The organism is Colwellia sp. E2M01 (genome assembly GCF_018860585.1).
Classification (GTDB): domain Bacteria; phylum Pseudomonadota; class Gammaproteobacteria; order Enterobacterales; family Alteromonadaceae; genus Colwellia.
Map to the genome: position 1 here is coordinate 1 of NZ_JAHKPR010000082.1, position 47,858 is coordinate 47,858.

Here is a 47,858-nt window from a genome sequence, read left to right on the forward strand (position 1 = left end):
TAAACTGACGCATAACGCCTCACTAAGAGGCAAATAATAGTTGGTTAAAATAAGCGACGGAGGAGCAAAAACCAACTGTTATTTGTCCTTTTAAGTGACTTGTTATGTGTTTTGTTCTAAATATTGAGTAGCTTTTTTTACTGCTACTTTTTTTGCTATATCAATGACTATTGATAACCCTTGCTCTTTGAAGTTATTAGTTATAGTTGCAAGAATATCAGGCTTATTTAAAGAGTTGGCAAAATCATGACCGTCACTAGATAAACGCCAAGGTTTAATATGCACCATATAATTATCCGATATTCCACGGACGCCTAAATTATCATTAGTTAAAGATCCAACTATCAAATCTTTGTCTTGTAAGATCTCCAAATGAAAAACTAATTTATGCTCATTATCCACACGTTGTTTTTTAAAATCATCCCATGTTACAAAAGGAAGATCTGAATCCAAAAACACATCGAGCATTTCTTTTAAATAAACATAGTCGATTCTCATAAATATCCTTACACACCCAACTCAAGAAACACATAACGCCCAAATAATGGGCTAAGTAATGTTGGCTAAAATAGTGAGGAACGAACGGTAGCCAACTGTTACGTGTCCCTGTTGATTTGCTTGTTAGTTGCGTTGTTTATTGAACACACAAAACTGACAAAAACTTACCATGCTTAAGAAATGGTAGGAAGCACTAAAAGCACCGCCGCAATACACACCAAAACGTAAACTTTGAGCCCTAAAAACTAAAGCTAAATAGATAACCTAAACGCGTAAGGCGAAAACTGGGTTTAGCAAAAGGGAAGGGGTAATTGAAAGGCACTTCCATTGCCAAACCAAAGATTGAACCACACACAAAATATCAAGTTGAGCACATAACGCGATAATAAAATTTACCGAATTATTGCGGACAACTAACGCTTTGCTCAGCGGCTAAGTATGGTTGGCTAAAATGCGCGAGGTACGAGCCGCAGCCAACTGTACGTGTCCGATGAAGCAACTTGTTATATGTTTACTGATTAGAAAACACATAACGTTTAAAAAATATAAAAGTTAGTAGAGTGGAATGAGTAGAACTAACAACGAACCACCACTTTGCCACTAACCATGAATTTGAGCCGCTAACACTTTTGTAAATGGATTCACCAAAACACGTTAGGCGAAAACTGTGTAGCCACACATTTAAAACTATTTGGCTGCGCTAAAACTTACCACGAAAAAGAACGAAGCAAGCGCAATATTTTTTACTAAAACACTAAAGCCACAACAAAATATTACTTGAACAAGTGGTGGCATATAACGCCCCAATAAGAGGCAAAAAATAGTTTGCTAAAATGTTGAGGAACGAAAACAGCAAACTGTTTTTTGTCCTGCTTGATTGGCTTGTTATGTGTGTTTTACATGGCAAACACTACACTTTTAAAACCCACAAAAGGTTTTAGCATGGAATGAGTAGAACTTAAAAACAGATCGTCACTCGCCACTAAACCTTGAATTTGAGCCTTAACGCTTTAGCTAATTATTCGCACTAAACAAATTAGGCGAAAACTCTGTAACCAAAAGCATAAACCAATTTTTATGCGCTAAAGTTACCACAACAAAGAAACGACACAAGCACAAACATTTTAAATTAAACGCCAAAGTCCAATAAAATATTATTCGAACAGTGGCGACACATAACGCCCCAATAAGGGGCTAAAAATTGTTGGCTAAAATCAGCGAGGCACGAGCGCGAGCCAACTGTTTTTAGTCCTGCTTGATTGGCTTGTTAGGTTTCAGTTTTATTGCTTTTTCCGCACTAATACAAGGGAAACCACCATAACCAATATATAATTCTGCTTTATTTAATATTTCATCCGAAAGATAAACGTTAGCACTTATTTTCTCGTATGCAGTTTGAAAGTTAACAGGAATTTCAAAATAGGGCTTTTCATAAGTTGAAATTCTTAACCGAGTTGCAGTAAAACTTTTATATTTTTCATCGGCTGTTATTTTTATATGCCACACATTGTTAGATATGTCTGGTCTAACTGAATTTTGGGATATTTCAACTTTAATTATCCCGTCAGGTATTACCTCACGATCATTCGTGCAAGCATAACTAAATGGAGCTACTAATATAAAAATGATTATTACTAATACTCTCAAAATAATCGCCCCTCCATGTTTGAAACCTAACGCCCTGTTAAGAGGCAAAATTTAGTTGGCTAAAATGTTGAGGAACGAAAACAGCCAACTGAATTTTGTCCTGCTTTAACAGCTTGTTAGCTTTCTATTTTTGCCAAATATTTTTTAATATCAAATGTTTCAAATTTGTGTTGAATATTTTGCTCTTCGGCATACTTATCGATGTAGTTTGCACATAATATTAAGTTAACCTGACTAGGTGTAATAATATACTTTAAATCTATAGGAAGTAATATTTCGTACCCTTCGTTACTTCTGTCAATTGTAATATTTGATACATCGGGATCATAAGGGATTGTGCAATAAGCAAGATTATCTTTAGGATTATCAAAGTAAAATAGAAATGATAACCTTTTAATATTCGCTTGATACTCCGATATATTTTTAATCCTACACTTAAAATAAACTATACTGCCTTCAAATTTTTCAATGCTTCCAAAAGTATGGAAAATTGGATTTGAAGTAACGAGCCTATCTTGTTTTTCTAAAGCAAAGCCTTCCGATTGTAACCTATACGTTTTATATGAATAAAAGGCTGCTGTGATAGCGGCTACACCTGCGATAAAAGTAATTAAGTCCATGATTCCACCAGAAAGCTAACGCCCAAATAAGCGGCTAATTGCAGTTGGCTAAAATAGTGAGGCACGAACGACAGCCAACTGTAATTTGTCCGTTTGATTGCCTTGTTAGTTGGTTGATAGTTAAACACATTTTATTCACCAACAACACTGAAATTTAATGGCGTAAGTAAGAACTAAAAAGCACCGCACAACTTGCCGCTAACCGTGAATTTGAGCCTTAACACTTTTGCTAATTGAATTTACAAACCGAGTTAGGCGAAAACTGTTTAGCAAAAAATATTGAACGCGTTAGTGTCAAAAAAGTTAGCCACATAAAAGAACGGAAACAAGCGCAGTTTATGCGAGATAACCACCCTATTTACACAAAATTATTCTTGAACAAGTTGTGCCAACTAACGCCCCGCTAAGAGGCAAAAAAAAGTTTGCTAAAATGTTGAGGAACGAAAACAGCAAACTGTTTTTTGTCCTGCTTGAGCGCCTTGTTAGCTGATTTTAAACCTTGAACTTACAATGTTTTCAATAATATATTGAAGTTCTAATTTTGAGTTCCCTGAATAATAACTTTCAATTTGACCAAATTCGATGAAAGTCCCCAAACAAAAACAACTATTTTCATCATCAAATATAATGCAATTATTCCCCATTATTGCAACAACCCAATTATGTTCATTTGCATAATCATCAGGGCAATCCCATATTTCTGGAATTGATAGTTTTATTAAACGCCAGAAACTTTTAGGTAAACCTTCAAGTAAAAATTCAGAATCATCTATGAGTCTCTGTAATTTTTCATCATCTATCATAGAACTCATTACCTCGATGAAAGTCAGCTAACGCCCAAATAATGGGCAAAAAATTGTTGGCTAAAATGTTGAGGAACGAAAACAGCCAACTGATTTTTGTCCCTGTTTATTTGCTTGTTAGCTAGCAATTATACAAGATTCCGCATTTGGTAATAATTTTTTCGCTTTTATAAAAAGACTTTCAAGCTCATCATTTGACGGCCAAATATCAACAGAATGACCGCTAGTATAAAACAAAGAAATACAATCAGCCTTTTGGATTTTAATAATTTTATTTTTAGGAATAATCAAAGGGGACATATTAAAAACTTTAGAAATGAAACCCATTTTTATCCCTATATTGTCATCTAAATCTATTAGTACTTTATCTGGTGAATTTAACCAATCAGATTTAGCTATATAGTTTATTAGCAACATGATAAAAATACTCATTGCACAAGTAATTAATATTGACACTAAACTCTCCTTGCTAGCTAACGCCACAATAAGCGGCAAATTGTAGTTGGCTAAAATAGTGAGGCACGAACGGCAGCCAACTGTAATTTGTCCGTTTGATTGCCTTGTTAGTTGGTTGATAGTTAAACATATTTTACTCACCAACAACACTGAAATTTAATTGAGCAAGTAAGAACTAAAAAGCACTGCACAACTTGCCACCAACCGTGAATTTGAGCCTTAACACTTTTGCTAATTGAATTTACAAACCGAGTTAGGCGAAAACTGTTTAGCAAAAAATACTAAACGATTTATTCACGAAAAAGTTAGCCACATAAAAGAACTGAGACAAGCGCGATTTATGTTAGTTAACCGCCCTGTTTACACAAAATTATTCTTGAACAAGTTGTGCCAACTAACGCCCTAATAATGGGCAAAAAATTGTTGGCTAAAATGTTGAGGAACGAAAACAGCCAACTGTTTTTTGTCCTTATTAATTAGCTTGTTATGTGTATTTACACAACACCTAATTTACTTAAAACATAGAGTAGACTAAAACCTACCATACAACCTGTTAAACCTAAGATAATCATTTTTCTAACGTATAGTTTATTAGGCGCATACCACTTTTTAAGAAAAAGCTCTGGTATATGCATTATTGAAATTCTACTGGAATAACCAGACTCTTTTAACGTTTGCACATTCACGGAGAAAGGAGCCATTAAAGTACCTACAAATAGGCTAATAAATGATAAAGATAATAGAATAAACAATAAAATTAGCATTTAACTCATAACCCTAGATACACATAACGCTTTGCTAATGGGCAAATAATACGTTTGCTAAACTGCGCGAAGCGCGAGCAAACTGTTATTTGTCCCTGTTGAGCAACTTGTTATATGCAACATTGGTAAAACCAAACTGTGCACGACTTAAAGTTGCCGTAATAATATAACCTGACCGTGAATTTTGAGCTACTCACTAAAGCCAGAATGAAATGAATAGCGTTGCCACCTTTGAAAAAGGTATAAAAGGCAGCGCTGATTCGTGACGCTAATTAACGATTTTAGCGAAAAAACAATAGTGATTTTGCTGTTAAACGTTTTATAAAGTGCCTAAATAAATTACTTTTAAGAAAAAAATCTTGGAAAGCATATAACGCCTCATTCAGAGGCAATAAAATAGCTGGTTAAAATTAGCGAGGCACGAGCAAAAACCAGCTGTTTTTTGTCCTGCTGAAATGACTTGTTATATCGCTATGATAAATGCTGCTCCGCAAAGCCCTGTACAAATAAAAGCATCATTTGAACTTGAGATTTATCATATTCACCATACTCTCCATGAGCTGCTTTATTTCGTATATGCGCCCAACTTGTTACTTGCTTTTGAGTTAATTTAGAATATACGGCTTGTTTTGTTAGTTCTGTATTTAAAGGTTCAATTGTTAACGGCGAACCATTAGGTTTTATTGTAGCTATTCCATTTTTGTCGCATAACTTCCTTAATCCGTCTTCTAATACGGCTCCAATTGTAACCGCAGCAGCATCCTTATAGCCTTCTGCTAATAAGTGCTCTCCAATCTCAAGGAAATCAGCAAATATGTCTGCTTGTAGCAACCCTTTAATGTTTCCAAGCAAATCATTTTCAACATCATGTTTAACAGTTAAAGTAATTCCATGAACCTGAGATATATGACCATACCAATTACTGTGAATTGTATAAAAACTATCTGTCGATATTGCTCTATTGTAATTATCAAAATGCTGACTATTGTCACCATATAGTTTCCGGATCAACTGCCCTATACGAGTTACCCAAGATGAAACACTTGCCAAATCACTTCCGCTTAATGAACTGCTAGCACTAGATGCTAACTGTACAATTTGCTCTCCTAAAGCTACGAGAGAGTTTATTTCATTTTTAATCGTAATATCTAATTGAGTCATCATACTTCCATTTATTGAATTAAGTGCTGAACCTTAAAGCGATATAACGCCTCGCTAAGAGGCAAAAAATAGTTGGTTAAAATAAGCGACGCAGGAGCAAAAACCAACTGTTATTTGTCCTTTTGAGTAACTTGTTATAGCTAAAAACTTGATGATTACCAAATACCTAAAAGCTCTAATGCGTAAATGACACCTATACCAAACATAGGAATGCTGCCAAATTTAAGCATTTGCTTTTTTTTAGCTAATTCCTCCGGTTCCATGCCGTCAGATTTCTTAATTTTTATATAACCATAGCCTTGGCATAAATTGTAAATACAAAGGCTAAAACCTGTAATCATCATTATTAAAGGGAACAAATATGCCTCCGGTATTGGTTTAGCTATAACAGTTTATTAGTAGGAAAAAATCCTCCTATCCACGGCAGGGGATTTTTCTTATTTTTATTTAATATTCACAGAGATTATTACAGAAGAACTTTTAAATCAACAAATTATAATTATCCATTAAACTGGTTGACGAGTGAAAGGAGGAAAAATTCCTGCTTTGTTGTAGAAAGCGTGATCAAGTGGAAACTGTATTTATATACAGTAAAGTTTTTTTGGCGGTAAAATAAAATATATACCTTACTGATAAATCCTACCCTGATGTTTTAACCAATAACCAATACGTTTCCTATTAGGATTGTAGTGTGACAATGCGTTATTCCACCTTTGTTTTGAATATGTTTCGAACGTAACGCGATGGATCAACTATTTACTATTAGTAATAAGTTTTAATTATCCTAATCACTCTAAAACTAATGTCGGCAATTCGCTATCAGAAGATTTAACACTGTCATTTTAAAAAGTCTTTCGGTACTTTTTAACAAATAAAACCTACTGCCGTATTTTTTTCTATCTTTATTTCGTTTCTACACTCATCTACTGTTTTAACAATTATCGTAATTATATTTGTCGCTTAAAAACAGATGCTCATACTTAGCGATGCATTTTTTGCATCACAAGTGTGTAAAATTAACGGTATACATAAATCACGCATGTTGATTTAATGAACCCACTGATATTGATCATTAACTAATTTACAGAATACTTAGCACAACACACTCGCTGAATATAAAACACAGCAGCGTATAAGCTAATAAAAATAACGTATGTAGTACAAGTCGTTAATAATGAAGTGTATCGAATACTACCGAACAGATATCTAGGGTTCCGGTTTAACTAACTTGGTAACAAGTGAATTAAATGTCTGGACCGAGAGTTATCAACCTGGTCACTGTATTGTCAAAATACAGTTTGCATTTGCAAAGGGTTACACGGAGGGATAAAAGCCCGGGAGGTCGTTATTAACCTCTTGTGCTATTTATAATTTACTCCATTTGAAGCTGTATTTTTCAAATGGAAAATGAACCTAACCTGTGTAACTTTTGGAGATGTCCCATGAATAAATTAAAACTACTACTTGTTTTAGCCGCTCTATTTACTTCTCAACAATCTTTTGCTGCAGAAACCAAAGACAAATTCTCTGTTTGTTGGTCTATCTACGTAGGTTGGATGCCTTGGGATTACGGCGATAGCTCTGGCATCATCAAAAAGTGGGCTGATAAATACGATATCGAAATTGATGTTGTACAGTTCAACGATTACATCGAATCAATTAACCAATACACTGCCGGACAATTTGATGCCTGTACCATGACCAATATGGACGCATTAACCATTCCTGCAGCAAGTTTTGTTGATAGCACCGCCTTAATTGTGGGTGACTACTCAAACGGCAACGACGGTATTGTATTAAAAGACAAAAAAACCTTAAAAGATATTAAAGGCCAGCAAGTAAACCTTGTTGAGTTAAGTGTTTCACATTACTTTTTAGCCCGTGCTTTAGAAAGTGTTGGCATGACAGAGCGTGATATTAAAGTAGTTAACACCTCTGACGCTGATATCGTTGCTGCCTATTCAAGTAAAGATGTAACCGCTGTTGTTACTTGGAACCCTGCCCTTTCAGAAATTACTCCACAACCTAGCGCAACTGAAGTTTATGACTCATCAAAAACACCAGGTGAAATTCTAGACCTAATGGTAGCTAATACTGAAACATTAAAAGCCAATCCTAATTTTGGTAAAGCTTTAGTGGGTGCTTGGTATGAAATTATGGAAAAAATGCAAGTAGACAGCAAAATCAGAACTGAAATGGCTGTAGCCTCAGGTACAGACTTAGCCGGTTACGACGCACAGCTTGCGACTACTAAAATGTTTTACACTCCGAAAGATGCAGTAACTTTCACTGCAGATAAGCAACTAGCGAAAACCATGGAATATGTAGCTAAGTTCTCTTTTAAACACGGTTTATTAGGTGAAAGTGCACCGGACTTTGGCTTTATTGGTATAGAAACACCAGCAGGCATTGTGGGTGATAAAAACAACGTTCAACTACGTTTTGACACTTCTTACATGCAAATGGCATTAGACGGCAAGTTATAAGCTTAGCTATATCAACCGTTATCATTTAAGTTGATATCCTCTTAAATGATAACGGCCATTTAACCCAAAGTAGGCATCCACATGAAACGTCTTATGAATATCGAGCCTTCGCCAGCGTTGCGTGGGTTCCTAACACTTTTACCTTTTATCTTGGCGCTATTCGCATATTCTATCGCTTCTGAAGCGCGATTGGCTGAAAACCCACACGATAAATTATTACCAAGTTTTACTCAGATTGTCGATGCGGTTGACCGTTATGCTTTTACCGAAAACAAACGCACCGGTGAATATTTATTATGGCAAGACACGGGTGCAAGTTTATATCGCATAGGTTTAGGTATAACCATTAGTGCCATTATTGGTTTGTTTATTGGCTTATGTAACGGCCTATTACCTATAGTGAGATCAGGATTGTCACCTTTTATTACCATTATTTCACTTATTCCACCGATGGCAATTTTACCCATTCTATTTATCACCTTTGGTTTAGACGAACTAGCTAAAGTAATGTTGATTATTATCGGTACCGCGCCGGTGATTATTCGCGATATGCAATCGCAAGTAATGCAATTACCAAAAGAACAATTAATTAAAGCACAAACCTTAGGCGCTTCAACCTGGTTAGTTACCCTACGTGTTGTGTTACCACAAATAATGCCGCGCCTTTTAGCTTCAGTTCGTTTAACGCTAGGTGCTGCTTGGTTATTCCTTATTGCTGCAGAAGCTATTGCCGCGCAAGAAGGTTTAGGTTACCGCATATTTTTAGTTCGTCGTTATATGTCGATGGACGTTATTTTCCCGTACGTAATTTGGATCACCACACTGGCATTTGCCATGGATTTCAGCTTACGCAAAATATCTGAGGTTTGTTTCCCTTGGTACCATCAAGGAGCGAAATAATGAGCTTTTTAGAAATTAAAAATGTATGGAAATCATACGGCGATGCACAAATTTTAGAGCGTCTTAACTTAACCGTTGAACAAGGTGAATTTGTTTCTATGGTTGGCGCTTCTGGTTGTGGTAAATCAACCTTCTTAAATATGCTACTGGGTAAAGAAAACCAAACCAAAGGCGAAATATTATTAGAAGGTAAACCGCTAATACAAGAGCCTGACGAAGAGCGCGGCATTGTATTTCAACGCTATTCGGTTTTTCCACATTTAACAGTTTTACAAAATGTGATGATTGCTGACGAGTTTTCAGCAGCTAAACTATTAGGTTTTGTTTTTGGTAAGAAAAAAGCCGAGATAAAAGCGAAAGCAGAAGAGTTTATTGCTGCGGTAGGCTTAACTCCAGCCCTCAATAAATACCCACATGAATTATCAGGCGGTATGCAACAGCGTTTAGCCATTGCTCAAGCGTTAATGAAAAAACCAAAAATATTATTACTTGATGAACCTTTTGGCGCGCTTGACCCAGGTATTCGCGCCGATATGCACGTGCTAATTCGTGATATTTGGAAAAAGAATAACTTAACCATTTTCATGGTAACCCACGATATTAAAGAAGGTTTTGAACTGGGTTCAAGAGTTTGGGTATTTGACAAATTACGTCACGATCCACAAGCACCTAATGCTTACGGTGCACAAGTAACTTACGACTTAGACATCGGCTCAGAAGGCAATAAATCTGATTCAAAAATGAAGATTGATGAACTCTCAGCTACAAGCAGTAATCCAATCATGCAAGAGGAACAAGCATAATGATTTTATACAAAGACACATTGCCCGGCGGTAAACACTGGTCAATGCGCATGCGTCGCGGTACCACATTAAAATTGGTTGACGTAACGGGCGGCGCCAATGTTGGCATGCTGTTTTACAACCCAGAAAACTTACTGGAACGTTACAACGCACCCGACACATTAAAATGCCAACACACTTTTAAATTAACCAAAGGTCACTGTTTATATTCAGATATGGGACGCATTTTTTGCTCAATTGTAGACGACAGCTTTGGCTGGCACGACACCCTTTGTGGTAACAGCCATGCTAAATCAATCACTAAACAATTTGGTAAACGTGATTATCAAAACAACCGTAACGACTGGCATCAAAATGGTAACGACGCGTTATTAATTGAAGCAACCAAATACGGTTTAAACAAACAAGATTTAGCCGCAAACCTTAACTTATTTAGCAAAATAACGCCTGATGACGAAGGTAAATTAAGTTATCCCGCAGAGCAATCTAAAGCAGGTGACTTCATTGAACTGCGTTTTGAAATGGACACCTTAGTGTTATTTCATACGTGTCCGCACCCGTTAAACCCGGCAACCGAATATCCGTACAACGACGTTGAATATCAAATTCTTAAATCTGATGAAGTGAGTGATGATGATTTTTGTAAAAACAGTTGTGATGAAAACCAACGTGGTTTTGAAAATAACCGTTTGTATCACCTTGGTTTATAAAGAGTCTTATAAATAGTCTTATAAAACACAGTTAAAAACAGATTAAGAACAGGAGAAAATTCATGATAGTAGAAAGTAAATTTACCGCCGAACAAGCCGTTTCAAGCGATACTGTAGATGCTGGCGATTACTATTTAAAAGTGGTTAAAAAAGGTCAAACCGTTCGTATTTTAGATATTGAAGGTAACCAAGCAGCTGATACCTTATTTTACAGCGCTGAAGATCCAGCAGAGCGTTATAGCGCAACCGACACAGTACGTGAACAAGGCGCAGTGTATTTAACAACGGGCAGCGTATTAATGTCGAATGACTGTAACCCAATGCTAAAAATTGTCGCGGATACCTGTGGTCGACACGACACTGTTGGTGGTGCTTGTGCAACAGAAAGTAACACAGTGCGTTACGCCTTAGAAAAAAAATGTATGCACGCATGTCGCGATAGTTGGTTATTAGCCATTGCTGAAAACCCAGAATTAGGTTTAACCAAACGTGATATTACCCACAACATCAACTTTTTTATGAACGTACCAGTAACTTCTGACGGCGGTTTAAGCTTTGCAGACGGTATTAGTGGTGCAGGTAAGTATGTTGAATTAGAAGCACTAATGGACACCATAATCTTAATTTCTAACTGCCCACAATTAAACAACCCATGTAACGCTTACAACCCTACGCCGGTTGAAGTACTTATCTGGAACTAAGCTATTTGTAAAATGAATATAAGCACATAAATAGCAATATCATTGAGGACGACCTCAGTGTAAAGAAATCAACCTAAGCAAAGTAATTATAACGCTAAGCGATTTCATCTGTTTGAACCGGGACGACCCATTTTAAACATTTAATAAACGAGTAAAAATTATGCCGACTTCTACGATTACCACAACACAATCTACCCAAAAGATGTTTACCAAAGTATTAATTGCTAACCGTGGCGCTATTGCCTGTCGTATTATTCGCACCTTAAAACGCTTAGGCATTGCCAGCGTTGCCGTTTATTCAGAAGCCGATCGCGAATCTCTGCATGTATCACAAGCAGATGAAGCCTACAGTTTAGGCGAAGGTGCAGCCAGCACTACCTATCTTGATCAAGACCAAATTATTGCCATTGCCGAAAAAACAGGCGCGCAAGCTATTCACCCTGGCTATGGTTTTTTAAGTGAAAATGCCGATTTTTCAGAGCGATTAGCGCAAGCAGGCATCACCTTTATTGGCCCACGCCCACAACAAATGATCGGTTTTGGTTTAAAGCATGAAGCGCGTGACTTAGCCGAAGCGGCAGGCGTGCCAAACGTTCCGGGTACTGGCTTATTAGCCGATTTAGACGAAGTTATTACAGCCGCCAATAACATTGGTTTTCCTATTATGCTTAAAAGTACTGCCGGTGGCGGTGGTATTGGTATGCAACGTTGTGACTCACAATCAGAGCTTGAAAAAGCCTTTATCAATGTTAAACATTTAGGCGCACAAAACTTCTCAAACGACGGTGTATTCTTAGAAAAATTTGTCGAAAAAGCCCGTCATATTGAAGTACAAGTTATTGCCAACGGCGCAGGCGAAGTAGTTACTTTAGGCGAACGTGATTGTTCAAGCCAACGCCGTAACCAAAAAGTCGTTGAAGAAACACCCGCACCAAACTTACCTGATGCCACACGCCAAGCCATGTTAGCCACCGCTAAATCATTAATGGCATCAATTAATTACTTAAACGCAGGTACGGTTGAGTTTATTTACGATCACGACAGCGACAAGTTTTACTTTTTAGAAGTAAACACTCGCTTACAAGTAGAACACGGTGTAACTGAACTTTGTTACGGTGTTGATTTAGTAGAGTGGATGTTAAAAGTTGCCGCTAACTATAGCGAAGAAGCTGGAACGCTTACAGGATTAGACCTAAGTGAAATTGCTAATTTAAAACCAAAAGGTCATGCTATTCAAGCCCGTGTCTACGCGGAAAACCCAGTGAAAAACTTCCAACCATCTGCTGGTTTATTAACGCAAGTAGAATGGGCAAATGATAACAACACTGATGACGGTTCAACAGATACTGTCCGTATTGATCATTGGTTAGAATCTGGCTTAACCGTATCACCATTTTTCGATCCTATGCTTGCCAAAGTGATGGTGCATTGTGATGACCGTGCAAGTGCTATTAGCAAGTTAGATAACGTATTAGCTGAATCTAGCTTATACGGCATCACCACGAACATGGATTACGTTCGTCAAATCTTACAGTCAGAGATTTTCCAACAAGGTAAAATGTTTACCCGTAGCTTAAATGACTTTGTTGCTGAATATACAGGCTTTGAAGTATTGAAAGCCGGCACCATGACCTCAGTGCAAGACTACCCTGCCCGTGGCGGTTACTGGAACATAGGTGTGCCGCCATCAGGTCCATTTGATTCGTACTCTTTTTGTATCGCCAATAGTTTACTAAATAATGACGCCGATGCCGCAGGGTTAGAGATCACTATTCAAGGCCCGAGCTTACAATTTTACAGCGACACACAAGTGGTTGTTACAGGGGCAGAAATTGACGTTTGGCTTGACGATGAAGCACAAGCTAATAACCAAATTATTACGATTAAAGCCGGTCAAATTTTAAAAACAGGTAACGTGAAAAAAGATGGTGCCCGTGCGTATATTGCCTTTGCTGGTGGTATTCAATGTCCTGATTATTTAGGCAGTAAAAGTACCTTTACGCTAGGTCAATTTGGTGGTCATTGTGGTCGTGCTTTACGTACCGGTGACTTCTTAAAATTAACTGAGCTCACATTGTCAGAACAAGCTCTACAAACTGCGCCAGCTGAAATACCAGCGCAAGTGATCACGCCAGTCACTGACACTTGGACATTACGCGTAATGTATGGTCCACATGGTGCGCCAGATTTTTTCACACCAAGCGATATTGAAACCATTCAATCGCATCAGTGGAAAATTCATTACAACTCAAGCCGTACCGGTATTCGTTTAATTGGTCCTAAACCAGACTGGGCACGTGAAACGGGTGGTGAAGCAGGTTTGCACCCATCAAACATTCATGACAATGCTTATGCTTTTGGTACTGTCGATTTCACTGGTGATATGCCAGTAATTTTAGGCCCAGACGGCCCAAGTTTAGGCGGTTTTGTTTGTCCTTTTACCGTGATCAGTGCTGACTTATGGAAACTAGGTCAATTAAAAGCCGGTGACACTGTTCAGTTTGAAGTAGTTGATTTACCTAACGCCAACATCATCGAGCAAGCACAACTTAAACAAATTGCTGAGCTTTGTGTTCAAACACCAGAATACCAAACCGCTGATGCTATCACGCCAATTATTGATGAATTAATCACTAACGACGGCGAGCCTGACGTTATCTTCCGTCAAGCGGGTGATAAATTTTTATTAGTTGAATACGGTGAGTTAATTTTAGATTTAACCTTACGTGCCCGCGTGCAAGCGTTATTTGAAGCGGTTGGCAAAGCCAATATTAAAGGTGTTTTAGAATTAACACCGGGTATTCGCTCATTACAAGTGCACTTTGACAGCTTAACGCTACCAGTTGCTGATTTAATCGCGCAGTTAAAAACCATTGATATTGCCCTTGGCGATACCAGCCAATTAAGCTTTGAATCTCGCGTGGTGCATTTACCACTAAGTTGGGACGATGAAGCGTGTCAAAAAGCCATTGAAAAATACATTCAATCAGTACGTAAAGACGCGCCTTGGTGTCCATCAAACTTAGAGTTTATTCGTCGTATTAACGGTTTAGGCGATATTGAAGAGGTGAAGAAAATCGTCTTCGATGCCAATTACTTAGTACTTGGTTTAGGTGATGTTTACTTAGGCGCGCCAGTGGCCACACCGCTTGATCAGTGTCATCGCTTAGTCACCACTAAATACAATCCTGCCCGTACATGGACAGCTGAAAACTCAGTAGGTATTGGTGGTGCATACATGTGTATTTACGGTATGGAAGGCCCAGGTGGTTATCAGTTTGTGGGTCGTACCGTACAAATGTGGAATCGTTACCGTAAAAATGAGGTATTCGCTCAACCGTGGTTATTACGTTTGTTTGATCAAATTAAATTCTACCCAGTAAGTAACGAAGAATTAGCGCAATTTCGTGAAGACTTCCCACTAGGTAACTGGCAACCAAAAATTGAAAAGAGCGTGGTTTCAATGCCAGAGCTTAATGAGCAATGGGCAAAACGTGAAGCCGACATTAAAGCTTTCAACGCCAAGCGTGAAGCGGCTTTTGCGAACGAAATGGCTGACTGGAAAGCCAATGGTCAACTTAATTATCAATTTGAAGAGCAAGACAACGACGACAGTGAAGCCATTGAGTTAGCGCCAAACCAATATTTAGTGGAATCAACCGCTGCAGGTAGCGTGTGGCAAATTAACGTTAAAGAAGGTCAAAGTGTTGCAACAGGTGATTCACTCGTGGTGTTGGAGTCAATGAAAATGGAAATTGACATTACCGCTTTTGAAGATGCAAAAGTGGCAAAAGTGTTAGCGAAAGAAGGACAGCAAGTTGACGCAGGACAAGCGCTATTAGTCATTGAAGTTTAACCACATAAAAGCACCTAGAGCCTAGGCTTTAGGTACTAGGCCAGTAATAAACAGATTAGAAAAATTAAGGAATTAACCATGACCGCAAATATTAAGCAAGACATCAACTTAAGTATTAGCACCTTACAACAAGCTTACGCGTCAGGCGAAACAAGCCCTGAGCAATTAATTAAATCATTACTTATTGAAGCTGAATCCTTAACGGCGGTGTGGATTCACTTATTAACAGAAGCGGAAATAGCGCCGTATTTAGACAACTTAAAAAATATGTCACCTGAAACACACCCACTTTACGGTGTGCCATTTGCCATTAAAGACAATATTGATTTAGCGGGTATTCCAACCACAGCCGCCTGTGCTGAATTTGCTTACACACCAAAAGAGTCGGCATTTGTAGTTAAAGAATTAATTGCCGCAGGTGCAATTCCACTAGGTAAAACCAACTTAGACCAATTTGCTACGGGCTTAGTAGGAACACGCTCTCCTTATGGCGCAACACCAAATAGCTTTAACCCTGAATATATCTCTGGTGGTTCAAGTTCAGGCTCAGCCGTTGCAACAGCAAGCGGTGTAGTGAGCTTTGCATTAGGAACAGATACCGCAGGCTCCGGTCGTGTTCCAGCGTGTTTTAATAACTTAGTGGGTTTAAAACCAAGTAAAGGTTTGTTATCAACATCAGGCGTAGTACCAGCTTGCAGAAGCTTAGATTGTGTGAGTATTTTTGCGTTAACTGCTGATGATGCGAATACCGTATTTCAAGTAGCCGCCAAATACGATGAAGAAGATCGCTACGCTAGAGAAAATATTTCCGCAAACACCAAACCTGTGAAATTAAATGACAAATTTACTTTTGCCATTCCTCTGCCAGAACAACTAGCCTTTTTCGGTTGTGATTCATACGAGCGAGCTTTCCTGCAAGCTGTTACCGCATTAGAAAAATTAGGTGGCACTAAAGTTGAGTTAGACTTCACCCCATTACTTGATGCAGCAAAATTATTATACGAAGGACCTTGGGTAGCAGAGCGCTACATTGCAACACAAGACATTCTTGAAGAACAACCTGAAGTAATGATGGACGTTACTCGCACTATTATCAGCCAAGGCGATAAGCACAGCGCAGTTGACACTTTTTACGCGCTATACCGCTTACAATCATTGAAGAAGCTTGCCGATAAATTAATTGATCAAGTTGATGTATTAGTTACACCAACCGCAGGTCGTCACTTTACCTTAGCTGAAATAGCCGAAGAGCCAATGCTGTATAACTCGCAACTAGGTTATTACACTAACTTCATGAATTTACTCGACTACGCTGCTTTAGCCGTGCCAACAAAGTTCACCTCTAAAGGCTTACCGTTTGGCGTAACCCTATTTAGCGATGCCTTTACCGATCAAAAATTATTAACCTTAGCGAAACGCATTCAAGATAATGCGCAATTGTCTTTAGGTGCTACCGGTTGGACTTTACCAAAAACAGAACTATCGACAGCAAGCGACGCATTTATTGACGTAGTAGTTTGTGGCGCACACCTTTCAGGTATGGCATTAAATTGGCAACTAACCGATAGAAATGCGGTATTAATTGAAAAAACACAATCGGCAGCCAAGTATCAAATGTTCTCTGTAGCAGGTGAAATAGAACGCCCTGCGATGATACGCAACGGTGTATTTGATCAAGAAAAAGGGGGCAGCTTTGAAGTAGAAGTATGGCGTTTACCTATTGAATCGTTCGGTTCATTTGTTGCTGGTATTGCGCAACCATTGGGTATAGGAAAAGTAGAATTGGCTGATGGTCGTTGGTTAACAGGCTTTATTGCTGAAGGTTATGCAGCACAAGGTGAGAATATTTCAAGTTTTGGTAGTTGGCGCAAATATAAGGCTAAGGCTTAAACGAATTAGTTTATAAAAGTTATAGAGCAATACCACTGCATCTTGATTGGTAACAGCTATATTTTAAAAAAACGCCAGACTGAGCACTCAGACTGGCGTTTTTTAATATATACCTAATTAATATACATCTGAATTAATATATACCTGAATTAATATATACCTAAGATGTTTTAACCTATTGAAATAATTTATTAATATTATTTAATCTAATAATTTCTTTTACACTGCTCTTTTTGCACTTCTCTTTTTACACGGCTATTTACTTGCGACTACTATTTTCTTGCGACTAAATGTACAGTGCTAGTTGAACGTTCTAAAAATGCACCTTCGCAATAAGCAAAGTAATATAGCCATAAACGTTTAAACGTATCGTCATATCCAAAGGTGGTCAATTCAGACCAAGAAGAAAGAAAGCTGTCACGCCAATCGCTTAACGTTTTAGCATAATCTAGTCCAATATCGTCAAGGTTTTCTATAACTAAATCCGTATGTTCGGTAATGTTATGGCTTAATATATTTACCGATGGTAAAAATCCGCCTGGAAAAATATATTTTTGAATAAAGTCGACATTATTTTTGTAATAATCAAAGCGTTGGTCGGCAATGGTGATCGCTTGAATAAGTAATTTACCGCCAGGCTTTAACCTGTCGTTACATTGCTTAAAGAAACTTGGTAAAAATTCATAACCAACGGCTTCTATCATTTCTACCGAAACCACTTTATCAAAGCTACCCGTTAGATCGCGATAGTCTTCTTTTAATAAGGTTATTTGCTGACTTAAACCTAATTCTTTAACCCGAGTTTGCGCATACTCATATTGCGCATCAGAGATTGTCGTTGTGGTAACTTTACAACCATAATGTTTCGCTGCGTAAATCGCTAAGCCGCCCCAACCTGTGCCTATTTCTAATAAATGATCTTCACTAGTTAACGACAAGCGTTCACAAATAGTTTTTAACTTATTGAGTTGTGCCTCTGCTAATGTCGCCTCTTCTGTAGGGTATATTGCCGAAGAGTACATCATTTCAGGATCAAGAAAGCGTGTGTACAACTCATTACCTAAGTCGTAGTGAGCGAGAATATTACGTTTAGAGCCTGATTGCGTATTTCTGTTTTTCCAATGACTTAATGCATTTTTTATCTTATTCGACCATGATTTATTAGATTCTAACTTGTCTGTTTGTTGTTGGGCTTTGGCAAAAATTCTAATAACGTTAGTTAGGTTTGGGCTACTCCATTTACCTGCGATAAAAGCTTCTGATACACCAATACTGCCACCTTTTACAAAGTCGGTATAAAGGCTCATATCATGTATATGAATTTTGCCTTTAATACTGTTTTCGCTAACAATTTCAGGAAACAAAAGATGATTACTTCCCTCTACCACTTCAAGTTGACCATAACTGAGTTTTTTAAAAACAGCATGAACAATTGTTCTGCAGCGTTTGTCTAGCCAGTTTGCTGTTTTTAATTCTGTCATTCGTTCAACTTGTTCCATGGTAAACTCCACCTTACTTACTTTTAATTAGCTATTTTTTAATTAACTGGTTTTAAGTCATTAACTTATTTTTTGATAACCAATAAACGGAATACGTTTGATGAACAGCCGTAATGCTTGCCAATAAATACCAACTACAACCTTAATGGTCATAACAGGTAATTGGCACCAAACCGCCAGTAGATTTTTCTGACTGAATGTTTTTCGCTGCATTCTTAAGCTTGCATCAAATAGTTTTTCTAGTTTGCCGTTATCAGTATTTAGCCGTTTATTTTCAATATGTACCATCATTTTGCTGGTATGCTCATTAGGCGGTTTTACTTGCCAAAAATAAGACATATCTAAATCCATAAAGGGTGATACTTGGAAAACTTTTTTATTCACCTTTTCGTTATCATTTAGTAAATCAACTAAGTAATAATGCCGTTCATTCCATGGCGTATTACTTACTTCGGCAAGCATTTGTGTGCAGTTATTATCTTGGTCATAACAAAAGTAAAAATTTGCTGGACTAAAATAAATACCAAAACACCTAACCTGTACCAACATCACAATGCGGTGAACATCATCATGACCTTTTAACGCCATGACTTTATCTTTTATACGTTGCGTTAATCCGTTTGGTTCACCGCGAAGATAATCTTTTTCAACAAAACGTAAAGGATGAAACCATGAGAAGCCAAAAAGCCCTTTTCCTTTATCATTTTCTTTAGCCTTTTCAATATCATGACAATCAAGCGCCAGCATATATAACGAGTAGTCAAAGCTGTGCGACTTTGGACTAAAACGTCGGTGCACGATATTACCGAGATAAATACTGCTATGGCTAAAAGATGTTTTGTTACTCATAAGCTTACTTATTTACTTAAAACACAATCAAAGCGTTTGGCGACTTCAACGGCACTACGTACCCCATCTTCATGAAAACCATTGTGCCAATAAGCGCCAGCAAAGTGGGTGTGATTAATCCCGCAAATACGATCTCTTTGGGTTTGTGCTTTAATCGACTGCGCCGAAAAAATAGGATGGTGATAAGTAAATTCTCGTAAAATGCTAGCGGGATCTATCTCATCTTTTTGATTTAAGGTGACACAAAAAGTATGTTTACTTTGCAGACCTTGCAAAATATTCATGTTGTAAGTAACACTTGCCGCTTTATGTCGGTCTTGGCTTAGCTGGTAATTCCAACTTGCCCAAGCTTTTTGTCTTTTCGGTAATAAGCGTTTATCTGTGTGTAAAACTACCGAGTTTTCGCTGTAAGGCATAGCCGATAAAATAGTATTTTCATCATTACTGGCATCGTTTAATAAAGCTAAGGCTTGGTCAGAATGACAAGCAATAACCACTTCATCAAACTCTTCATATTTAGTTTCCGTATTTGGCTGTGTGTTACCTTCGGTATGGCTAAAGTGCAGTTGCACTTTATTGTTTTCTCGGGTGATGCCACTAATATTCGCCTCTAAATGAATGCGATCTTTAAAAGGTTCACACAACGGCGCCAAATAACTACGCGAACCATTAGGAATAACATACCATTGCGGCCTGTCGGCAATATTTAATAAGCCATGATTATGAAAAAACTGCACGAAGAATCTAAATTCAAAATCACCCATTTGTGCCAGTGAACTTGACCAAATAGCGGCGCCCATTGGCAGAATATAATGTTCCGCAAAATAATCACTGAAGTTATTCTCAGCTAAAAACTGACCGAGGGTTAAACCACTTTGATAGTTTTGTGATTCAAAAATAGCTTTACACTGTTTATTAAAACGTAATATTTCCTTAACCAATAACCAAAATTTTGGACGGAATAAGTTACGTCTTTGCGCGAATAAGGTATTTAGATTATGACCATTATATTCCATACCTGTTTGGCAATTATGTACCGAAAAGCTCATTTCTGTTGCTTGTTTACCAATACCTATTTCATCAAGTAGCGCTAAATAATTAGGGTAGGTTTTGTCATTAAAGACTATAAAACCGGTATCTATAGCAATTTTTTCACCGTCTTTTTCAATATCAACTGTCGCAGTATGTCCGCCAATGCGATTGTCTTTTTCATAAACCGTGACTTTATGCTTTTTAGATAACAAATAAGCGGCGGTTAGCCCTGAAATGCCAGAGCCAATAATGGCGATATTCTTCATGCTATTTGTTTCCTTATACTTTATCTTGTGGCGGATTATTGTGAGTGATCATTTTTTGCCAAATAGGTTTAGGTAGTAATGACAAAAATTTTAATAGGTAGGTTAATCTCTTAGGAAAGTGTAAATACGCTTTACCCTTATCGACACCAGCAATTATCCTTGTTGCGGCTTGCTCGCTAGTAATAAGAAATGGCATGTTAAAATCGTTTTTATCGGTCAATGGTGTTTTGACAAAACCAGGATGAACTAGCGTGACTTTAATATTTTCATTAGCCAAGTCTATGCGTAAGCTATTGGCTAAATAGTCCATGCCTGCCTTTGATGCACCATAAGCTTCACTGCGCGGGAACGGTAAAATAGTGGCGCTTGAGCTAACAAAAACAAGCTGCCCGCCTTTGCTAATATGCGGCATGGTGTATTGTAGTAACCAACCTAGTGAAGCGAGATTAGTATGAATGAGATCAGCAAACAGCTTGCCGTCAAATTGCTTCGCGTTATCAATATATCGACAGTCGCCAGCGTTAAGAATCACAATATCTAGCGGCTCTAATTGCATTAAGTCTTGAAGCGCTTGTTTGATTTCATCACTGTTATTGATATCAAATTGATAGGTTTTATATGCATCAGCAGCTAATAACGCTAATTTATTCGCGTCTCTGCCACAAGCAATAACCCTATCACCACGAGCGACGTATTGGTTAAATAACGACAAACCAATACCTGAAGTAGCACCTGTAATCAGTACGGTTTTAATAGTCATTAATTAGCCGCCTTTACTTTGATCCATTTAATAAATTTACCAATTAAAGGCAATTGCTCGTAAAGCATCGAGCCTAAATCAAGATAGTCTCGGTGATAAATCACTTTGTCATCTGCACCTTTAATATAAGAGCTACCTAATACAGTCACAGCCTCGCCTTTATTGAGCTTGGAGTGTTGATAAGTCATAGTCCAATAAATCGCAGCTTCATCACCTTCGTTAATAATGTTAGTAATAACAAAATCACAACAGCTTAGGTTGGTATAAAGGTTTTCAAAGTAGTTAACTAAATTATTGATACCTTCAACTTTATGCATAGGATCAATAAAGGTGATACTAGGATGATAAATAGTTTCGAGTAAGTTTAAATTTGTCGCTGACAGTGTTTGATAAATATCAACAAAATTAATTAGCCAATCAGGTGATAGCGGATTTAACTGGTCGTTAATGTTGTTATTGGTATTAGTTTGCATAAGTAAATCACCGTGTTCTTATCACTTAATTAGAATGGCTAAGTTATTTATAAAAAGCGAGGGCGTTAAGTCTTGCTGTTTTATGTTCAACAATGGGTTGGACATAAATATTCATCTTATTCTGCGCAATATATTTATGCGGAAAATGAATATGTTTATCAGGAATACTTTTCAGCTCTGGTAAGTACTTACGTATGAACTCACCATTTGGATCAAAACGTTCACTTTGTCTTATCGGATTAAATATTCGAAAGTAGGGTTGCGCGTCACAACCTGTACTTGCAGCCCACTGCCAACCGCCATTATTGGAAGCTAAATCACCATCAATTAAGTGCTGCATAAAATACTTTTCACCCAAGCGCCAATCTATTAATAAATGTTTAGTTAGAAAGCTCGCCACTACCATTCTAAGCCTGTTATGCATCCAACCAGTTTGCTTAAGTTGCAACATGGCTGCGTCTACTAACGGGTAACCTGTTTTGCCTTGACACCAAGCACTGAAAGCTTGCTGATTGTTAGGCCATTTAATGTGTTGATACTTTTCTTTAAAGCAAAAGTGTTTACAAAGCCTTTGCTCATGAAACATAAGGTTTCGATAAAACTCACGCCAGATAAGCTCGTTCAGCCAAGAAAATTCTTTACTGTCTGTAGCAAGTAATAAGTCAGGATTACGATTTAATAATAGTGTTAATACATACCTTGGGCTGATAACGCCTGCGGCTAAATAAGGAGAAATACCCGAGGTGCCTTTTACTGAGGGAATATCGCGTAAGTCTGCATATTGACTTAACTTAACTTGTAAGAAGGTCGATAAAACGTCAGCTTCATATTTTGCCGCTAATGGCCAAGTGCTAGATAAACTGGCAGTTTCTGTGGACTTTTTATTTTGAGATGTAGTTTGAAGAGAAGGCGCAGTTATCTTGCCTAAATAATCAAAGCCCGCATGACGAACCTGTTTTAACCAAGCGTTTTTAAAAGGCGTGAATACTTTAAACATACTACCCGATTGATTGAGCACTTTGCCTTTGGGTACGATAACATCCGCTTCAAAAAGTGTTAACGGAATCCCCTGTGCGACACAATTTTGATCTCGCTGTTGTTCATTAAACTCTAGTTCACTATTTGCGTATACCGTCTCAATATTATGGTGTTGACAATATTGTGCTAAATAAGCGATTTGATCGGTAAAATACGGTGCTTCAATTAACTCCAGTTCAATGTTTATTGCCGCTAGCTCTGCTACCAACGCTTGTGCATGACGCTTAATAAAATCAATTTTAATCGGCGACCAATCATGTAATTGCCACTGTTTTTCAGAGATAAAAAAAACCGCCTTACGGGGCTTTTCTGAAGAACTGTTATTCAAAAAATGATGTAGGGCGGGATTATCATGTGTTCTTAAGTCATTACGAAACCAAAGTAAAATAGACACCTTTAATACGCATAGCGTAGTTTTAATTCGTCAGGGTACGGAGACAAATAGGCTTGTTTAGTTAAGTATTCTTTCGGATAACGCAGCAAGTAATGATTTATCAAAGTTAACGGAACAAATAGTGGAATTAACCCTTCTCTATAAGAGTCAATCTGCTTACAAAGCTCTTGTCTTTCATCACTTTGCAAGTGCTTAGAAAAGTACCCTTGAATATGCGCAAGCGTGTTTGCGTGTTTTTTGCGCGTGGCGATAATTGTCAATGCCGCCATTAATCCAGCAATATATTGCTGCGCCATATCCGCTAGAGGTAAGTCAGCTCTTGCCAATAATTGTCCTAAGTTTTTATAGGCAACAAGATCATGGCTCATCACCGTATATTTGTATTGGCTGTGAAAGGTGGTGAGTTTATGTTTTGTTAGCCCAGAAGCTTCAACTGTTTGCCAGTGTTTGTATGCATAAACTCTCGCTACAAAATTTTCACGAAGAATAGGGTCAATCAAACGACCATTTTCTTCACATGGCAACAATGGGTTTGCCGCCATAATTTCTTGAGCAAATAAACCAACACCCTTAGACGGTAAAGCATTACCTTCGGGGTTAAATACTTTTACCCGCTCCATGCCGCAACTTGGGCTTTTCGCGCAAAAGATATAGCCACTTAAATCTTTTGTCATGCTGGCTACTTTTTTACCGTAAGCTTGCAAGGCTTCGGTAACATCGCCACTGCCATCGGGTCTTGCCACGGTGATCATGTCATTTTTTTTAATTTGACGTATGGTCGGTCTTGGAATAGGTAAACCAATAGCCACTTCAGGGCAAAAGGATTTAAAAACAACGTGGTTAGCTAGCTCAAGGTTACAAAAATCAGATGTTTTACTGCCACCATCATAACGTACTTTTTCACCAATTAAGCAAGCACTTACGCCGATTTTCAGATCTTCTTTTTCAACTGTATAAATCACAAAGTCTCCTTAAAATAGTACGATATTAATAAATATGCCTATTCAGTTAAGCCTATTCAGTTAACACAGGTAAATGCTGAAACGTCTACTTTGAAGCATCTGACCAAGCACCATGACATTTTAACAACTGGGTCCCCGACAACACACTTCAAGGATGACGAACCTGAGCAAGTGCATAGACGAGTTAGTAAATCAGACCACCAATTGGATTCAGTAACTTATTAATACCTTGGGTAAAGTGTAGTGCATCATTGGCAACTGTGTAACATAAACAACCATCTTTAGAAATTGGATGATGCTGAACAGAGCTATCTAACATAATGAAATCACCTTTTACATACTCACCTTTTTCATCATGAAAAGAACCTTCTAATAACAAGGTTAATTCAAAACCTTTGTGTGTATGTTCAGGTACACCACCGCCCGGTGCAATTTGCAATAAACTAGTACGCACTTCATTTTCATTAAGTTGAATACGGGTACGAGAAAGCTTACCAATAGTGGCTTTTTTACCTAATGTCATGCTTGATAATGTCTTAGGTAATACGTAATTTTCATTTTGATAAATAATCGTTTTATCGGCTGCTACTGTTGTTTGTGCTAATTCATCTGACATGGTTATCGCGTCAACCATGTCATCGATAGACAAACTCTCTAATGTCTCTTCATCGGTTAAATCAGTTGAGTAATCTGCTGTTGAGTCATTATCTGTTGTTAAGCTCTGTTCTAGGTCTGCTTGCAAAGAGTCTTCTTCAAAGCTCACTTCAGCCATTTGCTCTGTTAATAGTGCTATCTGCTGTTGGCATTTAGGACACATATCCGCATGAATAGCGATAGCTGCAGATAGAGACGCTGGCAATTGGCCATTCACAAATAACTGTATTAACTCAAATTTAGGGTGATGGGTGATCATGAATTTTCTCCTAGTTGAGCTCTCAGTTTTGCTAATGCTAAACGTAAACGCGATTTGATTGTGCCTAATGGTAAATTAAGATGTGTCGCTAGTTGCTCTTGTGACATTTCACTAAAATAAAAGCCTTTAACGACTTCTTGCTGGGCTTCAGGTAATTCTTCTAATACCGATAGAAGTTGTTTATTTTCAAGATGATCATTAAAGCTTTCTTCTTCACTGCTCATACTTTCAGCCATTGGCCAAATATCATCACTTAGGTTATCTTCTTTATTACCTTGAATTTTACGCAACATATCGAATGTTACATTACGCATAACTGTATAAACCCATGTAGTTGCTGCGCCTTTATCTGAATTAAATAAATGCGCTTTACGCCAAACATTGGTCATTGTTTCTTGCACAACTTCATTAGCTTGCGCTTCATTCGGAAATTTAGTTTTAGCTATGCGGAGAATTTTAGGCGCAAAAAATTTAAACAAGTTAGTAAAGGCTTGTTTATTACGTTGTGTTGCTACGGCATCAAGCCACTGGCAAAGTTCGGGATGATTAATTTTATCTGACATGTATCTAGATTTATCACTTGTCACTTTGCTAAGCAAGTTAGTTTGCATTGCCTTATCACCGACAGCTGTTGAAAATATATAGGTATATACGGCTAACTATTTAATAAAGATCACAAACATTTTAAATAATTTAGACTTTGTCTTGATAGGCCAAACAAGATTAGTTAATTATCGACTCGACAAAGTGTTTCGCGTCTTCAAACGAATGGATAGCAACAAAGCGACTTTTAACAGATAAATTAACGGGTAATAGCTCTAACCATCTTGCGATAACCCAAGGAGTATCTTGCTTATTTTCATCGGTATAAAGCTGACTAAGGTGTTGCTCTTGCGCTAACACGGCATGTAATGATTCTAGTAAATTTTTATGTAAGGAGCTTTGTTTGGTTGCTTCAGTAATTATATTGTTATGCTGCGACCAATGCGGTATTTTGCTGACCTTACCAAAATGCAGATTATCTGCATCTTTATCTAAAGAAAGTATTTCAACCAAGGATTTACATTTTACGTCGATTTCTAATACGCCGTCAGCACCTTGATCAAAGTTAATAATTTCAACCCAACTTCCCCATTTTATTAATGGTTTTTCGCTATCTTGAGTCGTTAACCAAATAACAAAGCCCTGCCCTTGGCTAGCAAGCTTAACCATTTTTAAATAACGTTGTTCAAAAATTCTTAGCCGAGTGATCCCTTCAGGTAATAAAAAAACAGGCAATGGAAAAATCGGTAGTTTTGTCTCAACTGTATTCATTATAATTTCCTCCTATTTTGAGCCGACAGCAAGTTCGCTATGAGCAGCAGTATTCAAACAGCTTGTTTGTGTTGAGCTTTTATCAAAAAATAAAGTTATTTCAGCAACATCTACGCCGAATTTAGACATGGTTGTTTTATTCATCACTCGGTTTTCATCTAATTGATACATCCAGTCATCCATGGCTAAATTATAAGTAGTACCGTCAATAGGTACTGAGAGGGTATATTGCCAATTAAAGGCATAACCATTTTGTTGCCCATACGCGGTACCAATAACATCTTCGGCAGTGCCGCTGTATTTATCGTTAGGTAATTTGGTTAATTGCCACGTTCTATAACTAATTTCACCGTCATGAAAATAAAACACCTCGGCGAGCTCTCCTTGGTTATTGTCCCAAGTGCCAGATAATTCTACACAAAAACGTCGAGTTACTTTATTGGTGTAATCTTGCACCATACCATTGGCAACGAACTCTCCGGTGAAAAATGTTTTAATATCAAAAGCAGGTGTCGTGTTGCTATAGTCTGCGATATTGGCACTGCAACCCGCCAGTGATAACGTCATTAAAGTAAACATTAGCATTTTATAAGAGTTTTTCATGATTACGCCTCACCTAATAGTTGTGATCTTAGCTTTGCTTGACTGGTTTTAGGCGATAGCCAAATATCTAAGAACAGTTGATAAAATTCTGGTTGTTCAACCATACCAATTTGATCGTTATTAAAATAAAAAATAGCAGTATTATTTTCTACTAACATCGCCAAAGAGTCGCCTGCGCTAATGTCTGGCCAAATGGCTTGCAAACGCGGTATAAAAGCTGAATATTGTGCTTTTGGTATATTAAGGTGCTGCCATTGCTCAACAGTACGTTCAATTAAATCTGCCGAACTAATATCTTTTAAATATTCAATTTTGAAAATAAGTTTATTAGCTTTCTCGGTATAGGAATATTCGCCTGTAGGCGTATAAAGTGTGCTGTTGTATATATCCCAAAATAACACTGAAAATTTCGCACTACCGACTTCTTTAACATTTAATTGAGCAAACTCATCCGGTAGTTTTTGCAAATATGTTTGACTCTCGTCTTTACCAAAAACATTAAAAGAGATTAGTCCTAAACAAAGTAAAATACTGATAACAAATTTACTCATGTTGACTTTCCTTCTTAAAAAACACGGTTTTCAAATGAAAAAAAAGCACCATCAAAACAGCCCAAACAACACCTAATAAACAATAGGTAAATAAAAGTGTATGCCCTAACTCAACGGATGAAAGTGATGTACCTGCGATATAGCTCATTGGTGGAAAAATAAAACCAATAGCGAATTGTAAGTATTTTGAACGCGATAAAATTTGTAAACTGTGGGCAACCGTTGCCGCAAAAGCGCTCCATAAAATCATCAGCCATAAAGGAATAATTAATTCATTGGGAAAGATTAAAACACCGGTAAGTTGCCAAATTGAATCAACACAAATGCCTATACAAGTAATGCATAAGATTAATTTAACTTCAGCAATACGTTGTGCTGAATAATACAAATGTGTTCCAAGCCAACAAATGACGAAGGGAATGAATATATTTCCTAGGATAATTAAGCCAAACCAAGAAATATTAAAACCAATAAGATTAAGCAGCATATTAAATAACAATTGATGATTTTGTTATTTATACGTAGTGAAAGAGGATTTGGATTAAAAATTATTAAAGTATTCGCAGAGCTTGTAATAACGCCTGTACAGCGACAATAAAATCGGCACTAAAAAGCGTTACTTATCTTATAAATTGCTCGTAGTAACTGTTAAAACTGAATGAATAATTACATGCTCTCTGTAACCTGATTATATTTAAATCCTTACAACAATATAACCTAAATAGCGACAAACTTTGTCGCTAATCATCAATATGCTATCGATGTATTCAATAACAAAGTGAACAACTTGGTTAATCAATAATAAATCATGAGGTATTACATGAGAGAAAACATTGAAGCAGCAGCAAAGCTTATAAGCGATGCGGATGCTATTTTAATTGGCGCAGGAGCTGGGATGGGGGTCGACTCGGGCTTACCTGATTTTCGAGGTAAACAAGGCTTTTGGAATACCTATCCTCAACTAAAGCACTTAAATAAATCTTTCCAAGAAATGGCAAGTAGTGACTTGTTTTTGGTTGAGCCAGAACTGGTTTGGTGGTTTTATGGACACAGATTTAATTTATATAAAAACACAGCACCCCATGACGGATTTGATATCCTTAAGAGGCTATCCCTATCAAAACCTACTTTCGTGTTCACAAGTAATGTTGATGGCCACTTTCAAAAATCAGGGTTTAATAACAACCAAGTTATTGAACGTCATGGCAGCATAAATCATCTACAGTGTTCTTATAGTTGTTGTGATGATATTTGGAAGATAACAAGGCTTCCTTTTAAAATTAACAACCTAAATATTTCAATTGAGGGACATTACCCGCACTGTCCAAATTGTGGAGGCATAGCTAGACCAAACATAATGATGTTTAATGATCAGTGGTGGGTAAGTGGTAGAGCAAGGCAACAAAATCAAAACTTTTATGACTGGCTTGATACTCATTGGGGAAAAAACATAGTTGCTATTGAAATAGGAGCAGGTACAGAGATTTCTACTGTGCGTACTGCCTGCTTACACAATGCTAAGAATTTAATTCGTATTAACCCCTTTCAGTGCGATATATCAAAAGGACAAATACCATTAAAAATGTCAGCTTTAGATGCACTTATAGAAATAGACAAATTATTATTTTAAGACGTTATTTTGCTCTAGTTAAAAACTTGAGTTAAAAAATAGTCCTTTAATTGTAAACGTGACTTATATACTCAAGAGGTTTAAAACCTTAATAAAACAACGTATGTCATTAAGCGCGAAGATAAAAAGCAATGATCTTTAGGTGTTTCAATAACTAGCAAGTAATATAATATTGTTATGTTAATAAATATTATATTACCAGTTTAGGCTCTTCATGAATTTAAAATTAAATATTCGACATCTTGAACTACTTGAGTTACTCCCCGTTTATCCTAAGTTTTCAACTGTAAAGCAACTGGTTGAAAAGTTGTCAAATCAACATGAATACAAAGATAGTGATGTCAAAAATATTACACGTAACTTACAGCGTGATTTAAAACAGCTTGAGCAATACAGTATTACTGAATCAGGCGATAGCCCTGAAGGGTTAAAGTGGTCTCTTGTCAAAGACTCAATGTATTTAACTGCCCAGCTTTCACCTTCTGATGCTTTATGCTTCGCTATTATTGAACAATTCATTCAACCGATTATGCCTAATGTGTTATCGCCTTATTTAACCCGCACCTTTGAAAAATCTACACGAATATTAAATAAGCTCAGTTACCACAACAAATTAAAAACCTGGTTAGATAAAGTTTATATTGAAAACAAAGGCCAACCCTTAATACCCGCTAAAATAGATAACGAAGTGCGATGTTGTGTATATGACGCACTGTTAACTGAAAATATTTTATTATTGGAGTATAAAAACAAAAGTGGAGAGTTAAGTAACGCCACCGTTCAACCACTAGGTTTAGTTGTTAGAGCCCATATTCAATATTTAATTGTGCAATATCAAGGTTATAGTGATATTAGAATGCTTGCCATGAATCGCATAATATCTTGCAACATGTCGACCGAGAACTTCGATTATCCTACCGACTTTTCCCTTAAGCATTATGTTTTAAACGGCACAACGGGGGTCGCTTTTGCTGACGAGCCTATTGCATTTGAAGGGATATTCTCAGGCTTTGCTGCTGAACTTGTTTTAGAAACGCCAATCACTGAAAACCAAAAAAACACCCCTTACCCAACCGTTGATGGTGATAAGTTGTTAGTAAAAGCGAGCCTAACCATGAACTATGATTTTGAAACATGGTTATTAGGCTTAGCTAATTACGTTGAGGTATTAAAACCACATAGTTTACGAAATGCTATGCAAGAAAGACTTAGTGCCGCTGCAAAACTATATGAAAAAAAACAATAACTAAGGTTTATATGTTATTGAAATGACAGGATTATCAAAGCAATGCTCCTCAATCACGGCCGTGAATAACCAAAGCACATCATGCTTTTCAAGCATATTACTAATAACTAATGACGTTTCATTAAACACTTTAATTGCATCGTTTGCTTTTAAAAAGATAGTCACTACCACCGTACTTGCTTGAAACCAACGCTCATTATTTTCTTTCGATGCGAGTAATAGCTCTTGAGTAAAAAGCTTTGTTTGGTAGAGACCTTTACGCTCAAAAGCTAAACGATAGTCAGCAAAATCAATGCCTATAGGTCCTTGTTTTGTTAGAGGGTCTAGCAACGCTTTAATTGCTAATACCAACGAAGTAGACAAAGAACTAAACTTTTTAAAATAATGGTTAATTAATGGTGTTGAGTCTATATTCGTAAGGTTAGTGTTATTAAAACGTGCATAAAAACCTGCTAATATTTCACTCTCATTTTGTCTTTTATCATTTGAAAAATCTAACTGATAAACAGGTGAAACATCGTCATAAAAATCATTCACATCATAATCAATAGCGTCAATATCAGATAAGCCACTTTGTAATTGAATCAGCACAGTTTTAGATAAGGTTTTTTCAAAGTTGCCTTGCAAGGTGCCTATTTCTCTATCTTCTTTATATGCATCACACTTGACGTAATATTTGGATGACCAATTTAACAACATAATAGGGGCAATTGAAAAAACTATTGTTAATACCCCTAATTGTTTAGCAACCGATAAAAACTGCATTATTTTTCGTTGTGTACTCGGGTAATTCAGGTTACCTACAAGTATAAGTAAATCACAGTTTTGTACTTCTTTTTTTATTAAATCCTTGGTGCTATTTTTCTCAGTAGTTAATTGAGCAGTATCGCAATAGTTAAAATTCCACTCTAGTTCTTTTAATTCTGCAGTAACCGGAAAGCAAGTCGCTTGACTGGTTTTATCTAAAGGGTATACAGAAATATTAATACTTGACATAAGGGCTCACTGTTATTGATTGATATTATGACTATTACACTCTGTGGCGACAAAGTTTGTCGTCACTTTCAAGTAAAGTATTTCTATCAACAAATAACATAAAAATTAGCTGTAACGATGACATTCGAACAAACAAATATTAAAGAGAATCTTACCTTTGAAAAATTTATCGTTGGGGAGTCAAATAAAAAAGCTTATCAAGCTGCCTTAAATTTAACGCTAGAAATCACAAAAAAAGAATGGCTATGGATATCTTCATGCACAGGGTTAGGCAATACCCATTTATTACACGCCATAGGAAATAAGCTAGTAGAACAAGAATCAAACTTGAGCATTAAACAAATTCACACTCATTTCTTTATGTTAAAAGTATTAGAATCACAGCAAAACGATTCATTAAATCAACTAATAGAATATTATAATAATATTGATTGCCTACTACTTGATGGGATGACATGTTCGATCATGCGTAGGCTCTCCGTATCAACACATATAAGAGAAGTACTTTACGCGATATTATTAACACGTAAAAAAGGTGGAAAGTTAACCGTTTTTACTTCTGACTTGCCAAAAGATTCATCGCAACATCAAAGTTCAAGTATTAAACGCTTATTAAATGACTGTAAATCCGTCACCATTTTACAACCTGGTATCACTTTAAAAAAGCAACTAATCCGACACTTTGCATTACAGCACGGTCATGAATTCTCAGATGACATTATCTCTTTTATTAGCGAACAAGAAGCTAGCAATATCCGCGAGCTTGAAGCACAAATCAATTGGATATTTCTTGAAGAAAAGCCAAATGAGATATTAAGCCTAAGCTTAGATTTTATAAAAACCCGTTATCTACGATGGTACGAGCGTTTTTATCGGGGGAAGACACTATGGGTATAAATTATGAAAGTGTATTTAGATGACGAAAGAACCACGCCAAAAGGTTGGTATCGAGTATATTGGCCAGAAGAAGCCATTGCTTTACTTAAACAAAATATTGTGACTGAAATAAGTTTAGATCATGATTTAGGTGATGATAACCATGGTACAGGTTACGATGTACTGCTTTGGATTGAAGAAGCAGCTTATACGCAAGGGTTTATTCCTCCGATCATTTATGTACATTCAGCTAACACCTCAGCAAAACATAAAATGGAATTAGCTATTGCTAACATCAAGCGTATATAAGTGTTTAATGTTTAACAGGGCAGATTTTACGAGACTTTGACATTTTGACTAATAGCCAGCGCCTAGTTTATATTTTCGAAGTAGCATCATTGCCAAGAAAATAACAGGTTGCATATTTGCATAAGTAAGAGATCCAAATAAGTTTAACCTTTAATAAAATTTCACAACTTTCTCCTTGCTAAATTATCTAATTTATATAAATTAGATAATTCATCATAAAAATAGAAGAATCGACTTATGACCGAGCAAGCAATCTTCAACAATATCAAGCACGCATTAAACGAAGCGCCACGCAATCAGTACACCACTGAAATGCACCTGCAAATGATTAAGTACGCTGATAATCTCAAAAATATTACTGCGAAAGAATTTTGTGAAGGCGTTGGCCTTAAACCAAGCTTCGGTACTGAATTTTCCAAAATGCGTAACCTTACTCAGCGATTAAAAGCCGCAGGTTTAAATACTGACCAGCTTTAATACGGCTAACTTAAAAGGATCAACCAAATTTCCCATGGCAATTAAAAAAACAGAACTTTATTCATCATTATGGGCTAGCTGTGACGAGCTTCGAGGCGGTATGGATGCCAGCCAATACAAAGACTACGTACTTACCATGTTATTCATGAAGTACGTCAGCGATAAATACAAAGGCGACCCTTACGGCATGATTGTTGTGCCAAATGGCGCAAGCTATGGCGACATGGTTGCCGCCAAAGGCGATAAAGAAATTGGCGATAAAATGAATAAAATTATCGCAGCCCTTGCCGAAGAGAACGACCTTAAAGGCGTAATTGACGTTGCCGACTTCAACGATGAAGACAAGCTTGGTAAAGGCAAAGAAATGATCGACCGCCTCACTAAGCTAGTGGGTATATTTCAAGGGTTAGATTTATCCGCCAACCGCGCTGGCGGCGACGACTTATTAGGCGATGCATACGAATACCTTATGCGTCATTTTGCTACCGAATCCGGTAAATCAAAAGGTCAGTTCTATACACCATCAGAAGTATCACAAATCCTAGCAAAAGTAGTTGGTATTACCAAAGATACACCACAAGACGCTACTGCCTATGATCCAACATCTGGTTCGGGTTCTTTGTTACTAAAAGCCAGTGACGAAGCGCCTCGTGGTTTATCTATTTACGGTCAAGAAATGGATAACGCGACTAGCGCACTTGCTCGTATGAACATGATATTGCATAACAATACCACAGCAAAAATTTTCAAAGGTAATACACTATCAGAGCCGCAATGGAAAGATGCAGATGGTCAACTAAAAACCTTCGATTTTGCCGTAGCCAACCCGCCATTTTCCAACAAAAACTGGACCAGTGGCTTAAACCCTGAGAACGATTTATATAATAGATTTACATGGGGAATTCCACCTGAAAAAAACGGTGATTACACCTTCTTGCTGCACATTATCAAAAGCTTAAAAAGCACAGGTAAAGGTGCGGTGATCTTGCCACACGGGGTGTTATTCCGTGGCAATGCTGAAGCCAACATTCGTGAAAACCTCATCAAACAAGGTTACATCAAAGGTATTATTGGTTTACCTGCTAACCTCTTCTACGGTACGGGTATTCCAGCTTGTATCATCATCATAGACAAAGAACATGCACAAAAGGCTGTGTCTAAGTTTGAAGAAGGTGATGAAAATTTACCAACGGTTACTGGCCGCCCCATCTTTATGATTGATGCCAGCAAAGGCTTTATTAAAGATGGCAATAAAAACCGCCTGCGCAGCCAAGATATTCACAAAATTGTTGATGTATTTAACAAAAGGTTAGAGTTAGATAGATTTAGCCGATTAGTACCACTTGACGAAATAGCCAAGAACTATTTCAATCTCAACATCCCACGTTATATCGACTCATCTGAGCCAGAAGATTTACACGATTTAAGCGCGCACCTGCAAGGCGGTATTCCTAACCGTGATATCGATGCCCTTGAGCATTACTGGCAAGTATTCCCAAGCATTCGAGCTACATTATTCAAGCCTGATCGTGACGGTTACAGTCACGGTATGATTGAAGCCAGTGCGGTTAAAAGCTGCATTCTTGCTCATCAAGAGTTTAAAGACTTTGCTACTCGTAGTTTATTGCCATTCAAACAATGGATACCAGAGGCAAAACTAAAAGACCTCACTTGCAAAGAAAAAGCAGTAGGTGACAACCCAAAAGACTTTATCTTTAATATTTCAGAAAACTTACTTAATAGTTATGCCAATAGCGATCTACTCAGTAAATACGATATTTACCAAATTCTGATGGATTACTGGGCTGAAATAATGCAAGACGATGTCTATGTATTGATGCAAGACGATTGGCAAGCAGGTAACACTCTACGTGAGTTAATTGCTAAAAAGGGAGAGAAACTTAAAGAAACGCCTGATTTAATCATCAATAAGAAAAAGTACAAAGCTGAACTTATTCCACCAAGCTTAATAGTTGCCCGATATTTTTCTGATGAACAAGACAAGATTGATGCGCTACAAGCTAAGCAAGACGAAGCCACACAGTCTCTTGATAATTATATCGAGGAAAATGGTGGTGAAGATGGTTTATTGGTTGAAGCACTTAATGATAAAGACAAAATCACCAAAGCCAGCGTTGCTGCCAGATTAAAGGAAATTAACGTCATTCCCGCGCAGGCGGAAATCCAGGAAGAGCAAAAAGCTCTTAAACAAGCAACCAAATTGTTTAACGCTGAAACAGCCGCTAAAAAAGCAATCAAAGAAGCGCAAGAGGCTTTGGATTTAACCGTATTTAACCAATACCCAAAACTCACTATTGATGACATCAAAACCCTAATTGTTGATGATAAGTGGTTAGCCACATTACAAGCTAATATTGTGGCAGAAATTGAACGTGTTACCCAACAAATGGCTAACCGTGTTAAAGAGCTAGAAGAACGTTACAGCACGCCATTACCAACATTAACAAAGTCTGTTAATGACTTAAGCGATAAAGTCGCAAGCCATTTAAAAGCAATGGGCTTGGAGTGGTCAGTATGAGTGCTTTAATACAAGCAATACCTGAAGGTTTTAAGCAAACAGACGTTGGTGTTATTCCTGTAGATTGGAAAATAAAAAATATAGGCGATTTTGCAACAGTAAGCTCAGGAGGAACTCCTAATCGTAAAGTAGCTGACTATTGGGATGGAGATATACCTTGGGTTACGACCACATTAATTAAAGGTGGTGACATTAGCTATGCCAATGAGTTTATCACGTCAAAAGGGCTAGATAACTCATCTGCCAGAATGTGCAAAGCTGGGTCTATATTGATGGCAATGTACGGACAAGGTAAGACTCGTGGAAAAGCTGGCGTGTTAACTATTAATGCTTCAATTAATCAAGCCTGTGCAGCTATTGAAGTAAACAAAAAAAATGCCCAAGAGTACGTACTTCACACATTAAACTACATGTATAAAGAAATTAGAGAGCTTAGTAATTCTGGTGGGCAAGAAAACTTAAGCTCAGGAATAATAAAAGGTATAAAAATACCTTTACCGTCAGAGTTAGAACAAACAGCCATTGCCAATGCTTTATCCGATGTTGATGCGCTATTAACGGAATTGGAAAACCTAATCGACAAAAAGCAAGCGATTAAAACCGCCACCATGCAACAACTGCTGACAGGCAAAACCCGTTTACCGCAATTTGCAACTTACACAGAAGGCGATGACGAAGGAAAGAGAAAAGGCACAAAACACAGCGAACTAGGTGAAATTCCTGAAGATTGGGATGTTTGTTTAATTGATGATGTTGTTGACTCACTCTCTAGTGGGGGAACTCCATTTAGAGGTAACCCTAGTTTTTATAAGGGAGTAAATAGATGGATAACCAGTGGTGAACTTAAATATGGTGTTATTAATGACACTATTGAAAAGATTAGTGATGATGCTATTAAAAAGTCGAATTTAAAAGTACACCCTGAAGGCACTTTCCTAATGGCTATAACAGGATTAGAAGCTGCTGGAACGAGAGGCTCTTGCGGTATTGTTGGTAAACCAGCAGCCACAAATCAATCATGCATGGCCATTTACCCCAATAAAAAACTAACGAGTAAATTTTTATTTCATTGGTATGTTTATAACGGTGAAGAATTAGCGCTGACGTATTGCCAAGGAACAAAACAGCTTAGCTATACAGCAGGTTTATTGAAAACTCTACCGATTTTATTGCCGCGAGATACAGGTGAACAAAGCGCTATTGCAACCATTCTCTCGGATATGGATAACGAAATTCAAACCCTTGAACAGCGCCTGAAGAAAACCCGCCAAATCAAACAAGGCATGATGCAACAGCTACTCACAGGCCGCACAAGGTTGCCCTATTAAATAAAAGGAATTAATAATGATTAGAGACAGAAGTTTAATATATCACCTCACCGATTTAGAGAATTTAGCATCAATTCTTCAACATGGTTTGAAACCTAGGTGTGAACTTAGCAATGATGAATTTAATGATATTGCTGACGGTGAAATTTTATACTCACGGGCAAATCATAGTTTAGATAATTTTGTACCTTTTCACTTTTTTGCCAAAAATCCTTTTGATTATGGCGTGCAACGTACTCATCCTGATAAAGATTTTTTGCTGGTTACTGTTCATAGAAATTTCGCTAGAATAAGCGGTTTTCGAATTGTTCCTACACATCCTTTAGCTGAAGAGGGTTATCAAATTTTAGATTATGATGCTGGCTTTTCAGCGATTGATTGGGAATTGATGGAAGAAAGAGATTATGATGATAGAGCGTGTAAAGTAGTCTGTATGGCTGAATGTTTATCACCTAAAGCTGTTCCTCCTCATTTCTTTTTTAGTATTTACGTAAAAGATGAGCGGGTAGAAAAGATAGTTAATGCCATGGTGCTTAAATACAATGCTAGCTGTCGTGTAAATATTAATTCTAAAATGTTTGTTGGTGAGTAATTTGTATAACTATAGTCAAACTCTTAACCCACAAAAAGCGCTGATATGGCGTATTGTGCATCGCAATAATGTTCCGTGGATTTTAGATAACGGCTTACATTGCGGCAATAGCTTTTGTGGCAATAGTCAGGCGCAATCACCTAATTGGGAAGCAATAGGTAGTTCGGAACTGATACAGAAACGAGCAACTCATCCAGTGCCTATTTCACCCTTTGGTTCTTTAAATGACTATGTACCGTTTTACTTTACCCCTTTCTCGCCCATGTTACTCAATATTAAGTCGGGGCGAGGTGTTATACAGAGGGCTAACGAAGATATCGTTATTTTGGTATCATCGTTACACAAAGTTGAACAACTGAACTTAGATTTTGTCTATACAGACATGCATGCATACTATCAGTGGGCAAATTTTTACTCTGATTTGAATCACTTGGGCAAAATAGATTGGCCTATTCTACAAACGCGAAATTTTGCTAGGGATCTAAATGACCCTGCCAAGTTTGAACGATACCAAGCAGAAGCACTGATAAAGCAGCATTGTCCGATAAATGCTTTAGTCGGTATAGCTTGTTACAACACGCAAGTTGAACAACAATTAAAACAACATATTCAACAGCGCAATATGAATTTGGACGTTATTGTACGTCCGGGATGGTACTTCTAATGATCACTTATACACAAGGTAATTTACTCGAAGCACAAGTAGATGCACTCGTTAATACCGTGAATACTGTTGGGGTTATGGGGAAAGGCATTGCATTAATGTTCAAAGAGCGCTTTCCTAAAAACATGGCAGAGTATGCTAGCGCTTGTAAAGCTAAACAGGTAAATACTGGCAAAATGTTTGTTACTGAAACAGGCGAATTAATGGGTCCTCAGTGGATTGTTAACTTCCCGACTAAGCAGCATTGGCGTGCAAAATCTCAAATGGAATGGATACAAGATGGTTTAATCGACCTTCGACATTTTTTAGAAGCCAATAATGTTAGCTCTATAGCCATACCACCACTTGGCGCAGGACAAGGTGGGTTGTCTTGGCCTGATGTTAAAGCGGAAATTGAAAAAGCATTATCAAATATTGAAACTACAAACATTATTGTGTTTGAGCCTACCAGTAAATATCAAAATGTGGCTAAAAAAGCAGGCGTTAAAAAACTCACTCCAGCAAGAGCATTAGTTGCAGAATTAGTGAGGCGCTATTGGATTTTGGGCATGGAGTGTAGTTTGTTGGAAATTCAAAAGCTCGCTTGGTTTTTACAAAGAACCATCGAAAATACAGGCTTGAAGAATGAATTAAAACTCAAGTTTGAAGCTAACTATTATGGCCCATATGCCAATAATCTAGAACATTTATTAAATGCGTTAGATGGTAGTTATTTAAAATCTGACAAACGAATTCCTGATTGCGAACCGTTAGATGTGATTTGGTTTAATGAATCAGAGAAACAAAAAGTTTCAACTTATTTGAATACTGAGGCTAAAGAATATTTACCCGCATTAGAAGCAGCAACTGAAGTGATTAATGGTTTTGAATCTCCTTTTGGTCTAGAGCTTTTATCTACAGTCGATTGGCTTGTTACTAAGCAAGGCTGTAATAGAACAGTAGAGTCGATTAAAGAAGGCATAGCCAACTGGCCTGCTGGCGCTAAATGGGCACAGCGAAAGTTAACTTTATTTAGTGATAGAGATATTGGGTTTGCTTTAAACAACTTACAAAGGCTTTCTTGAGTTAACTTGATGGTTACTTAATTAACTAAAGCCATAATACATCGAACTAATACAGAATATTTACTTTAGAAAAATTAGACAATACAAATTCTAACGGAACACTAGTGACAAGGATAATAAGGTTAACTATTGATGAATGATAAGATATTAAAAACTATTGATGAACTATTTACAGAGTATCAATTTACAATTCCTAATTATCAACGCTCTTATGCATGGGAAGAAGCTCAATTAGATCTATTTGTTGAAGACTTACGTCATCAACTAAAAACCCAAACCACTGATGTTAAAAAACCTTACTTTATTGGTACGCTATTATTACACAGTAAATATAATCAATATTCATACCCAGCTGTCGATGTAGTAGACGGACAACAACGCTTAACCACTACTTTAATTTTTATTGCTACCGCGCTAAAAGAACATGCAGAAATTGAAGATTATGAATTTATTCAATCTAACTATATTTGTCATCCAGAACGTGGGCAAAAATTCAAAACGATAGAAAAAGATCGTAACTTATTTAGGTCTACTATTTTAAGTATTGATAGCGTTGATGAAGTACCAGACAGTCAGTCTTCACAAAAACTCATTTTTGCACGTGATTATTTTCGCCAACATGTAAAACTTGATGAGTGGCAGCCAATGATAACTCAGCTACGTGAGGCACAAGTTTTAGCTTATGTAATCGACGATTTATCTACTGCAACTCAAATTTTTGAATTTCAAAATGACCGAGGTAAAAAGCTAACTAACCTAGAAGCAGTGAAAAGCTTTTTAATGCACAATGTACATTTAAACTCAAAAAGCGCCTCTGAAGAGAAACTTGATTCAATTCATAGTCATTTTGAATCTATTTTCCGTGACATTGAAGAACTTTCCACATACCCACGAACACCAGGGGAAGACAGTATACTTTCTTATCACTGTGCAGCATTTCTACCTTGGACTGATAACGAGTACTTACAACCTAAAAAGTTAATTAAAAACCAAATTAATGCTATCGAAGATAAAGGGCCTGAAGCCATTATTAATTGGATTAATAGCTTTATTTCTAACTTAAAGAAAAGTTACAAAAATGTGTTAACTATATATAAAGGTATGGATGAACTTATTGAATTTACTCATTTAGTTATATTAAATCGCCTTGCACCTTTTTGGCCTCTACTGATAAAAACCTATCACGCAGACAACTCAAACAATAAAGTTAAATTTAGAAAAGCATGCCATTTAATGGAGATATTTAGCCTTAAAGCATATGGACTAGCAAACTTACGCTCAAATGCTGGTAATTCTCACTTACTTTGGATAGCAAAAAAATTCGACAGCAGTGACCAGAACTGGGGCTATGAATGGCTATTTGAAGAACTGTCCAATATGAGTAGTTGGTGGGATATTCCCAAGCGTATGAAAGCCAATATACAAAGCCCAAATTTCTATAATAATAGTAAACAATCTGCATTATATATTTTATGGCGTTATGAGAACTATCTGCGCTCTGGCGGTAACAATCAAAATCAATGGTCGAAACTGTCATGGCGAGATATTGTTATACCTAAAAACAATGCAGAAAAACTGAGCCTTGAACACATCGCGGCACAGAATAATGAATTATCAAAACATATAGTAAGCTGGGATGTTGATGATGAAGCTGAATTTAAAGATATAGCCTTGCACAGGCTGGGGAATTTAGTTCTTGATAGTATTTCATCTAACTCATCGAAAAAAGATCATGATTTTAATACAAAATGGCAGAAGCTTTCAGAGAGCTCGACCTATTTGAGCCAAGGTGAACTAAAAAGGTTCATCTCGCCCGAAACTAAGATATGGGATATAGCAGCCATTAAAAATAGGCAAATAACCTTAACCCAGTTTATTGAAAAAGAATGGAACTAAATATATTTGCTTGACCGTTGCTTGACTGGTTCGTCGTTCGGTTCAGTGCAATACTAGTACTATAAATTTAAAGCATTGAAAACAATGCAATTAAAACCCAATCACTTGCTTGATTGAAAGAACTTATAAGGATGTAATATGAGTAATGTCGGTCAATTAGAGCGAAAAACACAAAATCGCGTTGTTAAGTTTTTCAAAGAACAACTTGATTACGACTATTTAGGCGACTGGGAATACCGTAAGGGTAATAGCAATATTGAAACTGATTTGCTTACCAAGTGGCTAAAAAATCGCGATGTCTCAGAAGCACTTATTAAGCGAACATTACGCAAATTAGATGCTGCCGCAGCTCTTGGTGAAGGTAAAAAGCTTTATGATGCAAACAAAGAGGTTTATCGCCTGTTGCGCTATGGCGTGAAAGAAAAAGAAGGCACGGGTGAGCAAAACCAAACAGTATGGCTGATTGATTGGGAGAACCCAGCAGCCAATAACTTTGCCATAGCTCAAGAAGTGACGGTAAAAGGCGAGCTTAAAAAACGCCCTGATATAGTAATTTATGTAAACGGCATTGCGCTTGGCGTAATTGAATTAAAACGCTCGTCAGTGTCGGTAAGTGAAGGCATTCGTCAGAATTTAGATAATCAGAAAAAAGATTTCATTCGTAACTTTTTTACTACAATGCAGTTAGTGATGGCGGGTAACGACACACAAGGTATTCGCTACGGCACCATTGAAACATCAGAGAAATATTATTTAGAGTGGAAAGAGCCTGACGGTTCAGGAAGTTTACCATCATCAGATATAACAACAGATACTTTATTAGATACTCATGTAGCACAGCTTTGTGACAAAGGGCGTTTTTTACAGCTAGTACATGATTATATTGTCTTTGATGCTGGGGTTAAGAAAACCTGCCGCCACAATCAGTTTTTTGGCATTCAAGCTGCGCAAAAGCATGTTAAGTCAAAACAAGATGGCATTATTTGGCATACACAAGGTTCAGGTAAAAGCTTAACTATGGTGTGGTTAGCAAAATGGATTAGAGAGAATATTACTGATTCTCGCGTGCTAATTGTAACTGACAGAACAGAGCTTGATGAACAAATTGAGAAAGTGTTTTCAGGGGTTGATGAAGACATCTATAGAACCAAGAGTGGTCATGACTTAGTTGCTACGTTAAATCAAGCTAACCCTTGGTTATTCTGTTCTTTAGTGCATAAGTTTGGCCGAAATGGTGAAGCGCTAAGTGATAAAGAAAGTGATGAATACGATGAGGAAGCGACTAAAGACTACCTTGAAGCCTTAACTAAAAACTTGCCAAATGACTTTGCAGCAAAAGGTAATTTATTTGTTTTTGTTGATGAGTGTCACCGCACCCAATCAGGCAAGTTACACGAAGCTATGAAAACCATCTTACCAGAAGCTATGTTTGTTGGTTTTACTGGTACGCCACTAATGAAAAAGGATAAGAAAAAATCCTTAGAAGTGTTTGGCCCATATATTCATACTTATAAATTTGATGAAGCTGTCAGCGATGGTGTTGTTCTCGATCTACGATACGAAGCAAGAGATATAGATCAGTATTTAACCTCAGAGAAAAAAGTAGACCAATGGTTTGAGGCTAAGACTAAAGGGCTTTCAAATCTTGCAAAAATGCAACTAAAACAAAAATGGGGCACGATGCAAAAAGTGCTCTCTAGTAAATCTCGTTTAGAACAAATTGTTAGTGACATTTTGATGGATATGGAAATCAAACCAGCGTTAATGTCTGGACGAGGCAACGCTATGTTAGTTTGCGCAAGTGTTCATCAAGCTTGTGTGGTGTATGAGTTATTTAGCAAGACTGATCTTGCTGGTAAGTGTGCCGTGGTTACCAGTTATCAACCCTCAGCCAGTACAATCAAAGGTGAAGAGACAGGTGAAGGATTAACAGAAAAGCTGTTCAAATATGATACTTATCGAAAAATGTTGGCTGACTACTTTGAACAAGCTGAAGACGAAGCTGCTAAACGTGTTGAAGAATTTGAAAAAACAGTTAAAAGACGATTCATCGATGAACCAGGACAAATGCGACTGTTAATTGTGGTTGATAAATTACTAACAGGTTTTGATGCACCTTCTGCTACCTATTTATATATTGATAAGAAAATGGCAGATCATAATCTTTTCCAAGCAATTTGCCGTGTTAACAGGCTTGATGGCGAAGACAAAGATTATGGCTACATCGTAGATTACAAAGATTTATTCCGTTCGTTAGATAAAGCTATCAAAGATTTCACAGCAGAAGCTTTTGATGGTTATGACGAAGAAGATGTTGCTGGTTTATTGAAAGACCGACTAAAAGAGTCTAAAGCTGATTTAGATAATAGCTTGGAAGCTGTTAGAGCTTTATGTGAGCCAGTAAAAGCGCCGAGAGATACTAAAGATTTCATTCGTTATTTTTGTGGTGAGTCGGGTGTAGAACCACAAGACGAAAATGAACGAACTGAAAAAGAAGCATTGCGCTTAACCTTATATCAAACTGTTGCCAAACTTATTCGCGCTTACATAAATGTTGCAAATGAAATGGAACAGGCAGGTTATACGCTGGCTGAATCAGAAAACATTAAAAAAGAAGTGTCTTATTATGAAAAAGTAAGAGATGAGGTAAAACTTGCCAGCGGTGACTTGTTAGAAATGAAACGTTTTGAACCTGCTATGCGTCATTTACTGGATATGTATATTCGCGCTGATGATAGTGAATTACTAATGGATTTCGAGGAACTTGGTTTAATTGATTTAGTGGTAAACAACAATGGCAAAGGGCTTGAGTCTTTACCTGAAAGCCTTAGGGAAGATGAAGATGCTATGGCAGAAGCCATTGAAAACAACGTTAGAAAAACAATTGTTGATGAAAACCCAGTAAACCCTAAATACTTCGACAGTATGGCAACGTTACTTGATGCCATTATTAAGCAGCGCAAAGAGCAAGCGATAAGTTATCAAGAATATCTAGAACAGATTAAAGCCTTAGCCAAGAAAGTTGTTAACCCTACTGGCAATAAAGGGCATAACTATCCCGACACTGTTGATACATTTGCGAAACAAGCTATTTACGATAACTTTGGTAACGATGAAGTGCTGACCACTAAAATTGACTCTGCTGTTAGGTATACAAAAAAAGCTGAATGGCTTGGTGATAGATTTAAAGAACGTGAAATAGCCAATGCGATAAGAGAAGAAACCACTAGTTATGAAGTGGATATTGTTGAAGTAATGGATTTGGTTAAAGCGCAAAAGGAATATCATTAGTGCCTAAAGCTGATAAAGATATCGCTCGAATTGGTGAGATTGATGTAGAAGTCAACCGAAGAGATATTAAGAATATCCACCTTAGCGTGTTACCCCCAAATGGACGGGTTAGATTATCTGTGCCTACCAAAACAAGTGAGCAAGCTATACGGCTTGCTATCGTCAATAAACTTGCATGGATTAAAAAGCAGCAAGCCGATTTTGCTGGGCAAGAACGTCAATCTGTGCGTGAAATGGTTAATGGGGAATGTCATTATTTATGGGGTCGTAAATACCGTTTAAAGGTCACTGATGCAAAAGGTAAGTATGTTGTTCAAGCAAAAGTAAATGGTAAATTAGAGCTAGCTGTAGCTGAAAGTACTTCAATAGATAATAAACTCAAACTACTCAACCGCTTTTACCGCGATGAAATGCAGCACTCACTAGTGAAGTTATTACCTGCTTGGCAAAAGAAATTAGGGATTGAAGCTAATTCACTCAACACTAAAAAAATGAAAACCAAATGGGGAAGTTGCAACATTCAAGTAAAACGCATTTGGCTTAACCTTGAACTCGCCAAAAAGCCTCCTGAATGTATGGAGTACATCCTTGTCCATGAGTTGATTCACCTACTAGAACGCCATCATAACCAACGCTTTCGATCATTAATGGATAAACACATGCCCAATTGGCGAGAACGCAGAGATTTGCTTAATAGCCTGCCTCTGGCGTATGAAGATTGGAGTTATTAACCAAAACCAAAATGAAACAAACTATTCCACTTTCTCAGTTATTAATAGATTGTCTCATTTTTTTAATAACAGGGTACAACTTGTGTAGTGACAATAAAGCTTGCCCACTTCAACTCAACTAAACGTTTGATAGTGTGGGTCTTGAAACCATTTAACTTTATGCTTTCTAAGCTCAAAAGCATTAATGATTTTTTCAGTGATTGGTTTATTGAAAATAGTTTTATCTAAATAAATATAAAACTGATTCTTGAGGCTGTTATAAATAACTCGACCTCTTGGATAGATTTGATATTCAGTACCCTGCAAGCGTTGAGCGAATTTTAAATAAATGTGATTAGTTTCCCACTCTTCGATATGGGTAAAAGTCGAATCTATTAGCCCAAGTTCATCTTGTTGTAGCTTGTTTATTTGCTTAGTTTTAAAAATAAGCGTGTCGTTGACATACCAAAATATTCCTACCACCATTGCCAAAATCCTCATTTTTAAGGGTCTAAAATTGCTTCAACTGAGTCCTAACTGTTTTAGAACCCTTTTTCCTTTAGAGGTCTTGTAAAACTATTAACGATACCCTACTTTAAATAGCTTATAAGGTGTCGAATCACTTACAGAATTAACATACCAATAGTTATACTCAAATATAACGAATACATAAAAGCATGAGGTTTTAGCTGTTTCAATATTAAAAACAGATATCAACCTAGAAAGTTTTACTTTTCCCCTCCCAATTTTAATTTCATTATATTAAACAAAATTTTTCATTTTTGGCCTCATTTAACCACGGTATTTAGCAGTTAGTTATACGTAAAACGAGATGTAAACCAAAATCACTGTCTTCTCTACAATTTCAATTGTCTTCGTTTTAATTCCATCAATTAACTAAACCGCTTGCCCACAGGCAAAACCACTGGCCCAGCAGAATTGAAAGTTGTACCCGCCGAGCCAGCCGGTTACGTCAATCACTTCGCCTATGAAGAATAAACCCGGTTGTTTTTTGCTTTCAAAGGTTTTGCTGGAAAGCTCATCGGTATTGACTCCTCCAAGAGTAACTTCGGCTGTTCTGTAGCCCTCAGTTCCGTTAGGACTTATTTTCCAAGCGTGTAAGTACTCACCTAACACGTTAATTTCTGGATGATTAAGTTGCTTAACGGGTTTGTCGGCGATCACGCCTTCTTTAACTAATACGTCAACAAAGCGTTTAGGTAATATTGTTGAAAGAAGATTTTTAACGGATTTTTCGCCCTGCTCTTTTTGCCATTGGTTTAGTGTTTCAGTGAGGTTATGCTCTGGCAGTAAGTTGATAGTTACTGCCTGCCCTGCGCGCCAAAATGAGGATATTTGTAATATCGCGGGGCCTGATAAGCCGCGGTGGGTAAAGAGAATGTTTTCTTTAAACTTAGTGCCGTCTTCACTGGTGACTTCAGTAAATAAGCTAATTCCTGATAAACCGTCGAAACGTTGCTTGTCGTGATCATGCAAGGTAAAAGGCACTAACGCTGCTAACGTTTCAAGTACGTTTAAATCAAATTGTTCGGCAATTTTATAGCCTATCGGTGTAGCACCAAGTTTTGGCATGGTTAAACCGCCCGAGGCAACCACTAGCGATTTACATTGGTAACTTTGTTCGGTGGTTTTCACTACAAAGCCTTGCTCGGTATCAGCTGGTTTTTCGACTGAAAGTACTTCTGAGCGCAAGTTAACTTGTACGCCTGCCCATTCACATTCGGTCATCAAAATATCAACAAGGTCTTGGGCGCTGTTATCACAAAATAATTGACCGAGTGTTTTATGATGATATTGCAAACCGTGGCGGTCTACCAAGTCAATAAAGTCTTGTGAGCTGTAACGACTTAATGCTGATTTTACAAAATGTGGGTTTTGGCAAAGGTAGTTTTCGGGTGTGGCATTTTCATTGGTGAAATTACTGCGTCCGCCGCCGCTAATTAATATTTTTCGGGCGGGCTTTTTTCCCATATCGACCACAACAACGCTTTTACCGCGATACCCTGCTTGTGCTGCGCACATTAAACCTGCTGCGCCTGCGCCAATTATTAATACGTCTGTTGTGATCACGGTTGCACCTTAAATATAAATTTTTTGGTAAAATTTTTTTAATAAGCTTCTTTAAAAAATATGGATGAATTTGACATTACGCTTAATTATAAACATTATGCAAATAGACCGTATATAAAAAGCTTAAATACAGCATTTATTAGTGACAAAAATCGTAAATACCAATAAAATAATACCAATTCCGATAATTTTCTGGTCTA

44 protein-coding genes and 1 riboswitch are annotated in these 47,858 nt (G+C 37.3%); of the genes, 20 read left to right on the forward strand and 24 right to left on the reverse strand.

All coding sequences use genetic code 11. The features are described 5' to 3' along the window. Positions 1-102: 102 nt before the first annotated feature. From KO502_RS15555 to KO502_RS15590, 8 genes are all read right to left on the reverse strand, one after another. Complete coding sequence (locus tag KO502_RS15555) at positions 103-498, reverse strand: DUF2513 domain-containing protein (RefSeq protein ID WP_216023490.1); 396 nt, start codon at positions 496-498, stop codon at positions 103-105. Positions 499-1,743: 1,245 nt separating this feature from the next. Continuing rightward, a complete protein-coding gene (locus KO502_RS15560) occupies positions 1,744-2,145 on the reverse strand; it encodes a hypothetical protein (RefSeq protein ID WP_216023491.1) in 402 nt (133 codons plus the stop codon). A gap of 116 nt (positions 2,146-2,261) precedes the next feature. Continuing rightward, positions 2,262-2,765 (reverse strand): hypothetical protein, encoded by a 504-nt coding sequence (locus KO502_RS15565; RefSeq protein WP_216023492.1) that lies wholly within the window; start codon positions 2,763-2,765, stop codon positions 2,262-2,264. 482 nt (positions 2,766-3,247) lie between these two features. Then, the gene (locus tag KO502_RS15570) at positions 3,248-3,568 is read right to left on the reverse strand and encodes a hypothetical protein (protein ID WP_216023493.1); all 321 of its coding nucleotides are present in this window, start codon (positions 3,566-3,568) and stop codon (positions 3,248-3,250) included. Between the two features lie 117 nt (positions 3,569-3,685). Then, positions 3,686-4,024, reverse strand: a complete 339-nt coding sequence (locus KO502_RS15575; protein WP_216023494.1) for a hypothetical protein — start codon at positions 4,022-4,024, stop codon at positions 3,686-3,688. 494 nt (positions 4,025-4,518) lie between these two features. Beyond that, on the reverse strand, positions 4,519-4,725 hold the full coding sequence (locus tag KO502_RS15580; protein WP_216023495.1) for a hypothetical protein: 207 nt from the start codon (positions 4,723-4,725) through the stop codon (positions 4,519-4,521). A 534-nt stretch (positions 4,726-5,259) separates the two neighbouring features. Beyond that, positions 5,260-5,949 carry a hypothetical protein gene (locus KO502_RS15585; RefSeq protein ID WP_216023496.1) on the reverse strand — a complete coding sequence of 230 codons (690 nt, stop codon included), beginning with the start codon at positions 5,947-5,949 and terminating at the stop codon, positions 5,260-5,262. A gap of 155 nt (positions 5,950-6,104) precedes the next feature. Continuing rightward, positions 6,105-6,308 carry a hypothetical protein gene (locus KO502_RS15590; RefSeq protein ID WP_216023497.1) on the reverse strand — a complete coding sequence of 68 codons (204 nt, stop codon included), beginning with the start codon at positions 6,306-6,308 and terminating at the stop codon, positions 6,105-6,107. Positions 6,309-7,144: 836 nt separating this feature from the next. Then, positions 7,145-7,292, forward strand: a riboswitch (guanidine-I (ykkC/yxkD leader). A gap of 99 nt (positions 7,293-7,391) precedes the next feature. Between KO502_RS15590 and KO502_RS15595 the strand changes: the two genes are divergently transcribed. The 7 genes from KO502_RS15595 (at position 7,392) to atzF (ending at position 17,295) form a co-directional block, all read left to right on the forward strand. After that, positions 7,392-8,435: a putative urea ABC transporter substrate-binding protein gene (locus tag KO502_RS15595; RefSeq protein ID WP_216023498.1), complete on the forward strand. Its 1,044-nt coding sequence runs from the start codon at positions 7,392-7,394 to the stop codon at positions 8,433-8,435. Positions 8,436-8,516: 81 nt separating this feature from the next. Then, on the forward strand, positions 8,517-9,335 hold the full coding sequence (locus KO502_RS15600; RefSeq protein ID WP_216023499.1) for an ABC transporter permease subunit: 819 nt from the start codon (positions 8,517-8,519) through the stop codon (positions 9,333-9,335). Further along, positions 9,335-10,138, forward strand: coding sequence for an ABC transporter ATP-binding protein (locus KO502_RS15605; RefSeq protein WP_216023500.1), 804 nt, complete (start codon positions 9,335-9,337; stop codon positions 10,136-10,138). Before KO502_RS15600 ends, KO502_RS15605 begins: the two co-directional genes overlap by 1 nt. Then, on the forward strand, positions 10,138-10,848 hold the full coding sequence (locus tag KO502_RS15610; protein WP_216023501.1) for an urea amidolyase associated protein UAAP1: 711 nt from the start codon (positions 10,138-10,140) through the stop codon (positions 10,846-10,848). The genes KO502_RS15605 and KO502_RS15610 overlap by 1 nt, the downstream gene beginning before the upstream one ends. A 62-nt stretch (positions 10,849-10,910) precedes the next feature. Further along, entirely contained in the window at positions 10,911-11,549 is a 639-nt protein-coding gene (locus tag KO502_RS15615) for an urea amidolyase associated protein UAAP2 (protein WP_216023502.1), read from the forward strand. 160 nt (positions 11,550-11,709) lie between these two features. Continuing rightward, complete coding sequence (gene uca, locus KO502_RS15620) at positions 11,710-15,405, forward strand: urea carboxylase (RefSeq protein WP_252730799.1); 3,696 nt, start codon at positions 11,710-11,712, stop codon at positions 15,403-15,405. A gap of 78 nt (positions 15,406-15,483) precedes the next feature. Further along, a complete protein-coding gene (gene atzF / locus KO502_RS15625) occupies positions 15,484-17,295 on the forward strand; it encodes an allophanate hydrolase (RefSeq protein WP_216023503.1) in 1,812 nt (603 codons plus the stop codon). A gap of 272 nt (positions 17,296-17,567) precedes the next feature. Here atzF and KO502_RS15630 read toward each other — a convergent pair whose 3' ends face one another. From KO502_RS15630 to KO502_RS15690, 13 genes are all read right to left on the reverse strand, one after another. Continuing rightward, positions 17,568-18,794, reverse strand: coding sequence for a cyclopropane-fatty-acyl-phospholipid synthase family protein (locus KO502_RS15630; protein ID WP_216023504.1), 1,227 nt, complete (start codon positions 18,792-18,794; stop codon positions 17,568-17,570). 60 nt (positions 18,795-18,854) lie between these two features. Beyond that, complete coding sequence (locus tag KO502_RS15635) at positions 18,855-19,643, reverse strand: DUF1365 domain-containing protein (protein WP_216023505.1); 789 nt, start codon at positions 19,641-19,643, stop codon at positions 18,855-18,857. 8 nt (positions 19,644-19,651) lie between these two features. Beyond that, the gene (locus KO502_RS15640) at positions 19,652-20,941 is read right to left on the reverse strand and encodes an FAD-dependent oxidoreductase (RefSeq protein ID WP_216023506.1); all 1,290 of its coding nucleotides are present in this window, start codon (positions 20,939-20,941) and stop codon (positions 19,652-19,654) included. A 13-nt stretch (positions 20,942-20,954) separates the two neighbouring features. Continuing rightward, positions 20,955-21,701 carry an SDR family NAD(P)-dependent oxidoreductase gene (locus KO502_RS15645; protein ID WP_216023507.1) on the reverse strand — a complete coding sequence of 249 codons (747 nt, stop codon included), beginning with the start codon at positions 21,699-21,701 and terminating at the stop codon, positions 20,955-20,957. Continuing rightward, the gene (locus KO502_RS15650; RefSeq protein WP_216023508.1) at positions 21,701-22,174 is read right to left on the reverse strand and encodes a nuclear transport factor 2 family protein; all 474 of its coding nucleotides are present in this window, start codon (positions 22,172-22,174) and stop codon (positions 21,701-21,703) included. Before KO502_RS15650 ends, KO502_RS15645 begins: the two co-directional genes overlap by 1 nt. Positions 22,175-22,217: 43 nt before the next feature. Next, complete coding sequence (gene phrB, locus KO502_RS15655) at positions 22,218-23,606, reverse strand: deoxyribodipyrimidine photo-lyase (RefSeq protein ID WP_216023509.1); 1,389 nt, start codon at positions 23,604-23,606, stop codon at positions 22,218-22,220. Positions 23,607-23,608: 2 nt separating this feature from the next. After that, the gene (locus KO502_RS15660) at positions 23,609-24,568 is read right to left on the reverse strand and encodes a DUF523 and DUF1722 domain-containing protein (protein ID WP_216023510.1); all 960 of its coding nucleotides are present in this window, start codon (positions 24,566-24,568) and stop codon (positions 23,609-23,611) included. 184 nt (positions 24,569-24,752) lie between these two features. Further along, entirely contained in the window at positions 24,753-25,481 is a 729-nt protein-coding gene (locus KO502_RS15665; RefSeq protein WP_216023511.1) for a ChrR family anti-sigma-E factor, read from the reverse strand. Then, positions 25,478-26,092 carry a sigma-70 family RNA polymerase sigma factor gene (locus KO502_RS15670; RefSeq protein WP_216023512.1) on the reverse strand — a complete coding sequence of 205 codons (615 nt, stop codon included), beginning with the start codon at positions 26,090-26,092 and terminating at the stop codon, positions 25,478-25,480. Before KO502_RS15670 ends, KO502_RS15665 begins: the two co-directional genes overlap by 4 nt. 112 nt (positions 26,093-26,204) lie before the next feature. Then, positions 26,205-26,795, reverse strand: coding sequence for an LON peptidase substrate-binding domain-containing protein (locus KO502_RS15675; RefSeq protein ID WP_216023513.1), 591 nt, complete (start codon positions 26,793-26,795; stop codon positions 26,205-26,207). A 12-nt stretch (positions 26,796-26,807) separates the two neighbouring features. After that, a complete protein-coding gene (locus KO502_RS15680; protein WP_252730800.1) occupies positions 26,808-27,398 on the reverse strand; it encodes a DUF3833 domain-containing protein in 591 nt (196 codons plus the stop codon). 2 nt (positions 27,399-27,400) lie between these two features. Next, positions 27,401-27,949, reverse strand: coding sequence for a chalcone isomerase family protein (locus tag KO502_RS15685; RefSeq protein ID WP_216023514.1), 549 nt, complete (start codon positions 27,947-27,949; stop codon positions 27,401-27,403). Further along, a complete protein-coding gene (locus tag KO502_RS15690; RefSeq protein WP_216023515.1) occupies positions 27,942-28,436 on the reverse strand; it encodes a DUF2878 domain-containing protein in 495 nt (164 codons plus the stop codon). Before KO502_RS15690 ends, KO502_RS15685 begins: the two co-directional genes overlap by 8 nt. Positions 28,437-28,769: 333 nt before the next feature. On the opposite strand from KO502_RS15690, the gene KO502_RS15695 reads away from it, so the two are divergent. Then, positions 28,770-29,579, forward strand: a complete 810-nt coding sequence (locus tag KO502_RS15695) for a Sir2 family NAD-dependent protein deacetylase (RefSeq protein WP_216023516.1) — start codon at positions 28,770-28,772, stop codon at positions 29,577-29,579. A 214-nt stretch (positions 29,580-29,793) separates the two neighbouring features. Further along, entirely contained in the window at positions 29,794-30,825 is a 1,032-nt protein-coding gene (locus tag KO502_RS15700; protein ID WP_216023517.1) for a WYL domain-containing protein, read from the forward strand. Here the strand turns inward: KO502_RS15700 and KO502_RS15705 are convergent, their stop codons facing one another. Beyond that, on the reverse strand, positions 30,826-31,821 hold the full coding sequence (locus tag KO502_RS15705) for a hypothetical protein (RefSeq protein ID WP_216023518.1): 996 nt from the start codon (positions 31,819-31,821) through the stop codon (positions 30,826-30,828). Positions 31,822-31,938: 117 nt separating this feature from the next. Here KO502_RS15705 and KO502_RS15710 point away from each other — a divergent pair, with 117 nt between their 5' ends. The 11 genes from KO502_RS15710 to KO502_RS15760 all read left to right on the forward strand — a co-directional run bounded on the left by KO502_RS15710 (position 31,939) and on the right by KO502_RS15760 (position 45,588). Then, complete coding sequence (locus KO502_RS15710; RefSeq protein ID WP_216023519.1) at positions 31,939-32,718, forward strand: DnaA/Hda family protein; 780 nt, start codon at positions 31,939-31,941, stop codon at positions 32,716-32,718. A 3-nt stretch (positions 32,719-32,721) separates the two neighbouring features. After that, a complete protein-coding gene (locus KO502_RS15715) occupies positions 32,722-33,006 on the forward strand; it encodes a cyclic-phosphate processing receiver domain-containing protein (protein ID WP_216023520.1) in 285 nt (94 codons plus the stop codon). Positions 33,007-33,243: 237 nt separating this feature from the next. Next, positions 33,244-33,483 carry a transcription factor gene (locus KO502_RS15720; RefSeq protein ID WP_216023521.1) on the forward strand — a complete coding sequence of 80 codons (240 nt, stop codon included), beginning with the start codon at positions 33,244-33,246 and terminating at the stop codon, positions 33,481-33,483. A gap of 34 nt (positions 33,484-33,517) precedes the next feature. Further along, the gene (locus KO502_RS15725) at positions 33,518-36,022 is read left to right on the forward strand and encodes a class I SAM-dependent DNA methyltransferase (protein WP_216023522.1); all 2,505 of its coding nucleotides are present in this window, start codon (positions 33,518-33,520) and stop codon (positions 36,020-36,022) included. Next, positions 36,019-37,350: a restriction endonuclease subunit S gene (locus tag KO502_RS15730; protein ID WP_216023523.1), complete on the forward strand. Its 1,332-nt coding sequence runs from the start codon at positions 36,019-36,021 to the stop codon at positions 37,348-37,350. The genes KO502_RS15725 and KO502_RS15730 overlap by 4 nt, the downstream gene beginning before the upstream one ends. Positions 37,351-37,366: 16 nt before the next feature. Further along, positions 37,367-37,942: a DarT ssDNA thymidine ADP-ribosyltransferase family protein gene (locus tag KO502_RS15735; protein ID WP_216023524.1), complete on the forward strand. Its 576-nt coding sequence runs from the start codon at positions 37,367-37,369 to the stop codon at positions 37,940-37,942. After that, positions 37,935-38,606 carry a DUF4433 domain-containing protein gene (locus tag KO502_RS15740; RefSeq protein ID WP_354668343.1) on the forward strand — a complete coding sequence of 224 codons (672 nt, stop codon included), beginning with the start codon at positions 37,935-37,937 and terminating at the stop codon, positions 38,604-38,606. The genes KO502_RS15735 and KO502_RS15740 overlap by 8 nt, the downstream gene beginning before the upstream one ends. Then, positions 38,606-39,670 (forward strand): macro domain-containing protein, encoded by a 1,065-nt coding sequence (locus KO502_RS15745; RefSeq protein WP_216023526.1) that lies wholly within the window; start codon positions 38,606-38,608, stop codon positions 39,668-39,670. Before KO502_RS15740 ends, KO502_RS15745 begins: the two co-directional genes overlap by 1 nt. 132 nt (positions 39,671-39,802) lie before the next feature. Beyond that, positions 39,803-41,566, forward strand: a complete 1,764-nt coding sequence (locus tag KO502_RS15750) for a DUF262 domain-containing protein (RefSeq protein WP_216023527.1) — start codon at positions 39,803-39,805, stop codon at positions 41,564-41,566. A 138-nt stretch (positions 41,567-41,704) separates the two neighbouring features. Then, complete coding sequence (locus KO502_RS15755; RefSeq protein WP_216023528.1) at positions 41,705-44,857, forward strand: HsdR family type I site-specific deoxyribonuclease; 3,153 nt, start codon at positions 41,705-41,707, stop codon at positions 44,855-44,857. Then, positions 44,857-45,588, forward strand: a complete 732-nt coding sequence (locus KO502_RS15760) for a SprT family zinc-dependent metalloprotease (protein ID WP_216023529.1) — start codon at positions 44,857-44,859, stop codon at positions 45,586-45,588. Before KO502_RS15755 ends, KO502_RS15760 begins: the two co-directional genes overlap by 1 nt. A gap of 114 nt (positions 45,589-45,702) precedes the next feature. Here the strand turns inward: KO502_RS15760 and KO502_RS15765 are convergent, their stop codons facing one another. After that, positions 45,703-46,053, reverse strand: coding sequence for a hypothetical protein (locus tag KO502_RS15765; RefSeq protein WP_216023530.1), 351 nt, complete (start codon positions 46,051-46,053; stop codon positions 45,703-45,705). 411 nt (positions 46,054-46,464) lie between these two features. Beyond that, entirely contained in the window at positions 46,465-47,658 is a 1,194-nt protein-coding gene (locus KO502_RS15770) for an NAD(P)/FAD-dependent oxidoreductase (protein WP_216023531.1), read from the reverse strand. Positions 47,659-47,858: the final 200 nt, after the last annotated feature.

Excerpts from the sequence above, each read along its gene's own strand:
- KO502_RS15555 (WP_216023490.1), bottom strand. The coding sequence starts at position 498 with ATGAGAATCGACTATGTTTATTTAAAAGAAATGCTCGATGTGTTTTTG.
- KO502_RS15565 (WP_216023492.1), bottom strand. The coding sequence starts at position 2,765 with ATGGACTTAATTACTTTTATCGCAGGTGTAGCCGCTATCACAGCAGCC.
- KO502_RS15570 (WP_216023493.1), bottom strand. The coding sequence starts at position 3,568 with ATGATAGATGATGAAAAATTACAGAGACTCATAGATGATTCTGAATTT.
- KO502_RS15580 (WP_216023495.1), bottom strand. The coding sequence starts at position 4,725 with ATGGCTCCTTTCTCCGTGAATGTGCAAACGTTAAAAGAGTCTGGTTAT.
- KO502_RS15585 (WP_216023496.1), bottom strand. The coding sequence starts at position 5,949 with ATGACTCAATTAGATATTACGATTAAAAATGAAATAAACTCTCTCGTA.
- KO502_RS15595 (WP_216023498.1), top strand. The coding sequence starts at position 7,392 with ATGAATAAATTAAAACTACTACTTGTTTTAGCCGCTCTATTTACTTCT.
- KO502_RS15600 (WP_216023499.1), top strand. The coding sequence starts at position 8,517 with ATGAAACGTCTTATGAATATCGAGCCTTCGCCAGCGTTGCGTGGGTTC.
- KO502_RS15605 (WP_216023500.1), top strand. The coding sequence starts at position 9,335 with ATGAGCTTTTTAGAAATTAAAAATGTATGGAAATCATACGGCGATGCA.
- KO502_RS15610 (WP_216023501.1), top strand. The coding sequence starts at position 10,138 with ATGATTTTATACAAAGACACATTGCCCGGCGGTAAACACTGGTCAATG.
- KO502_RS15615 (WP_216023502.1), top strand. The coding sequence starts at position 10,911 with ATGATAGTAGAAAGTAAATTTACCGCCGAACAAGCCGTTTCAAGCGAT.
- uca (WP_252730799.1), top strand. The coding sequence starts at position 11,710 with ATGCCGACTTCTACGATTACCACAACACAATCTACCCAAAAGATGTTT.
- atzF (WP_216023503.1), top strand. The coding sequence starts at position 15,484 with ATGACCGCAAATATTAAGCAAGACATCAACTTAAGTATTAGCACCTTA.
- KO502_RS15630 (WP_216023504.1), bottom strand. The coding sequence starts at position 18,794 with ATGGAACAAGTTGAACGAATGACAGAATTAAAAACAGCAAACTGGCTA.
- KO502_RS15635 (WP_216023505.1), bottom strand. The coding sequence starts at position 19,643 with ATGAGTAACAAAACATCTTTTAGCCATAGCAGTATTTATCTCGGTAAT.
- KO502_RS15640 (WP_216023506.1), bottom strand. The coding sequence starts at position 20,941 with ATGAAGAATATCGCCATTATTGGCTCTGGCATTTCAGGGCTAACCGCC.
- KO502_RS15645 (WP_216023507.1), bottom strand. The coding sequence starts at position 21,701 with ATGACTATTAAAACCGTACTGATTACAGGTGCTACTTCAGGTATTGGT.
- KO502_RS15650 (WP_216023508.1), bottom strand. The coding sequence starts at position 22,174 with ATGCAAACTAATACCAATAACAACATTAACGACCAGTTAAATCCGCTA.
- KO502_RS15665 (WP_216023511.1), bottom strand. The coding sequence starts at position 25,481 with ATGATCACCCATCACCCTAAATTTGAGTTAATACAGTTATTTGTGAAT.
- KO502_RS15670 (WP_216023512.1), bottom strand. The coding sequence starts at position 26,092 with ATGCAAACTAACTTGCTTAGCAAAGTGACAAGTGATAAATCTAGATAC.
- KO502_RS15675 (WP_216023513.1), bottom strand. The coding sequence starts at position 26,795 with ATGAATACAGTTGAGACAAAACTACCGATTTTTCCATTGCCTGTTTTT.
- KO502_RS15680 (WP_252730800.1), bottom strand. The coding sequence starts at position 27,398 with ATGAAAAACTCTTATAAAATGCTAATGTTTACTTTAATGACGTTATCA.
- KO502_RS15685 (WP_216023514.1), bottom strand. The coding sequence starts at position 27,949 with ATGAGTAAATTTGTTATCAGTATTTTACTTTGTTTAGGACTAATCTCT.
- KO502_RS15690 (WP_216023515.1), bottom strand. The coding sequence starts at position 28,436 with ATGCTGCTTAATCTTATTGGTTTTAATATTTCTTGGTTTGGCTTAATT.
- KO502_RS15695 (WP_216023516.1), top strand. The coding sequence starts at position 28,770 with ATGAGAGAAAACATTGAAGCAGCAGCAAAGCTTATAAGCGATGCGGAT.
- KO502_RS15700 (WP_216023517.1), top strand. The coding sequence starts at position 29,794 with ATGAATTTAAAATTAAATATTCGACATCTTGAACTACTTGAGTTACTC.
- KO502_RS15705 (WP_216023518.1), bottom strand. The coding sequence starts at position 31,821 with ATGTCAAGTATTAATATTTCTGTATACCCTTTAGATAAAACCAGTCAA.
- KO502_RS15710 (WP_216023519.1), top strand. The coding sequence starts at position 31,939 with ATGACATTCGAACAAACAAATATTAAAGAGAATCTTACCTTTGAAAAA.
- KO502_RS15715 (WP_216023520.1), top strand. The coding sequence starts at position 32,722 with ATGAAAGTGTATTTAGATGACGAAAGAACCACGCCAAAAGGTTGGTAT.
- KO502_RS15720 (WP_216023521.1), top strand. The coding sequence starts at position 33,244 with ATGACCGAGCAAGCAATCTTCAACAATATCAAGCACGCATTAAACGAA.
- KO502_RS15725 (WP_216023522.1), top strand. The coding sequence starts at position 33,518 with ATGGCAATTAAAAAAACAGAACTTTATTCATCATTATGGGCTAGCTGT.
- KO502_RS15730 (WP_216023523.1), top strand. The coding sequence starts at position 36,019 with ATGAGTGCTTTAATACAAGCAATACCTGAAGGTTTTAAGCAAACAGAC.
- KO502_RS15735 (WP_216023524.1), top strand. The coding sequence starts at position 37,367 with ATGATTAGAGACAGAAGTTTAATATATCACCTCACCGATTTAGAGAAT.
- KO502_RS15745 (WP_216023526.1), top strand. The coding sequence starts at position 38,606 with ATGATCACTTATACACAAGGTAATTTACTCGAAGCACAAGTAGATGCA.
- KO502_RS15750 (WP_216023527.1), top strand. The coding sequence starts at position 39,803 with ATGAATGATAAGATATTAAAAACTATTGATGAACTATTTACAGAGTAT.
- KO502_RS15755 (WP_216023528.1), top strand. The coding sequence starts at position 41,705 with ATGAGTAATGTCGGTCAATTAGAGCGAAAAACACAAAATCGCGTTGTT.
- KO502_RS15765 (WP_216023530.1), bottom strand. The coding sequence starts at position 46,053 with ATGGTGGTAGGAATATTTTGGTATGTCAACGACACGCTTATTTTTAAA.